This is a genomic window from Herbihabitans rhizosphaerae (assembly GCF_004216555.1).
In the GTDB taxonomy this organism is placed as follows: Bacteria; Actinomycetota; Actinomycetes; order Mycobacteriales; family Pseudonocardiaceae; genus Herbihabitans; species Herbihabitans rhizosphaerae.
Map to the genome: position 1 here is coordinate 112356 of NZ_SGWQ01000009.1, position 56953 is coordinate 169308.

At 69.7% G+C, this 56953-nt stretch carries 57 protein-coding genes (2 of these 57 only partly in view); 18 read left to right on the forward strand and 39 right to left on the reverse strand.

Going from position 1 to position 56953, the window contains the following annotated elements:
• The 4 genes from EV193_RS24060 to aspS form a co-directional block, all read right to left on the reverse strand.
• Positions 1-757: the 5' portion of an SGNH/GDSL hydrolase family protein gene (locus tag EV193_RS24060; protein ID WP_242613621.1), read on the reverse strand. The gene continues 23 nt to the left of window position 1, outside the view; the window shows 757 of its 780 coding nt (coding positions 1-757); its start codon is at positions 755-757; its stop codon lies beyond the left edge, outside the window.
• A gap of 138 nt (positions 758-895) precedes the next feature.
• Positions 896-2128 carry a hypothetical protein gene (locus EV193_RS24065; RefSeq protein WP_130346697.1) on the reverse strand — a complete coding sequence of 411 codons (1233 nt, stop codon included), beginning with the start codon at positions 2126-2128 and terminating at the stop codon, positions 896-898.
• Positions 2129-2257: 129 nt separating this feature from the next.
• The gene (locus EV193_RS24070; protein ID WP_130346699.1) at positions 2258-3199 is read right to left on the reverse strand and encodes a DUF389 domain-containing protein; all 942 of its coding nucleotides are present in this window, start codon (positions 3197-3199) and stop codon (positions 2258-2260) included.
• A gap of 12 nt (positions 3200-3211) precedes the next feature.
• Entirely contained in the window at positions 3212-4987 is a 1776-nt protein-coding gene (gene aspS, locus EV193_RS24075; protein ID WP_130346701.1) for an aspartate--tRNA ligase, read from the reverse strand.
• Between the two features lie 228 nt (positions 4988-5215).
• Between aspS and EV193_RS24080 the strand changes: the two genes are divergently transcribed.
• Complete coding sequence (locus tag EV193_RS24080) at positions 5216-6328, forward strand: hypothetical protein (RefSeq protein ID WP_242613622.1); 1113 nt, start codon at positions 5216-5218, stop codon at positions 6326-6328.
• 302 nt (positions 6329-6630) lie between these two features.
• On the opposite strand, the gene EV193_RS24085 is transcribed toward EV193_RS24080, so the two are convergent.
• Complete coding sequence (locus tag EV193_RS24085) at positions 6631-7668, reverse strand: Rv2578c family radical SAM protein (RefSeq protein WP_242613623.1); 1038 nt, start codon at positions 7666-7668, stop codon at positions 6631-6633.
• Between the two features lie 234 nt (positions 7669-7902).
• On the opposite strand from EV193_RS24085, the gene EV193_RS24090 reads away from it, so the two are divergent.
• Together EV193_RS24090 and EV193_RS24095 are read left to right on the forward strand one after the other, a co-directional pair.
• Positions 7903-9150 carry a YibE/F family protein gene (locus EV193_RS24090; protein ID WP_130347011.1) on the forward strand — a complete coding sequence of 416 codons (1248 nt, stop codon included), beginning with the start codon at positions 7903-7905 and terminating at the stop codon, positions 9148-9150.
• 69 nt (positions 9151-9219) lie between these two features.
• Entirely contained in the window at positions 9220-9705 is a 486-nt protein-coding gene (locus EV193_RS24095; RefSeq protein WP_130346705.1) for a hypothetical protein, read from the forward strand.
• Positions 9706-9804: 99 nt separating this feature from the next.
• Here EV193_RS24095 and EV193_RS24100 read toward each other — a convergent pair whose 3' ends face one another.
• Positions 9805-10464 (reverse strand): hypothetical protein, encoded by a 660-nt coding sequence (locus EV193_RS24100; protein WP_242613624.1) that lies wholly within the window; start codon positions 10462-10464, stop codon positions 9805-9807.
• Entirely contained in the window at positions 10465-11163 is a 699-nt protein-coding gene (locus tag EV193_RS24105) for an MBL fold metallo-hydrolase (protein ID WP_130346707.1), read from the reverse strand.
• A 118-nt stretch (positions 11164-11281) separates the two neighbouring features.
• On the opposite strand from EV193_RS24105, the gene EV193_RS24110 reads away from it, so the two are divergent.
• The 5 genes from EV193_RS24110 to EV193_RS24130 are packed head-to-tail and all read left to right on the forward strand — an operon-like array spanning position 11282 to position 15482.
• Positions 11282-12145, forward strand: coding sequence for a peptidylprolyl isomerase (locus tag EV193_RS24110; protein ID WP_130346709.1), 864 nt, complete (start codon positions 11282-11284; stop codon positions 12143-12145).
• A gap of 4 nt (positions 12146-12149) precedes the next feature.
• Positions 12150-12950, forward strand: coding sequence for a peptidylprolyl isomerase (locus tag EV193_RS34230; protein ID WP_242613625.1), 801 nt, complete (start codon positions 12150-12152; stop codon positions 12948-12950).
• Between the two features lie 4 nt (positions 12951-12954).
• On the forward strand, positions 12955-13587 hold the full coding sequence (gene pnuC, locus EV193_RS24120) for a nicotinamide riboside transporter PnuC (RefSeq protein WP_130346711.1): 633 nt from the start codon (positions 12955-12957) through the stop codon (positions 13585-13587).
• On the forward strand, positions 13584-14648 hold the full coding sequence (locus tag EV193_RS24125; RefSeq protein ID WP_130346713.1) for an AAA family ATPase: 1065 nt from the start codon (positions 13584-13586) through the stop codon (positions 14646-14648). Before pnuC ends, EV193_RS24125 begins: the two co-directional genes overlap by 4 nt.
• A 30-nt stretch (positions 14649-14678) precedes the next feature.
• Positions 14679-15482 (forward strand): helix-turn-helix domain-containing protein, encoded by an 804-nt coding sequence (locus tag EV193_RS24130; protein ID WP_207222783.1) that lies wholly within the window; start codon positions 14679-14681, stop codon positions 15480-15482.
• A 106-nt stretch (positions 15483-15588) separates the two neighbouring features.
• On the opposite strand, the gene EV193_RS24135 is transcribed toward EV193_RS24130, so the two are convergent.
• The 15 genes from EV193_RS24135 to EV193_RS24205 form a co-directional block, all read right to left on the reverse strand.
• On the reverse strand, positions 15589-15846 hold the full coding sequence (locus tag EV193_RS24135) for a hypothetical protein (protein ID WP_130346715.1): 258 nt from the start codon (positions 15844-15846) through the stop codon (positions 15589-15591).
• 925 nt (positions 15847-16771) lie between these two features.
• Positions 16772-17644, reverse strand: coding sequence for a hypothetical protein (locus EV193_RS24140; RefSeq protein WP_130346717.1), 873 nt, complete (start codon positions 17642-17644; stop codon positions 16772-16774).
• Between the two features lie 63 nt (positions 17645-17707).
• Positions 17708-20041, reverse strand: coding sequence for a RelA/SpoT family protein (locus EV193_RS24145; protein WP_165401485.1), 2334 nt, complete (start codon positions 20039-20041; stop codon positions 17708-17710).
• Between the two features lie 168 nt (positions 20042-20209).
• Positions 20210-21442, reverse strand: a complete 1233-nt coding sequence (secF, locus tag EV193_RS24150) for a protein translocase subunit SecF (RefSeq protein ID WP_130346719.1) — start codon at positions 21440-21442, stop codon at positions 20210-20212.
• 1 nt (position 21443) lies between these two features.
• Positions 21444-23168, reverse strand: coding sequence for a protein translocase subunit SecD (gene secD / locus EV193_RS24155; protein ID WP_130346721.1), 1725 nt, complete (start codon positions 23166-23168; stop codon positions 21444-21446).
• A 210-nt stretch (positions 23169-23378) separates the two neighbouring features.
• Complete coding sequence (gene yajC / locus EV193_RS24160; RefSeq protein WP_130346723.1) at positions 23379-23810, reverse strand: preprotein translocase subunit YajC; 432 nt, start codon at positions 23808-23810, stop codon at positions 23379-23381.
• Positions 23811-23958: 148 nt separating this feature from the next.
• Positions 23959-24963 carry a Holliday junction branch migration DNA helicase RuvB gene (gene ruvB / locus EV193_RS24165; RefSeq protein WP_130347021.1) on the reverse strand — a complete coding sequence of 335 codons (1005 nt, stop codon included), beginning with the start codon at positions 24961-24963 and terminating at the stop codon, positions 23959-23961.
• A gap of 54 nt (positions 24964-25017) precedes the next feature.
• A complete protein-coding gene (ruvA, locus tag EV193_RS24170) occupies positions 25018-25620 on the reverse strand; it encodes a Holliday junction branch migration protein RuvA (protein WP_130347023.1) in 603 nt (200 codons plus the stop codon).
• Positions 25621-25625: 5 nt separating this feature from the next.
• A complete protein-coding gene (ruvC, locus tag EV193_RS24175; protein WP_165401486.1) occupies positions 25626-26195 on the reverse strand; it encodes a crossover junction endodeoxyribonuclease RuvC in 570 nt (189 codons plus the stop codon).
• A 74-nt stretch (positions 26196-26269) separates the two neighbouring features.
• Complete coding sequence (locus EV193_RS24180; protein ID WP_130346727.1) at positions 26270-26767, reverse strand: SRPBCC family protein; 498 nt, start codon at positions 26765-26767, stop codon at positions 26270-26272.
• Positions 26764-27114, reverse strand: coding sequence for an ArsR/SmtB family transcription factor (locus EV193_RS24185; RefSeq protein WP_242613626.1), 351 nt, complete (start codon positions 27112-27114; stop codon positions 26764-26766). The genes EV193_RS24180 and EV193_RS24185 overlap by 4 nt, the downstream gene beginning before the upstream one ends.
• A 21-nt stretch (positions 27115-27135) precedes the next feature.
• Entirely contained in the window at positions 27136-28875 is a 1740-nt protein-coding gene (locus EV193_RS24190) for a metallophosphoesterase family protein (protein ID WP_207222784.1), read from the reverse strand.
• A 39-nt stretch (positions 28876-28914) separates the two neighbouring features.
• Complete coding sequence (locus EV193_RS24195; protein ID WP_130346731.1) at positions 28915-30387, reverse strand: MFS transporter; 1473 nt, start codon at positions 30385-30387, stop codon at positions 28915-28917.
• Between the two features lie 34 nt (positions 30388-30421).
• Positions 30422-30910, reverse strand: a complete 489-nt coding sequence (locus EV193_RS24200) for a GNAT family N-acetyltransferase (RefSeq protein WP_130346733.1) — start codon at positions 30908-30910, stop codon at positions 30422-30424.
• Positions 30907-31419 (reverse strand): DUF4262 domain-containing protein, encoded by a 513-nt coding sequence (locus EV193_RS24205; RefSeq protein WP_130346735.1) that lies wholly within the window; start codon positions 31417-31419, stop codon positions 30907-30909. Before EV193_RS24205 ends, EV193_RS24200 begins: the two co-directional genes overlap by 4 nt.
• 294 nt (positions 31420-31713) lie before the next feature.
• On the opposite strand from EV193_RS24205, the gene EV193_RS24210 reads away from it, so the two are divergent.
• A complete protein-coding gene (locus EV193_RS24210) occupies positions 31714-32895 on the forward strand; it encodes an HNH endonuclease signature motif containing protein (protein WP_130346737.1) in 1182 nt (393 codons plus the stop codon).
• 9 nt (positions 32896-32904) lie between these two features.
• Here the strand turns inward: EV193_RS24210 and EV193_RS24215 are convergent, their stop codons facing one another.
• Both EV193_RS24215 and pdxT read right to left on the reverse strand, forming a co-directional pair.
• The gene (locus EV193_RS24215; protein ID WP_130346739.1) at positions 32905-33654 is read right to left on the reverse strand and encodes a YebC/PmpR family DNA-binding transcriptional regulator; all 750 of its coding nucleotides are present in this window, start codon (positions 33652-33654) and stop codon (positions 32905-32907) included.
• A complete protein-coding gene (gene pdxT / locus EV193_RS24220) occupies positions 33651-34265 on the reverse strand; it encodes a pyridoxal 5'-phosphate synthase glutaminase subunit PdxT (RefSeq protein WP_130346741.1) in 615 nt (204 codons plus the stop codon). Before pdxT ends, EV193_RS24215 begins: the two co-directional genes overlap by 4 nt.
• Before the next feature lie 121 nt (positions 34266-34386).
• Between pdxT and EV193_RS24225 the strand changes: the two genes are divergently transcribed.
• Positions 34387-35679, forward strand: coding sequence for an esterase-like activity of phytase family protein (locus EV193_RS24225; protein WP_130346743.1), 1293 nt, complete (start codon positions 34387-34389; stop codon positions 35677-35679).
• A gap of 108 nt (positions 35680-35787) precedes the next feature.
• Here the strand turns inward: EV193_RS24225 and EV193_RS24230 are convergent, their stop codons facing one another.
• A complete protein-coding gene (locus EV193_RS24230) occupies positions 35788-36954 on the reverse strand; it encodes a trans-sulfuration enzyme family protein (RefSeq protein WP_130346745.1) in 1167 nt (388 codons plus the stop codon).
• A gap of 74 nt (positions 36955-37028) precedes the next feature.
• Between EV193_RS24230 and EV193_RS24235 the strand changes: the two genes are divergently transcribed.
• Complete coding sequence (locus tag EV193_RS24235; protein ID WP_130346747.1) at positions 37029-37499, forward strand: Lrp/AsnC family transcriptional regulator; 471 nt, start codon at positions 37029-37031, stop codon at positions 37497-37499.
• On the opposite strand, the gene EV193_RS24240 is transcribed toward EV193_RS24235, so the two are convergent.
• Together EV193_RS24240 and EV193_RS24245 are read right to left on the reverse strand one after the other, a co-directional pair.
• Complete coding sequence (locus EV193_RS24240; RefSeq protein WP_130346749.1) at positions 37500-37808, reverse strand: AzlD domain-containing protein; 309 nt, start codon at positions 37806-37808, stop codon at positions 37500-37502. It lies immediately after the preceding gene.
• Complete coding sequence (locus EV193_RS24245; RefSeq protein WP_130346751.1) at positions 37805-38509, reverse strand: AzlC family ABC transporter permease; 705 nt, start codon at positions 38507-38509, stop codon at positions 37805-37807. The genes EV193_RS24240 and EV193_RS24245 overlap by 4 nt, the downstream gene beginning before the upstream one ends.
• A 74-nt stretch (positions 38510-38583) precedes the next feature.
• Here EV193_RS24245 and EV193_RS24250 point away from each other — a divergent pair, with 74 nt between their 5' ends.
• Positions 38584-39138, forward strand: coding sequence for a helix-turn-helix domain-containing protein (locus EV193_RS24250; RefSeq protein WP_130346753.1), 555 nt, complete (start codon positions 38584-38586; stop codon positions 39136-39138).
• On the opposite strand, the gene EV193_RS24255 is transcribed toward EV193_RS24250, so the two are convergent.
• From EV193_RS24255 to EV193_RS24270, 4 genes are all read right to left on the reverse strand, one after another.
• Complete coding sequence (locus EV193_RS24255) at positions 39109-40020, reverse strand: Scr1 family TA system antitoxin-like transcriptional regulator (protein ID WP_242613627.1); 912 nt, start codon at positions 40018-40020, stop codon at positions 39109-39111. The genes EV193_RS24250 and EV193_RS24255 overlap by 30 nt on opposite strands.
• Positions 39971-40474, reverse strand: a complete 504-nt coding sequence (locus EV193_RS24260; protein WP_341273197.1) for a DUF6879 family protein — start codon at positions 40472-40474, stop codon at positions 39971-39973. Before EV193_RS24260 ends, EV193_RS24255 begins: the two co-directional genes overlap by 50 nt.
• Entirely contained in the window at positions 40461-40670 is a 210-nt protein-coding gene (locus EV193_RS24265) for a hypothetical protein (protein ID WP_130346759.1), read from the reverse strand. Before EV193_RS24265 ends, EV193_RS24260 begins: the two co-directional genes overlap by 14 nt.
• Before the next feature lie 113 nt (positions 40671-40783).
• Entirely contained in the window at positions 40784-42121 is a 1338-nt protein-coding gene (locus EV193_RS24270; RefSeq protein WP_130347027.1) for an amino acid permease, read from the reverse strand.
• A 269-nt stretch (positions 42122-42390) separates the two neighbouring features.
• On the opposite strand from EV193_RS24270, the gene EV193_RS24275 reads away from it, so the two are divergent.
• Positions 42391-42630: a hypothetical protein gene (locus tag EV193_RS24275; RefSeq protein ID WP_130346761.1), complete on the forward strand. Its 240-nt coding sequence runs from the start codon at positions 42391-42393 to the stop codon at positions 42628-42630.
• 9 nt (positions 42631-42639) lie between these two features.
• On the opposite strand, the gene pdxS is transcribed toward EV193_RS24275, so the two are convergent.
• Together pdxS and EV193_RS24285 are read right to left on the reverse strand one after the other, a co-directional pair.
• The gene (pdxS, locus tag EV193_RS24280; protein ID WP_130346763.1) at positions 42640-43557 is read right to left on the reverse strand and encodes a pyridoxal 5'-phosphate synthase lyase subunit PdxS; all 918 of its coding nucleotides are present in this window, start codon (positions 43555-43557) and stop codon (positions 42640-42642) included.
• A 204-nt stretch (positions 43558-43761) separates the two neighbouring features.
• On the reverse strand, positions 43762-43947 hold the full coding sequence (locus EV193_RS24285; RefSeq protein WP_130346765.1) for a hypothetical protein: 186 nt from the start codon (positions 43945-43947) through the stop codon (positions 43762-43764).
• A gap of 118 nt (positions 43948-44065) precedes the next feature.
• Between EV193_RS24285 and EV193_RS24290 the strand changes: the two genes are divergently transcribed.
• The 4 genes from EV193_RS24290 (at position 44066) to EV193_RS24305 (ending at position 51106) form a co-directional block, all read left to right on the forward strand.
• Positions 44066-46210, forward strand: a complete 2145-nt coding sequence (locus tag EV193_RS24290) for an elongation factor G-like protein EF-G2 (protein ID WP_130346767.1) — start codon at positions 44066-44068, stop codon at positions 46208-46210.
• Between the two features lie 16 nt (positions 46211-46226).
• Entirely contained in the window at positions 46227-48812 is a 2586-nt protein-coding gene (locus EV193_RS24295) for a helix-turn-helix transcriptional regulator (protein ID WP_130346769.1), read from the forward strand.
• A gap of 152 nt (positions 48813-48964) precedes the next feature.
• Positions 48965-50473, forward strand: coding sequence for an MFS transporter (locus EV193_RS24300; protein WP_130346771.1), 1509 nt, complete (start codon positions 48965-48967; stop codon positions 50471-50473).
• Between the two features lie 87 nt (positions 50474-50560).
• On the forward strand, positions 50561-51106 hold the full coding sequence (locus tag EV193_RS24305; RefSeq protein WP_165401488.1) for a hypothetical protein: 546 nt from the start codon (positions 50561-50563) through the stop codon (positions 51104-51106).
• Here EV193_RS24305 and EV193_RS24310 read toward each other — a convergent pair.
• A complete protein-coding gene (locus tag EV193_RS24310; protein WP_130346776.1) occupies positions 51099-52244 on the reverse strand; it encodes an alpha/beta fold hydrolase in 1146 nt (381 codons plus the stop codon). The two genes, EV193_RS24305 and EV193_RS24310, sit on opposite strands and share 8 nt — an antisense overlap.
• Before the next feature lie 83 nt (positions 52245-52327).
• Here EV193_RS24310 and EV193_RS24315 point away from each other — a divergent pair, with 83 nt between their 5' ends.
• The gene (locus EV193_RS24315) at positions 52328-53023 is read left to right on the forward strand and encodes a TetR/AcrR family transcriptional regulator (RefSeq protein WP_165401489.1); all 696 of its coding nucleotides are present in this window, start codon (positions 52328-52330) and stop codon (positions 53021-53023) included.
• On the opposite strand, the gene EV193_RS24320 is transcribed toward EV193_RS24315, so the two are convergent.
• The 5 genes from EV193_RS24320 to EV193_RS24340 all read right to left on the reverse strand — a co-directional run.
• Positions 53016-54026: an NUDIX hydrolase gene (locus EV193_RS24320; RefSeq protein ID WP_130346780.1), complete on the reverse strand. Its 1011-nt coding sequence runs from the start codon at positions 54024-54026 to the stop codon at positions 53016-53018. The two genes, EV193_RS24315 and EV193_RS24320, sit on opposite strands and share 8 nt — an antisense overlap.
• Positions 54023-55165, reverse strand: a complete 1143-nt coding sequence (locus tag EV193_RS24325) for a glycosyltransferase family 4 protein (RefSeq protein ID WP_130346782.1) — start codon at positions 55163-55165, stop codon at positions 54023-54025. The genes EV193_RS24320 and EV193_RS24325 overlap by 4 nt, the downstream gene beginning before the upstream one ends.
• Entirely contained in the window at positions 55162-56106 is a 945-nt protein-coding gene (locus EV193_RS24330) for a phosphatidylinositol mannoside acyltransferase (protein ID WP_130346784.1), read from the reverse strand. The genes EV193_RS24325 and EV193_RS24330 overlap by 4 nt, the downstream gene beginning before the upstream one ends.
• On the reverse strand, positions 56103-56729 hold the full coding sequence (pgsA, locus tag EV193_RS24335; protein WP_130346786.1) for a phosphatidylinositol phosphate synthase: 627 nt from the start codon (positions 56727-56729) through the stop codon (positions 56103-56105). The genes EV193_RS24330 and pgsA overlap by 4 nt, the downstream gene beginning before the upstream one ends.
• Before the next feature lie 74 nt (positions 56730-56803).
• A protein-coding gene (locus EV193_RS24340) for a MarR family winged helix-turn-helix transcriptional regulator (protein WP_130346788.1) crosses the window boundary here: on the reverse strand, positions 56804-56953 show its end. It continues 339 nt past the right edge of the window; the window shows 150 of its 489 coding nt (coding positions 340-489); its start codon lies beyond the right edge, outside the window — the gene reads right to left on this strand; the stop codon is at positions 56804-56806.

Genomic DNA, 56953 nt, shown 5'->3' on the forward strand with positions numbered 1-56953 from the left:
CGACGGTCGCCGGCGGCCGGCTGTGCTCCATCCCGAGCAACGACCGCACGATGATCACCATCGCGTACGGCAGGAGGTCGCGCCCGCGCCGGGCCAGCCACGGAAGCCCCTTGATCAGCAGCCACGCGACGTGCTGGATCGGCCCGGGGTTGGCGCCGCCCGAGCAGACCATGCTCACCGGATTCGGCACCACGCACCCGAACTCGTCGAGCAGCGCGGCGAACCCGCTGGCCAGGATCCGGTGCCCGAGCTCGGACGGGTGTAGCCGGTCCACACTCCACGCCGCGACGTCGTAGGCGCCCGGCATGGTGTCCAGATCCAGCACGGCCGCCCGGTCGTGCCCGGAGGCAACCGAGCTGACCACCTCGTTCAGCGCCTCGATCCGGCCGCGCAGCGCCCGCCGCAGCGGCCCCGGCAGCCGGAACACCTGTGCGTGATCGTGGAAGCGCACCAGCAGCACCACCGCGCCGGCCGCGGTCAGCGTGCCGACCACCGCGTCCAGGTCGTCGTGCATCTGGCGCGCGTCGAAGTCCGAGCGCAGCGTGTCGTTCATGCCGACCACGATGGTCACCACGTCCGGCCGCGCCTCCAGCGCGCGCGGCAGCTGTCGCCACCGCACGTCCGCCGCCCGCGCACCGGTGAACGACAGATTGTGCAGGTCAGTGGCGGACAACGCCTCCGCGAGCAGCGGACCGTAGCCACGCCATCCCCCGCCGGGCAGCGGATCACCGAGCCCGACCGTCGTCGAGTCGCCCAAGACGACAAGACTGCGCGTTTCCCAACTCAAGGGTGAAATCTCGCTCGCCGCGGTCACGGCTCAACGATCACGCCCGTCGGCTCACCACCGGTGATGGTTGGGTAACACGTCAGGGACGACTCGGGTAATGCTTGGGTTTTACCGGAATGCGGGATACAGCGGCAGGTCCATTTCGCCGAATCGCCGCTCCAAGCCCGCGACGACGGCCTCGGCGTGCTCGGCCACCGCGTCCACCCCGGCGAGCGCCGCGTCCTCGGCGAGCCGGCGCCACCGCCCGGCCAGCACCGCGCCCCGCGAGGGAAGCACCGGCGACGCGTGCCGCACTCCGATGGCGCCCACCGCACCCTCGGTGGCACTCGGCAGGTAGTTCCACGTCGCCAGCCACACCCAGAACAACTGCGCGTCGAGCAGCTTCGGCATGAGCACCGGGTCCTCGTCCAGATCCGGCCACATACTCCGGACCTCGGCGCGCCACGCCGCGAGCATGGCCTCGGTCATACCGGACGGCAGCGCGAAGGAGCACCAGCAGGACGGGAACGGCACCCGCAGGTACGCGGCGTCCAGCATGATGTTGCGGACACAACCGCCCTCGAAGTCGAGGAACCGCACGCCCCTGCTGGTGATCAGGTTGTTGTCCGGGCACGAGTCCGACGGGCTGAACGCCCGGTGCCGGCTCGCGGTCAGCAGCCCGCGCGCCCGCTCGGCCGCGTCCAGCGCGCCCGACGAGGCCGACACGCCCAGCGCGGACTCGAGCAGCTCGGGCAGGCCGGTGAGCGCGGCACGCCCCTCGACGGTCAGCGGGTCCTTGCTGCTCACCACGTCCAGCCGGCGCAGCAGCGCGTCGAAATCGGCCTCCCGGCCGGCGGTGGTGGCGTGCAGCCGGCCCAGCGAGCGCGCCCAGGACAGCAGCGACCGCTCGGCGGCCCGCGAGTCGTTGCCGAGCAGCTTGTCGGCCAGTGTCGGCGCGCGCCCGAGGTCCTCCAGCACCAGCAGCCGGGTGTCGGTGGAGTGCGCGAACAGCTCCGGGCACATGCGGTCCTCCGCGGACAGCGCGGTGAACAGCTGATAGCTGACCGCCTCGCGGACGAAGCTGTCGCAAGGCTGGTCGGTCGGCGCGACGTACCGCTTGACCACCAGCGTGCGCGGCAGTGCGAACGGGCTCGACGCCACCCGCACTCTGGCCACCACCGAGCGGACGCTGCCGCCGAGGTCGTCCGGCTCGGACAACGCGATCCTGGCCCCGAACCGGGCTTTCAGCACCGCCTCGGCCGTCGCGACCGCTTCGAACACCTCGGGGCTGAGGTCGTCCGCGCCATCAGGGTTCGACTCACCCGTGACGTCCGGCGGATCCGCGGCGATGTCCACACTCATCTCCTAGCGACCCTACCCTCGCGTCGGTTGCTCCCGGACTCGTTCGCGACAGATGACCGTAGTGGGGCGTACGTCCCCGTCGCCAGGACGGTTCGGTTACCGGTTTGGTTGCCTGGTCACACTGTCTGTTCAACCAGTGGACAGTGGGCGCCCCGCGTCCGGCGTGGTGAACGTCCTCCTGCGCACCAGCAGAACGGCCGCCGCGGCGATCACGATGCCGACCAGGTTCACGATCAACTGTGCCACGGATTCCAGCGACCGGTTCCAGTCCCCGAGCACGGCCGCCACCACGGCGTACCCGGCGGCCGGCACCGTGGTCACCGAGATGAACACGCCGACCAGCGCGGCCGACTTCGCCGAGGTCATCGACAGCATGCCGGCCGCACCCGCGAGCAGCGCGACGATCAGCGAGAACGGGCCGACCTTGTAGACGAAGTCGACGGTGTGCTCGCCGCCGAGCGCGTTGCGGTCGAACAGGCCCCCGGCCTCGCCGAGCACCGTGCCCAGCGCGGTGATCAGCATGGCCACCGGGAAGCCGACGGCGAGCGCCAACCCGGCCCGCCGCACCAGGTCGAACCGCCGCCGCACCAGGCCGACCGCCATCGCTGCCAGCGGCCCGAACTCGGGTCCGACCACCATCGCGCCGACGATCGTCACCGCCGAGTCGGTCACCACGCCGACCGCGGCCAGCAGGCAGGAGATCGACAGGAACGCCAGGAACGTGATGTTCAGCCGGGACTCGTCCCCGGTGCGCGACACCAGCTCCTGCCACACCACCGCGTCGGCCGCCTCGCCGGGTGCGTCCCGTTCGGCCCGGTCGGCCGCGTCGGACAGCGCGGTGTCGATCTGCTCCAGCGTGATCCCGCCGTGGTGGTCGACGCCGAGGCCGCACAGCGCCGCGATCACCTCGTCGGTGGCCTCCCGCGCGATGTCCGCCTCGACCACGTCACCCTCGGGCTGCACCGCCACGCCCGGCAGCACCACGAGATGAGTGGTGCCCGGGTGCTCGGTCAGCACCCGGACCACGTCGTCGGTCGTCGTCGTCGGGCAGACGACTCGCAAGTGCAACATCGCGCGGCGGCCTCAGGCCTTCGGCGGCGCGGGCGGCTTCGCGTCCACGCCGGCCTCCTTGCGCTGCGCGCTGGTGATCGGCGCCGGCGCTCCGGTCAGCGCGTCGTAACCGCCGCCGGACTTCGGGAACGCGATCACCTCGCGGATCGAGTCGGCACCGGCGAGCAGCATCGTGGTGCGGTCCCACCCGAACGCGACCCCGCCGTGCGGCGGCGGGCCGTAGGCGAACGCGTCCAGCAGGAAGCCGAACTTCTCCTGCGACTCCTCGCGGGACAGGCCCATCACCTCGAACACCCGCTGCTGCACCTCGGCGTCGTGGATACGAATCGAGCCACCGCCCAGCTCGTTGCCGTTGCACACCAGGTCGTAGGCGTAGGCCAGCGCGTTGCCCGGGTCGTCGTGGAACCGGTCGATCCACTCCGGGGTCGGCGAGGTGAACGCGTGATGCAGCGCCGTCCACTTGCCGGAGCCCACCGCGACGTCGTCGGTCTTGTCTGTGGACTCGAACATCGGGAAATCCACGACCCACACGAACGACCACGCGTTCTCGTCGATCAACCCGCACCGGCGGCCGATCTCCAGGCGGGCGGCGCCGAGCAGCTCGCGCGCCTCCTTGTGCTCGTTCGCGGCGAAGAACACGCAGTCGCCCGGGTCCGCGCCAACCGCCTTGGCCAGGCCCTCGCGCTCGGCCTCGGAGATGTTCTTGGCGACCGGACCGCCGAGCGTGCCGTCCTCGTTCACCAACACGTAGGCGAGGCCCTTGGCGCCGCGCTGCTTGGCCCAGTCCTGCCAGGCGTCGAGCTGCTTGCGCGGCTGGCTCGCGCCGCCCGGCATCACCACGGCGCCGACGTAGGGTGCCTGGAACACCCGGAACGGGGTGTCCTTGAAGTACTCGGTCAGCTCGGTGAGCCGCAGGTCGAACCGCAGGTCCGGCTTGTCGGAGCCGTACTTGGCCATCGCGTCGGCGTAGGTGATCCGCTGGATCGGGCGCGGGATGTCGTAGCCGGCGAGCTGGGACCACAGCGCGGCGTAGATCCGCTCGGACAGCGCGATCACGTCGTCCTGCTCCACGAAGCTCATCTCGATGTCGAGCTGGGTGAACTCCGGCTGGCGGTCGGCGCGGAAGTCCTCGTCGCGGTAGCAGCGGGCGAGCTGGTAGTACCGCTCCATCCCGCCGACCATGAGCAGCTGCTTGAACAACTGCGGCGACTGCGGCAGCGCGTACCAGGAGCCGGGCTTGAGGCGGGCGGGCACGACGAAGTCGCGTGCGCCCTCCGGCGTTGACCGGGTCAGGGTGGGCGTCTCCACCTCGACGAACCGCTCGGCGTGCAACACCTCGCGGGCGATCCGGTTGGCCTCGCTGCGCATGCGCATCGCCTCGGCCGGACCGGTGCGGCGCAGGTCGAGGTAGCGGTGGCGCAGGCGCGCCTCCTCGCCGACGGTGAGGTGCTCGTCGAGCGGGAACGGCAGCGGCGCGGACTCGCTGAGCACGTCCAGCTCGGTCGCCAGTACCTCGATCGCGCCGGTGGGGATGTCCGAGTTCTCGTTGCCGTCGGGCCGCGCGGCGACCTCGCCGACGACACGCACGCAGAACTCGGCGCGCAGCCGGTGCGCGCGCTCGGCCATCTCGCCCTCACGGAACACCACCTGCGCGACGCCCGAAGCGTCGCGCAGATCGATGAAGATCACCCCGCCGTGATCGCGCCGGCGGGCAACCCAGCCGCTCAGCGTGACGGACTGTCCGGCGTGCTCAGGCCGGAGTGTGCCGGCCTCGTGCGTGCGGATCACGGGTAGTGCTCTCCTGTCGCGGAATGGGGATACCTATCGGTGGTCTGCGGCATATGTACCGCACACGTAACTATTCGGAAGGCTAGCCAACGCACACACACCGCTGTCCAGCAGGTTTAGTTCGGGACGGTCTCCCCCGCGAACGTGGATTCCCAGTAAGACCTACCGGTAACCGGGAATGAGGACATATGGTGCCTACCACGGAGTAAACACGCCAGGGAGCCTCACATGGGTGTCGGTGCAACCCGCGATCCGGTCCGTGACCGCCACCAGGACACCAACCGAGACAGCAACAACCGCGACACCAGCCACGATCCGTCCGCAGACCGCCCGAAGAACGGCGCCAGACCGGTGCCGCAGACAGGCGGACCGAAGGCCGGGCCGAGGCCGAACGGCGTCGCGAACCCTCCAGCCCCCGTCGCCGCGGTCGCGAGCGGGCAGGAGACCGATTCGTTCCCGACCGCGCTGCGTACCGCCATTCAGGCGAGTGGGTTGAGCCTCGACCGAATCCAGTACCGGCTGCGCGCACGTGGTGTTTCGGTGAGCGTGACCGCGCTGAGTTACTGGCAGTCCGGCCGCCGCCGCCCGGAGCGCCCCGAGTCGCTCGCCGCGCTCGGGCATCTCGAAGCCGTCCTCGGGCTGGCCGCCGGGTCGCTGATGGCACTGCTCGGGCCGCCACGCCCGCGCGGACGCGCCCACCGCGGCAACTCGCGAGTGCCGATCGACGCGCTGTGGAACGACAACAACGAGAACGTCGCGTCGTTATTGGAGCGGGTCGACGTCAGCTCGGACACGGCGCTGACCCGGATCAGCCAGCACGACCGCGCCACCATCGCGGTCGATCGTGGTGATCAGACCGTGCTGGTGCGCCAGGTGCTGCGGGCCGAGCGGGACGGCGCGGACCGCTGGGTCACGGTGTACGACGCCGCGGTGCCCGGCAAGCCGTTCCCCGAGATCACGCCCCGTCAGGCGTGTCGCATGGGCCGGATCGCACGTGACGACAAGGCCGGCCTGCAGGTCGGCGAGATCCTGTTCGACCGGCCGCTCAACCGCGGCGAGACCACGGTGATCGAGTACGCGCTCACCTTCGCCGGGCCGCCGTACCCGCGCGGCGACAACGCGCACTGCAGGAAGTTCACCGCCCCGGTGCGCGAGTACGTGGTCGAACTCCGGTTCGATCCGCGGATGCTGCCGGCGTACGTGGAGCAGTTCGCCATGGACCCCGACGAGCAGACGACCAGCCGGCGTCAGATCACGGTCGAGCCCAACGGGCACGCCCACGCGGTCGCGCTGGACTTCGGCCCCGGCACCTTCGGCCTCCGCTGGAAGTGGCGGGACTGAATTCTCTATCGAGATTCTCTATCGAGGGCAAGGTCGCCGAGTCGGCTTCGCCGACGGCCTGTGGTTGTTTTGCTTGGGTGGTTGGGGGCCGCGAGGTGGGTGGTTGGGTTTCGTGGGTGGTTCAGTCACGCCACCTCCACGACAGCGGGCTCGTTCCTCGCCCGCTGTCCCTCCGGCGTCGTAAGGGCGACCGCCCTCGACAATGAGGTTCGACCTCAGCGTGGCTTTCGCTCGGTGCGGTCAACACACCCGACTGCGTGAAGTCGGGTGCGGTGGGCCCGGGTAGGCGGTGTCGAAGGGTATTACAGCAGGGCTAATTGCTCGTGGTCGATGACAGCGTCGCGTGGCGCGGTCTTCGGCATGCTGCCTGAGGGCCAGGTGTCGTCGTCCGAAGCGCCGGACATTCGGCCGCGCGGGCGGTCCAGGCCGTGTTTCCGGAGCAGCGGGCCGACTCGGGCGGCCAGCCAGGTGCGGTACTGCTTGCTGGCGTAGCTGCGGCTGCCGTAGATGCGGCGGTAGGCCGGAACGAGGTTCGGGTGCTCCCTGGCGAGCCATTGGGCGAACCACTCGCGCGCTCCGGGCCGCAGGTGCAGGGGTAATACGGTCACGCCGGTGGCGCCCGCGTCGGCGATCGCGGCGAGCAGGTCGTCCAGCGCCTCGGTCGAGTCGGTGAGGCCGGGCATGACGGGCGCGACGAGCACCCCGCACGGCAGGCCCGCCTCGCGGATCTTGCGCACCAGCTCCAGGCGCGCCTGCGGGCTCGCCACACCCGGCTCCACACTGCGCTGCAACTCCCGGTCGAGCAGCGCGATGGACACCGCCATGCCCACCGGCACGCTCCGGCCGGCCGCCTCCAGCAGTGGCAGATCCCGGGACAGCACGGTGCCCTTGGTGAGGATCGAGAACGGCGTCCCCGAGTCGGCGAGCGCCTTGATCACCCCCGGCATCAGCCGGTACCGGCCCTCGGCCCGCTGGTACGGGTCGGTGTTGGTGCCCATCGCCACGTGCTCGCGCCGCCACCGGGACGACCGGAGCTGGGCGGCGAGCACGTCGGGCGTGTTGACCTTGACCACGATCTGGCTGTCGAAGTCGTGCCCGGAGTCGAGGTCCAGGTACGTGTGCGTGTTGCGCGCGAAGCAGTAGACACACCCGTGCGCACAGCCGCGGTACGGATTGACCGTCCACTTGAACGGCATCGACGACGCCTCGGGCACCTTGTTCAGCACGGACTTGGCACGCACCTCGTGGAACACGACGCCGGCGAACTCGGGCGTCGTGACGGTACGCACCAGGCCCGGCAGCGGCAGCTCCCGGTCGGCCAGTTGACTTTCCCATCGCACTGCTACAGTCGAACACATGTTCGAGGCATCGTCAAACGCGACCACCCTCCCGAGCGGCCGGCCGGGGAGGTCCTCCAGGATGAGAGCGTGCGCGACGACGACGAGGACCACACCACCCCGTTGCCGCGTGTCGGGCGCTCCGGCAGGCCACCGTCCGACAAGCCCCGGCCGCGCCCCGCCCCGCGCGAGCCCGGCGAGCCGAGGCGCGCCCGGCACGCCAGACCCGAGCCACCGATGGACGAGCCGGTCGAGGAGCCGGTTGAGGAGCCGGTCGTACCCCCGGTCGGTCACGGGCACGGACACGGTCATGGGGACGGCCGGCCGGCGTCCCGGCGGGCGCGGCGCCTGCTCGCCCTGCTTCTGGTGCCGTTCGCACTGGCCTCGGTGGTCGGCGCGGTGCTGCTCTACCCGTTCGGCGGCACACCGGAGCCGGCCGGTCCCGGCCGCGGCACGCCCGTGCAGGGCACGGTCACCGCGGTCGAAGCAGGCCCGTGCGATCGCGGCGTCCGGGTCGGTGAGGGCACCCCCGAGCAACGCGAGCAGTGCCTGACGATCGCCGTGCGCATGACCGACGGAGCCGCGTCGGGGCGCGAGATCCGCACCGTGCTGCCGCAGGAGCCGAGCACGCCGCGGTTCGCGGTGGACGACGACGTCGTGCTCGCCTACAACGGCGGCGACGCGCTGGACGGCCAGTCCTACCAGCTCGTCGACTTCCAGCGGGGCACTCCCCTATTGGTACTCGCCGGGCTGTTCGCGCTGGCCGTGCTGGTGCTCGGCCGGTGGAAGGGCCTCGCCGCGCTGGTCGCGCTCGGCGTGAGCTTCGCGGTGCTGGTGCTGTTCGTGCTGCCCGCGATCCTGGCCGGGGAGAACCCGCTCACGGTCGCGGTGGTGGCCGCCGGCGTGATCATGTTCGCCGTCCTGTACCTGACCCACGGCTTCTCGGCACGCACGTCGATCGCCGTACTGGGCACGATGGTCAGCCTCGCGCTGATCGGTGTGCTCGGCGTCCTGTTCTCCGCGGCGGCCAAGCTCACCGGCATCGACGAGAGCACGGCGACGCTGATCGGCACCATCGGGCACGGCATCGACACCCGCGGGCTGCTGCTCGCCGGCGTCGTGATCGGCGCGCTCGGCGTGCTGGACGACGTCACGGTGACGCAGACCAGCGCGGTGTGGGAGCTGCGCAGGGCGAACCCGTCGCTCGGGTGGCGGTCGCTGTACGCCGCCGGGCTGCGGATCGGCCGCGACCACATCGCCTCGGCGGTGAACACGCTGGTCATGGCGTACGCGGGCGCGGCGCTGCCGGTGCTGCTGTACTCGTCGGTCTCGGGCGTCGGGCTGGGCAACATCCTGGAGTCGCAGTCGATCGCGCAGGAGATCGTGCGCACGCTGGTCGGCAGCATCGGGCTGGTCGCCTCGGTTCCGGTCACCACGGCGCTGGCCGCCGTGGTCGCCACCAAGGAGCCGAAACCCGCCGGGTGAGTTGCGGGCGCAGCGGCCGGACACTGCGGCTACGATCGCGGCACCCGCCCGGCGATTCGGGGAGCAGCCATGGCGAAAGCCCCTGCGACATCCACCGCGAGGCGCGACGACGGCCTGTGGATCCTCGCGCTGGTCAGGAACCCGGTCAGGACGGCCGACTCGGCGCTGCGGGTCACCGTCTCCCTGGTGCCCGCGACCGTCGAGGCGCTGCGCTCGATCCCCCGGCTGGTCACCGCGATGGAGCGGCTCACGCCGGCGATCGAGGCGGCCCAGGGGTCGCTGGACCACCTTGACCGGCTCGGCACGTTCATCGCCGAAGAGCTGCCCGAGACCCAGGACCAGCTCGAGCAACTGCGCGGTCAGCTGACCACCACCGCCACGCGGATCGCCGAACTCGGCCCACAACTGGTCGCGGTCACCGGGGTGAACCGGGCACTGAACGACTCGATCAAACTGCTCGCCCGCGGGCTCGGCGTCGTCCAGGGCACGACCGACAAGCTCAGCAGCATCCTGGACCGGCTGCCCGACGTGCGCCGCCCGAAAGCCGAGCCCTAGTGAGCGTCTGACAACCCCACCGGTGATCGGTTTGCTGTCATTGTGGACATCTCCGACGGGGTTTGTGGGTCTTGAAGACCGGCAACCACCGTGGCGGCCTCAGTCCAGTGCGCTCACGAACTTGGTGACCGCGTCGATCCGCAGCCGCTGCGCGAGCCTGCCGGCCGGCGCGAGCGACGCCAACTGGTAGAGCGGACGGTCCGGCGGTGCCTCGCCGCGCGCCTCCGCCCGCAACTGCGCCACCAGCAACTGCGAGAACACCAGCCCGGCGGTGTTCTCGCTGGCCGCCAGGACATCCGCGAGCCGGCGCAGCACAAGAATGCCCAACTCCCGCCCGCCCGTGCCGGCGTAGGTCGCGAGTGACACGTTCACCGCGCGCCCCTTCGGCGGCCCGGACACCAGCATTCCAACCGTCCGCGCGCCGCGCATGTCGGTGACGATCAGCTCCAACTGCTCGACCGTGCGCAGGTCCACGGCCTTCATACCGAACGCCCGCGCGGACACCACGGTGCCCTGCAGCCAGACGCTGCGGCGAGCGGTCCCCCAGCTCAGCAACAGGATCAGCCCGGCCACGACCAGCGCCACGATCAGCCCGGTGTCACGTCCGAAGATCAGCCCGAACAGGCCGCCCAGCGCCCCGCCGAGCAGCACCGCGACCACGAGACCGGCCCAGGCGCGCCGCTTCGCCATACCCGGCTCGACCAGGTCCAGCGACATTCTCTCCGGCTCGGCGGCCGGCCCCAACTCCTCGGAGCTCACTCACAGTCCTCGCGTCGGCCCGGACGCCGGAGCGTCGGGCAGCCCGGTGAGGAACGGGTTGGACGCCCGCTCCCGGCCGATCGTTGTCGTCGGACCGTGCCCGGGGAGCACCACCGTGTCGTCCTCGAGCGTCATCACCTTGCGCCGCAAGGATTCCGTCATCTTCCGCATGTCGCCGCCGGGCAGGTCGGTGCGGCCGATCGAACCGGCGAACAGCGTATCGCCAGAGATCATCAGCCGGCCGCCCTCCTCGGTGCCGCTGCGGAAGCAGACCGACCCCTCGGTGTGGCCGGGTGTGTGGTCGACGGTCAGGCGCAGCCCGGCCAGCTCCAGGTCCGCGCCATCGTGCAACTCGCGCACCTCCGCCGGCTCGCGCATCTCGAACCGCCCACCGAAGAACGATGTCGCCTCCGTGCTCATCCCCTTGAGCGGGTCGGCCAGCAGCTCGCGGTCGTCGGGGTGGATCCAGGCCGGCACGTCGTTGCCGTCGCAGACCGGCGCGACGGAGAACGTGTGATCGAAGTGCCCGTGCGTGAGCAGCACCGCTACCGGCGAGAGCCGATGCTTGCGCAGCGCCTCGGTGAGCGGCTCGACCACGTCCTGACCTGGGTCGACGATCACACAGGCCTCGCCTTCGGCCTCGGCGAGCAGGTAGCAGTTCGCCTGGAAGGCACCTGCGGGGAATCCGACGACCAGCACGGTCCGACCTCCGAAAGTAGGGATTATCGGACAGCCTAGGCGACCGAACACCGGCCATACCTGGGGTGCAAATAGAATGCCGGCCACCACGAGTGTCTTGTCACCAGGGAGGACATAGGTGCCGACCAACGAGCAGCGCCGGCAGGCCGCCAAGCGCAAGCTGGACCGTCAAATCGAACGCCGGGCCGAACGCGCCAAACGCCGCAGGTTGTTCGGGGTGGTCGGCACGGTAGCGGCCGTCCTGTTGGTGGTCGTCCTCATCGTGGTGATCGCCAACGCCGGCGGCGACGACACGGCCAACGCCGACCCGAACACGCAGCCGCCGCCCACCTCGGCGCCGCCGCCCAAGCCGGTGGAGATCCCGACCCAGCTCGCGCCCGCGCCGAAGCGGCCCACCCCGCTGCCGGCGACCGTGGACTGCACCTACGAGGCCGACCCCAAGGACAAGCCGCCGAAGCCGGTCAACCCGCCGGACGGCAAGAAGGTCGGCGCCACCGGCACGGCCACCCTCACGTTCAAGACCGCGCAGGGCGACCTGCCGCTCACCTTGGACAAGTCGCTCGCGCCGTGCACCGCGCAGAGCATGATCAATCTGGCGAAGCAGGGCTTCTTCGACGGCACGAGCTGCCACCGGCTGAGCACCGAGGGCCTGCAGATGCTGCAGTGCGGTGATCCGACCGGCACCGGCTCGGGCGGACCGGGCTACCAGTTCGCCGACGAGGTGTTCCCCGAGTTGAAGTACGGCCGCGGCATCCTGGCCATGGCCAACTCCGGCCCGAACACCAACGGCAGCCAGTTCTTCATCGTGTACGGCAACGCCGGCCTGCCGGCGAAGTACACCGCGTTCGGCACGATCGGCGAGCCCGGATTGAAGATCGTGGACGACGTGGCGCGCGCCGATCACGACCACTCGCTGGACTCCGGTCCCGGTGGCGGCAAGCCGAACAAGAAGCTCACCTTCGACAGTGCCACCGTGAGCTGACGCCGTGCGCTCACGATTCCTGCTGGCGGCGCTGGCCGTCGCCACGGCGCTGACCACCGGCGCCTGCGTGTCGAAGAACCAGCCCGCCGCGGAGCAGACGCCGTCCAGCAACACGACGTCGAGCAAGCCGACGTCCAGCGCACGGACCACCATCGAGCAGACCGCGGCGAGGCAGCCGATCAACATCCCGGCCGCGCTGGCTCCCGTGCCTCGCCGTGCCACACCGCTGCCGGCCACCGTGACGTGCGAGTACCCATCCAACGGCAAGCCGTCGTCGAAGCTGGTGATGCCGCCGCAGCCCGGATCGGTGCCGGCGACCGGCACGGCCACGCTCACGCTGGACACCTCGCTCGGCAACGTGCCGCTCACGCTGGACCGGGCACTCGCCCCGTGCACGGTGCACAGCATGGTGCGACTCGCCGGGCAGGGTTACTTCAACGGCTCGTCGTGCCACCGGATCAGCACCGAGGGCCTGCAGATGCTGCAGTGCGGTGATCCGACCGGCACCGGCTCGGGCGGACCGGGCTACCAGTTCGCCGACGAGGTGTTCCCCGAGTTGAAGTACGGCCGCGGCATCCTGGCCATGGCGAACTCCGGCCCGAACACCAACGGCAGCCAGTTCTTCATCGTCTTCGGCGACGCCCCGCTGCCGCCGAAGTACACGGTGTTCGGCACGGTCCCGCCGATCGGTCTGGCGATCGTGGACCAGGTCGCGCACGGCGGGCACGACGGGTCGCTGGACCCGAGCCCGGGCGGCGGCAAGCCGAACGTGAAGATGACGGTGAACGCGGCGACCGTGTCCTGACCTCGTGCTGGACTGGTTGCGGCAACCGCTGTTCGAGCTGTTCGGCGCGCCGGTCTCGGTGATCGAGGTGATCGGCGCGGTCACCGGCATCGTGTGCGTGTGGCTGGTGGCCCGCCAACACGTGCTGAACTGGCCGCTCGGCATGCTGAACAACCTGGCCTGGCTGGTGCTGTTCATGGGCAGCGGCCTGTACGCCGACGGCGTGCTCCAGGCGGTGTACCTGGGGCTTGCCTGCTACGGCTGGGCGAACTGGGTGCTCGGCGCGCGGGCGCTGGCGGCCGACCGGCTGCCGGTGCGCCGCACCAGCTCGACGGAGTGGGCGGTGCTCGGCGCGCTCGGCCTGCTGGGCACGGTCGCGCTGGGCGTGCTGCTGTCCGGGGCCACCGACTCCACGGTGCCCTGGTGGGACGCGATCACCACCGTGTTGTCGCTGCTCGCCACGTACGGGCAGGCGCGCAAGCTGGTCGAGTGCTGGTGGCTGTGGATCGCGGCCGACGTGCTGTACATCCCGCTGTACGGCGTCAAGGGCCTGTGGATGACGGCGATCGTGTACGCGATCTTCCTCGCGCTGTGCGTGCGCGGCCTGCTGGCCTGGTCGGCTTCGCTGCGCCGTCAGGCCGCGGTGGCACCGGCGTGACGCGGTTCGCGCACGGGATGGTGATCGGCAAGTTCTACCCGCCGCACCAGGGCCACCACCGGTTGATCGACACGGCCGCGCGCCGGTGCGACCGGGTGACCGTGGTGGCGTGCGCGTCGCACGTGGAGTCGATCCCGCTGGACACTCGGGTGGCGTGGCTGCGTGAGGTGCACGCCGGGCAGCCGCACGTGCGGGTGGTCGGCGCGGTGGACAACCACCCGGTCGACTACGCCGATCCGCGCGCGTGGGAGGCGCACTGCGTGGTGTTCGCCGGCGCCGTCGGCGAGCCGGTGGACGCGGTGTTCACCGGCGAGGAGTACGGCCCGGAGCTGGCCCGCCGGTTCCGTGCCACCGCGGTGACCCTGGACCGCGGCGCGCCGCCGGTGTCCGGCACGGCGGTGCGGGCCGATCCGGCCGCGTGCTGGGACTGGCTGGCCGCGCCGGTGCGGGCGTGGTTCACCCGGCGTGTGGTGTTTGTCGGCGCCGAGTCGACCGGGACCACGACGGTGAGCCGCGCGGTGGCCGAGGCGTTGCGGGCCCGGGGCGGCGTGTGGGCGCGCACCCGGTGGGTGGCCGAGTTCGGCAGGGAGCTGACCGCGCAGAAGCTGGCGGACCTGCGCGCGGTGCGACCGGCCGCGGTGATCGACGACGTCACCTGGGACGCCGAGGACTTCGCCATGGTGGCCAAGCAGCAGGCCGCGCGCGAGGAGTCGGCCGCGCGGGACGGCTCGCCGGTGCTGGTGTGCGACACCGACGTGCTGGCGACCACGGTGTGGGAGCTGCGGTACCGGGGCGTGGTGTCCGCCGAGGTCGCCGGCGCGGTGCGGCCGGCCGATCTGTACCTGCTCACCGACCACGACGGCGTCCCGTTCACGCAGGACGGGCTGCGCGACGGCGAGCACCTGCGGACGTGGATGACCGGCGAGTTCCGCCGCGTGCTGGACGCGCACGACGCCTCGTGGCGGCTGCTCTCCGGTTCGCTGGACGAGCGGGTCCGCGCGGCGCTGGGCGCGATCGACGAGATGCTCGGCTCGGGTTGGCGGCTGGCCGCCCCGCTGTGAGCGTCGGACCCCGATGGCACACTCGGGGACGTGCCGGACGTCTACCAGGAGCGCCCGCTGTCCACGGACGGCGTGGTCGGGCTGACCTGGCATCGGGAGACCGACACGCCCGGCGTCACCCGGGTGGTGCCGGACGCCGGGGTGGACGTGATCTGGGACGGCCGATCGCTGCTGGTCGCGGGCCCGGACACGCGCCCGCACCCCACGCCGAACCTGCCGGGCACGCTGATCGGCGCCCGGTTCGTGCCCGGCACGAGCGGCGTGGCACTCGGTGTCGCGCCACATTCGCTGGCCGACCTGCGGGTGCCGCTGGACGACCTGTGGCCGCCGGCTCGGGTGCGTGAACTGGCCGACCGGCTCGCCGACACAGCGGACCCGGTCCAGGCGCAGGACGTGCTCGCCGACGCCGTCGTGGCGCAGGTCGGCGATCCACCGGACGAGATCGCCGCGCCGCTGCGGCACCTGGCCAGGCGTACCGGCCGGGTGCGCGACCTGGCGGAGACGATCGGGCTGTCCGAGCGGCAGTTGCACCGCCGGTGCGTGGCCGCGTTCGGGTACGGCCCGAAGACGCTGCACCGCATCGTCCGGTTCGACCGCGCGCTGCGTGCCGCCCGTGCCGGCGAGCCGTTCGCGGACGTGGCGTACCGCGCCGGGTACGCCGACCAGGCGCACCTGTCCCGCGAGGTGCGCGCGCTGGCCGGCGTGCCGCTCGGCGCGCTGGTCCAAGAACCCGTCCGACCGCCGCCATGGCCGTATCCGGCTGGCGACTACAGGGCAGAAGATCAAGAAGTCGAGTCGAACAGTCATTATGGGCTAGCTCGGCAGAGCGTGTAGTAGTTGCACGCACCAGCTTCGCAGCTTGAGGGCCTGCCGTTGACGTGCGTCGGGCAGGCCCCAAACCAATCTGATCGGAACTTGCGACGGGTGGCGAGATTAAGAATCAGTCTTCCGCAGCCAGGTCCAGGCCAGCTCTGGCGTCATTGTCGAAGTACGGCGAAAAGACGTAGGGTTGGTTGCCGAATCGAAACGAATTCACTCCTCTGAAGTACCCGATCCGAGTGGCTGGGTTGCACTCGCGCACTAGGTCGATGAAATCATCCCGCTGGTTCCAGGCAAAGCCGAGCGCGCCAACCACATCTTGAATCGGCACGCCGTCCGATCTGAGGGGCATTCGCATGAACGCGAAGTCAAGTGCCACTTATTCTGCATATCCCAGAGGTCGTGGGTTACATACTCGTCCATATCCCACCCTCCGTAAGGACCCCGCCCGTCGATGCACCCCGGCACGGAGAAGTGCTCGACATACTTGACCTGTCGCCTTGGGTCGAACACGCAATGCGCAGCGGTCTGAACGACCCGCTTGTTGGCCGCGATAACGACGGCGGCCGAACATCGTATTAGCGTGCCGTCAGTCGGGTCAAGGAGAAAGACCCCCCACGGTAGGCGCACCCGAATCGTAGACAGCCGTCGGACTAACGGGGGCGACGGTCGGGTTCGGCATTGCAGGAGGAATGCTCTGAGGTTTATCGGACGTAGATTTGCACCCCAGTTGATGAACGATCGCCAGGCTAAGTGACTACGCCTTGGCGCGTGGCACCGCCGATTGAGTGAACCACCTGGTTGCTTGACCCAAGATGTTACCGACATGTCTAATGACGACATGAAGGCAGATGACGAGTCGCCGAAATTTCGAAGGCGTCCAACAGAACCTCGAACAAAGGAGTGGACACCTGAGGAGATGCGACAGGCCAAGCCTCTTGAAACGCCAGAACTACAGCCTGTGACTACGCGTGATTTAGCCAGTCATATCATCCGTGAAGCTCTTCAGGGCTTGTCAACTTCAGGCGCCGTGACCGTCGACGACATTGCGACGCGCCTAAAGATCGATACGGTCGTTGTGAGGTCACAGCTTGAAGGGCTGTCACAGAAGTGGTCGTGAGTGTGGCTCTGCCCGTGAACGGCGACTGACAGTCTAAAGTGAGTACCATCCGCATTCAGTGCTCGGAAGCCACCAGGGACGCAGCACTGTTGGGACGCGGGCGAAGGACCACGACACGTTCTGCCCGCTAGGCCCCGTGGATCTCGTTCATCGCGCAGCAGAACATCGGTTCGCGGGACAGACCCTACAGACGGCCGTAGGCGCGCAGGGTGGCGAGCGCGCCGATGGTGATCACCGGGCGCCACTCGAACTCGACGGCCGGCGTCCAGACCTCCCACGGCACCGGCCAGGCGCCGTCCTCACCACGCAGGTCGACGAGCTTGTCGAGGCTGATCTCCATTTCCTCGTCGGTGAACCAGGCCCGGGCCACGCCGTCCGGCCGCGGCGCGAAGGTGTGCGGGTACATCACGTCTCCGCTCTCACCGGCCAGGGCCACCACGCCGCCGTCGCGCACGATCTTGCCGACACGCTCGGCGTGCTCGGCGGCCCGGTCGCGGTCCGGCACGTTGTCCAGGAAACCCACCGCGGCCAGCGCCTCGTACGGGCTGGTCTCGGTCATCGCCTCGACGGCGCGCCAGCAGAACTCGGTCGCGCGGTCCAGCCACGGGTGGTCGATCTTGTTCTTGTGCAGGACGCCGGCGATGTTGCCGGTGGGCAGCAGCGAGCCCGCGTAGGTCTCCGGCACCGCCCACCGCCACGCCTTCGGGTAGTCGCGGATGTTCGGGTGGATGAACGGCACCCCGCCGTCCTCGGTGCTGATCGAGACCAGGTAATCGAGCGTGCCGCGGCCCATCGGCGAGTCCACCGCGCCCAGTTCGTCCAGCAGCGACAGCGCGAACAGCACGGTGACCGGCTGGCTGCCCGGACCGCGGCCATCGGGCTCCAGCGCGTTGCCGAACCCGCCGTCCGGGTTGCGGTAGGCGGCCAGCGCCGCGAGCACGGGCTCCGCGTCGCCCGACCGGAACATGTGGGCGAACTGGTGCCGCTCCAGCACCCTGGCGCTGCTCAGAACGTAGGTCTCCGCCGCGTCGATGGCGGTCTGGTCGAGTCGCTTCATGCCGGCAACGCTAGCCCCGGGTCACGCGGGCGGTCTTGAAGAAATCGGACGCCTCAGGACAGGTCAGGACGCCGAGGTCACCCGGTAGACGTCGTACACGCCCTCGACGCCGCGCACCGCCTTGAGCACGTGGCCGAGGTGCTTCGGATCGCCCATCTCGAAGGCGAACCGGCTCACCGCCACCCGGTCACGCGAGGTGGTGACCGACGCGGACAGGATGTTCACCCGCTCGTCGGCGAGGATCTTCGTGACGTCGGACAGCAGCCGGTGCCGGTCCAGCGCCTCGACCTGGATCGCCACCAGGAACACCGAGGACTCCGACGGCGCCCACTCCACGTCCACCAGCCGCTCGGGTGAGGCCAGCAGTTCGGCCGAGTTGGTGCAGTCGGTGCGGTGCACGGACACCCCGCCGCCGCGCGTGACGAACCCGAGGATCTCGTCGCCCGGCACCGGGGTGCAGCAGCGGGCCAGCTTCACCCACACGTCGCTGGCGCCCTTGACGATCACGCCGGCGTCGCCCGTCGCCCGGCGGCGCTGGACGGTGGACGGCGTGGACCGCTCGGCCAGCTCCTCCTCGGCGTGGTCGACCCCGCCGAGCAGCGCGACCAGCCGCTGCACGACGTGCCGCGCGGACTGGTGGCCCTCGCCGATCGCCGCGTACAGCGCGCTCACGTCCGGGTAGCGCAGTTCGCGGGCGAGCGCGGTCACCGAGTCGGCGGACACCAGGCGCTGCATCGGCAGACCGACCCGGCGCACCTCCTTGGTGATCGACTCCTTGCCGATCTCGATCGCTTCTTCCTTGCGCTCCTTGGCGAACCACTGCTTGATCTTGGCGCGGGCGCGCGGCGAGGCGGCCAGGTCGAGCCAGTCGCGGGACGGGCCGGCGCCCTCGGCCTTCGAGGTGAAGATCTCGACGACCTCGCCGTTGTCCAGCTTGCGCTCCAGCGCGACCAGCCGGCCGTTGACCCGCGCACCGATGCAGCGGTGCCCGACCTCGGTGTGCACCGCGTAGGCGAAGTCGATCGGCGTGGACCCGGACGGCAGCGTGATCACGTCGCCCTTCGGCGTGAACACGAAGATCTCGCGCTGAGCCAGGTCGTAGCGCAGGTTTTCGAGGAACTCCCCCGGGTCGGCCGCCTCCCGCTGCCAGTCGAGGAGCTGACGCATCCAGGCCATCTCGTCGACGTCCACGTTGCGGCCGTTGTGCTGGCCGCGGGTCTCCTTGTAGCGCCAGTGCGCGGCGATGCCGTACTCGGCGGTACGGTGCATCTCGGCGGTGCGGATCTGCACCTCGAGCGGCTTGCCGTCCGGCCCGATCACCGTGGTGTGCAGCGACTGGTACACGCCGAACCTCGGCTGGGCGATGTAGTCCTTGAACCGGCCGGGCATCGGCTGCCACAGCGCGTGCACCACGCCCATCGCGGCGTAGCAGTCGCGCACGTCCTCCACCAGGATCCGCACGCCGACCAGGTCGTGGATGTCGTCGAAGTCGCGCCCGCGCACGATCATCTTCTGGTGGATCGAGTAGTAGTGCTTGGGCCGGCCCTCGACCTTCGCGGTGATCCGCGAGCCCTCCAGATGGCCGGACAGCTCCTCGACCACCTTGTGCAGGTAGATGTCGCGGGACGGGGCGCGATTGGCCACCAGTCGCACGATCTCGTCGTACTTCTTGGGCTGCAGGATCGCGAACGCCAGGTCCTCGAGCTCCCATTTCACGGTGGCCATGCCCAGCCGGTGGGCCAGCGGGGCGAGCACCTCGAGGGTCTCGCGCGCCTTCTTGGCCTGCTTCTCCGGCGGCAGGAACCGCATGGTGCGCATGTTGTGCAGCCGGTCGGCGAGCTTGATCACCAGCACCCGCGGGTCGCGCGCCATGGCGATCACCATCTTGCGGATGGTCTCCGCCTCGGCGGCGCTGCCCAGTTGCACCTTGTCCAGCTTGGTGACGCCGTCGACCAGCACGGCCACCTCGTCGCCGAAGTCGCCGCGCAGCTTGTCCAGCGAGTACTCGGTGTCCTCCACCGTGTCGTGCAGCAGTGCCGCGACCAGCGTGGTGGTGTCCATACCCAGCTCGGCCAGGATCGTGGCGACGGCGAGCGGGTGGGTGATGTACGGGTCGCCGGACTTGCGCCGCTGCTCGCGGTGCATCTCCTCGGCGACGTCGTAGGCGCGCTGCAACAGCGCCAGATCGGCCTTCGGGTGCAGCTCGCAGTGCACGGCGGCGAGCGGCTCCAGCACCTGCTTGACCGGCGCGGCGCGCTGCGCGGTGATGCGGCGCGCCAGGCGTGCGCGGACTCGCCGTGTCGCGGACGGCTGCCGGCCCCCGTTCTGGGGCTCGGCACGCGCGGCCGCGGCAGGTGGACCCGCGGCCCCGGTCTCCGACTCGACGTTCTGTGTCACACGCGCTCCCGGCTGTCTCGCTACCGCAAGGGTATCGAGGCGTCCGGGCCACGGACGTGACCCGGACTCCGAGAATAACGCTCGAACGCCCGGTGAACTTCCGCCAGGGCGGCGAGCGCACGGTCAGACGCGACGAACGACCGTGCGCTGACCTGCCGTCCTATTGCCTTACCTGCGCCGCTTGCCTGACGGCCGGGTCGGCTTGGCCCCCGGCTTGCCCCGCTTGGACTCGCTCGCCTTCGGTGTGCGGGACGGCGCGCGAGCCGCCGCGGCCATCGCCCGCTCCTTGCGCAGCTCGGCGTCCAGCGTGGCGTCGTCGGTGGACTCGACGGTGTCGTCGGCCACGGACTCGCCGCGCTCGGCGGCCTTGCGAGCCAGGTTCGCCCTGCGGTTGTGCACCCGCTCGGCCTGCTGCTTGTACTTCGACTCGGTCATCTTCAAGTCCACCAGGATCGGCGTGGCCAGGAAGATCGACGAGACCGCACCGGCGATCATGCCGGCGAGCTGCACGAGCGCGAGGTCCTTCAACGTGCCGACGCCGAGGATGCCGACACCGATCGCCAGCAGCCCGAGCACCGGGAGCACGGCGAACAGCGAGGTGTTGATCGACCGGATCAGCGTCTGGTTCAGCGCCAGGTTGGCCGCCTCGCCGTAGGTTCGCCTGGTCAGGCCGAGCAGACCTCTGGTGTTCTCCTTGACTTTGTCGAACACCACCACCGTGTCGTACAGCGAGAAACCGAGGATGGTGAGCAGGCCGATCACGGTCGCCGGGGTCACCTCGAAGCCGACGATCGAGTACACGCCCGCGGTGACCACGACGTCGTGGATCAGCGCGGCCAGCGCCGCGACCGCCATCCATTTCTCGAAGTACAACCCGAGGAAGATCGTCACCAGCACCAGGAACACGCCGAGCGCGATCAGCGCCTGGGTGGAGATCTCACCGCCCCAGGACGCGCTCACCGCGCTGTTGCTGATCGACGGGGCGCCGCCGTTGGGCTGGAGCTGATCGGCGAGCGCGCGCTTGAGGTTGGCGACCTGACCCTCGTCCAGCGTGACCGAGCGGATCTGCAGGGTGGTGTTGCCGCCGGTGCCGACCGCCTGCACGGCGACCGGCTCGTCGCCGAGAACCTGGGTGTAGACCTCCTTGGCCCGGTCGGTGCTGATCTCGCCGGAGGTGCTGGCCGCCGGCATCTGCACCTGGGTGCCGCCGATGAACTCGATGCCCGCGTTGAACCCGCGGAAGATGATCGAGGCGAGGCAGATCAGGATCAGCACGCCGAAGATCACGTACCAGCGCTTGCGCTTGCCGACGATGTCGAACGCGCCGTGGCCGACGTAGAGCCGGTTGAACACGCTGCTCTTCTTGGCCGGAGCGGCTGTCTCCGAGCTGGGGTTCGTCACGTCACGCCTCCTTCACGGCCGCGTCGCCACGGACGGACCTGGCGGCTCTCGCCGCCGCGCCGACTTTCTGCACCTGGCCGAGCCCGGAGTACTTCGGGTTCGACAGCGTCTTGGAGTTCGCGGCGAGCGCGAGCAGCGGATGCGTCACCAGGAACACCACGATCAGGTCGAGCACGGTGGACATGCCGAGGGTGAACGCGAACCCGCGCACCTGGCCGACCGCCAGCACGTACAGCACGGCGGAGGCGAGGAAGCTCACCGCGTCGGCGGACAGAATCGTGCGCCGGGCACGGATCCAGCCGCGTGGCACGGCGGAGCGGAACGTCCTGCCCTCGCGTATCTCGTCCTTCAATCGTTCGAAGTAGATGATGAACGAGTCGGCGGTGATACCGATCGCGATGATGAAGCCCGCGATGCCGGCGAGGTCGAGAGTGAACCCGATCCAGCGTCCGAGCAGCACGAGGAACGCGTACACGACGAGCCCGGACAGTGCCAGGGACAGGATGGTCAGCACGCCGAGCGCCCGGTAGTAGAACAGCGCGTAGACGAACACCAGCGCGAGCCCGATGGCGCCGGCGATCAGGCCGGCCTCCAGCGACGCGAGGCCCAGCGTGGCGGACACGGTCACCGCGTCGGACACGTCGAACGCCAGCGGCAGCGCGCCGTACTTGAGCGCGTTGGCCAGCGACTGGGCTTCCTTCTGCGTGAAGTCGCCGCTGATCTCGGTGTTACCGCCGGGGATCGGGCCCTTGATGGACGGCGCGGAGAGCACCTTCGTGTCCAGCGTGACGGCGGTCTGCTTGCCGACGTTCTCGGCGGTGTACTTGCTCCAGATGTCGGTGCCGCGGCTCTTGAACTTGAGGTTCACCACGTAGCCGGCGCCCTGCGTGTTCGACGCCGCGGACGCGTCGTCGATTTCGCTGCCGGGGATGAACTCGGCACTGAGCTTGTACTTGTACATGCGCTCGACGCCGTCGGCACCCTTTTCGGGCTTGTCGCCACAGGTGACCAGCGGGTGGTCAAGCAGGTCGTTGCCGATCAGCGGGTCACGTTGCTTCGAATCGCAGGTGAGCGCGTCGAAAGCGGCCTGCAGCTTGGCCGGGTCCTTGCTCTGCCGGGTGGCCCGAGCCTCGTCGATCAGCTTCTGGCGCTCGGGATCGATCGAGGACGGGGGCGGCGGCTGCTGTTCGGCGGCCGGCGCGGGACGGCCCTGCGGCGCGGGCGGCGCGCCGGGCTGCTGGCCGCCGGGCGGCGGCGCCACGGTCGGGTTCTGGCCCGGCGGCGGGTTCGTGGTCGGCGGGTTCTGGCCGGGCGGGTTCTGGCCCGGCGGCGGGGAGGCGATCCCGGCCGGCGCGGCGTCGTCCACGCCGCGAAAGCTCAGCCGCGCGGTCTGCCCGAGGCCCTTGACCAGCTCGCCGTCCTGGCCGGCGACGGTGATCACGATCTGCGTGCCGTCCAGCACGACCTCGGCGTTGGTCACGCCCATGCCGTTGACACGCGTCTCGATGATGCTCTTGGCCTGGTTCAGCTCCTCCTTGTTCGGCGTACCGCCGCTGTCGGTGCGCGCGGTCAACGTGACGCGCGTACCGCCCTGGAGGTCGATGCCCAGCTTGGGAGTCGGCTTCCCGTCACCGGTGAGAAACACCAGTCCGTAGAGGACAGCCACGATTGCGACGAAGAACGCCAGATAGCGTCCTGGGCGGATCTGCCCGGCCGGTGGTGCCACGGTCGGTCCGTCTCCCTCGAACTAGCTCGGATGCGCACGGACAGGTGGAGCCCGTGCGTGGTGCTCACGACGCGGCGCCCACACCCGTTGTGGGGTGAGGGCGCAGCGTACCGCGGGCGAGGTAAACCCGGTGTGGCCTGGGGACGCGACGCCGCAATGGGGCTGGCGGGAACCGCCAGGGTGAGAGCGAAAGTCGCGACGTCCAGACGGTCAGCGGGTCTTCTTGCCCTGCTCAGCCGGCTCGGCCACCTCGTTGGTGGACTCGGCCAGCACGGCGGGCTCGTCAGACTTGTCCGACTTGGTCGACTCGACCGTCTCCTCGACGGTGTCGTCAGCGGCGTCGTCGTCCTCGTCGTCCTCAACCTCGTCGACCACATCGTCGCCGACCTTCTCGCGAACGGCCTGCCGCAGCCATTCGGTCTCGACGCCGGGCGCGATCTCGACGGTGATGGACGCGTCGTCGGAGGTGTCGGACACGGTGCCGTAGAGACCGGACGTGGTCATCACGCGGTCGCCGACGGACAGCGAGCTCTGCAGCGCCTGCTGCTGCTGCATCGCCCTCTTCTGCTTGCGAGCGCCCAGGAACAGCGGGATCGCGAGCACCGCGATGAGCAGGAAGGGGAGCAGGGAACCGGCGTTCATTTGACTCCGTTCGGCGGACGTCACCGGGTGAGGAAACGTCCGATTGTTCTGACTTTGCTTCCACCGAGTGTGCCAGACGCGCGGCTGTGCACCGTCATCGGCCACATCGGGTGAGCACCCGGCCACTCACGTAGGAATGTGCGCCCCGTCACTCGTCGAACAGACTAGGCGCCGAGTGTCCCGGCGCCTGGGGCGGGGCGGACAAACCGAGGTGCGCCCAGGCCGCCGCGGTGGCCACCCGGCCGCGCGGCGTGCGGGCCAGCATTCCGGCGCGCACCAGGTACGGCTCGCACACCTCCTCGACCGTGGTGGACTCCTCCCCCACGGCGACGGCCAGCGTGGACACGCCGACCGGCCCGCCGCCGAACGAGCGCACCAGCGCGGACAGCACGGCGCGGTCCAGCCGGTCGAGGCCGAGCTCGTCCACGTCGTAGACCTTGAGTGCGGCGCGCGCGATGTCGCGGGTGACCGCGCCGTCCGCGCGCACCTCGGCGTAGTCGCGCACCCGGCGCAGCAGCCGGTTGGCGATCCTGGGCGTGCCACGCGACCGTCCGGCGATCTCGTGCGCGCCGTCCTCGCGCAGGTCGACGCCGAGGATGGTGGCCGACCGGCGCAGCACCTGCTCCAGCTCCTCGGGCACGTAGAACTCCATGTGCGCGGTGAAGCCGAAGCGGTCGCGCAGCGGGCCGGTCAGCGCTCCGGACCTGGTGGTCGCGCCGACCAGGGTGAACGGCGCGATCTCCAGCGGGATCGAGGTGGCGCCCGGCCCCTTTCCGACCACCACGTCGACCCGGAAGTCCTCCATCGCGAGGTACAGCATCTCCTCGGCGGGCCGGGCGATGCGGTGGATCTCGTCGATGAACAGCACGTCGCCCTCGACCAGGTTGGACAACATCGCGGCGAGGTCGCCCGCACGCTCGAGCGCCGGACCGGACGTGATCCGCAGCGCGCTGCCCAGCTCGGCGGCGATGATCATCGACAGGCTGGTCTTGCCGAGTCCGGGCGGGCCGGACAGCAGTACGTGATCCGGCGGCGCACCGCGCCCCTTGGCACCTTCGAGGACCAGCCGAAGCTGCTCGCGAACCCGTGGCTGGCCGACGAACTCGGCCAGCCGGCGCGGCCGGAGCGTCGATTCGTCGTCCCGCTCCCCCATCTCGGCCAGTGGCGACAGTTCGGGGGCCGGCGCCTCGTCTTCCACGCTGTCCACCTACTTCTTGCCGCCCAGCCGCGCGAGAGCCTTGCGCAGCACGTCCGGGGTGTCGCCAGTGCCGTTCGCGGCGAGCACGGCGTCCACGGTCTGCTCGGCCTGCTTGACGGCGAACCCGAGGCCGACCAGCGCCTCCACCACCGACGAGCGCACGGCGACCGGCGCCTGCGTCGCCACGGGCGAGCCGCCCTGGGCGGAGGCGAGTGTGCCGACCTTGTCCCGCAGTTCGACGATGAGCCGCTCGGCGCCCTTGCGCCCGATGCCCGGCACCTGGGTCAGCGTGGTGATGTTGCCCTCGGACAGGGCGGTGCGGAGCTGGTCGGGCTCCAGCACGGCAAGCGTGGCCAGCGCCAGCCGCGGGCCGATGCCGGAGACGGTCTGCAGCAGGCCGAACAGCTCGCGCGCGTCGGTGTCGGCGAACCCGAACAGGGTCAGCGAGTCCTCGCGCACGATCAACGCGGTGGACAGCGACGTCTCCTCGCCCCGGCGCAGGGTGGCCAGCGTGGCCGGTGTGGCCTGAACGGCGAGCCCGACCCCGCCGACCTCGACGACGACGTGGTCCAGCGCGACGGCGAGCACCCGCCCGCGCACCGAGGAGATCATCGTGTTCACCGTCCTTTCGCTCGGGCCGCGGCGGTCAGCCTGGCACGGTGCTTGCGGGCCAACTCGGCGGCCTGTGCCTCGGCGGCGGCCAGCCGGGACCGCAGTGGCGCGCGCCAGATGTGACAGATGCCGAGGGCGAGCGCGTCGGCGGCGTCGGCCGGCTTCGGCGCCTCGGCCAGCCCGAGCAGCCGGGTGACCATCACGGTGACCTGCGCCTTGTCCGCCCGGCCGGAGCCGGTGACGGCGGCCTTCACCTCGCTGGGCGTGTGGAACTCGACCGGCAGGCCGCGCCGGGCGGCGGCCAGCGCGACCACGCCGCCGGCCTGGGCGGTGCCCATCGCGGTGCGCACGTTGTACTGGCTGAACACCCGCTCGACCGCGACCACGTCCGGCTTGTGCAGGTCGAGCCAGGACTCCACGGCGTCGGAGATGGCCAGCAGCCGAGTCGCCAGCGCCGCTTCCACGGGCGTGCGCACCACGTCCACGGCCACGCAGCTGACCTGCCGGCCGGTGCCACCCTGGACCACGGCGACACCGCACCGGGTCAGCCCCGGGTCGACGGCGAGCACACGCACCTGATCACCCCTCGACGAGAACATTCGTTCGAGAGCCTAAGGGGTGGACTCAGGCCGGGGCCGCAGACACGCCGTCAGCCGTCCAGCTGACCGAGGAAGTATTCTTTTTGCGCCGGATAGTATTCGTCGAAACTCGGCAGTTTCTCGTCGTTCCGCGCGGCGACGAGCATATCCAAGTAGTATTCCCATCCAGGCCCGACATCACCGACGATTTCCGCCTTGTCGAGGTGCTGTACGAGTTTCAGTTCCGTGGTGCCGCCGTTCTCGGCGAGAATCAGCTCCATGCGCCAGGTGCCCATGTCGTCCACAGTGGACACGGCGAGCCGGCTCGGCGGCTCGCAGGCGTCGATGGTCAGGTCCATCCACTCCGGGCTGTCCTCGTAGACCATCTGCACCTGGATTGTCTTGCCCTGCCCGGCGTCGCCCTTCCACGGTCCGTACCAGCGGGCGGTGCGCTCGGACTCGGTGACGCTTGCCCAGACGTCGTCGATCGGCGCACGGAATGTCCTGGTGAGCACCAGGTCGGTTCCGTCCGCGGTTTTGACGAGCTTTCCGGTCGGTGTGCGAATCATGCCGTTCTCCCCTTTTCGATGTCTTGTCGGGTTTTGTCGCGCTTCGTTCGGTGAACCTCGGTTTCGAGCGCGTCGAGTCGTTGTTCCCATTTCGATTCGGTGGTGAACCGCGCCAGCCACGCGGCCAGTTCGCGCAGCGGTTCGGGGTGCAGCCGGTAGATCCGCTGCCGGCCGGACAGCTCGTCGGAGACCAGCCCGCTCTCCCGGAGCACCCGCAGGTGCCGGCTGATCGCCGGTCGGCTGATCGGGAACCGGCCGGCGATCTCACCGGCCGTGCGCGGGCCGTCGTGCAGCAGCACGAGAATCTCCCTGCGCACCTCGTCCGCGATCGCTCCGGCCACATCCACCCGGAAAGCGTAACTGATGTGTTACGCGTTAGGAAGGCGTGTCACCCGAATCGGTTCCTCGATCAGCTCCGGTGCGAGCGGGGTGGCCGGGCGCAGCCACGGGTCGCTCGGTGCGCCGTCCGGGTCGGGCACCCACTCGCGGGCCACTGTGTGCACCTTGATCGGGTAGATCGTGAGATCGCCGTCGGCGCCCACCCGCATCCGCAGGAACCCCTTGCGATCGCTGATGCTCTGGCCGGCGAACACCTCGTTCAGGTTGATCCCGAACCGGCCGGCCAGCAGCAGGTACAGCGCGGTCAACTCGCTGCCGACGAACCCGAGCAGCGCCGGCGTGACCACCACGGCGATCACGATGACCAACCAGTCGCTGCCCACACCCCGCCCCAGCACGTCCAGGTACAGCCACTGCACGACGAACAGCCAGCCGAACGCGATGCCGAGGTGCGCCAGACCGTGTAGCACCCCGGCCACGAGGCCGGCCCGCGCGCGTCTGTCCGGCAGGCCGAGCCGGGCGAAGTTGACCGTGCCGACGATCAGCAGCACCGAGCAGAGCACCGCCGGTGTCCACGCCGGCACCTCGGTGATCGCGCTGGCCCGCTCCCGGCCCGAGGTGATCACCAGGCCGAGCGCGAACGCGAGGAACAGCACGAAGTGCACCCCGGCCATCAGGGTGGCGAACCCGCGATTGCGCCACGGAAGTCGAATGATGCCAAGGGAAAGCCGCTTCGAGTCCACTGTGGACGGATAGCGTCCGGCGAGCCGGGAGGTGCGCCGCTCGCCGGACCAGAAGATGCGTGAGGTGGGCGGCGGCAGGGTCAGCTTCTCGGGCAGTTGGTGCGTGGCCGCGAGGTACGCGCCGCCGGTGCCGCAGGTGATCCGCTGCACCTCGCCGCCGCCTTCTTCTGCGTAACGCGCGTAATGGTGCTGATCACCGGATAGCATCATCCGGATGTTCGCACCATGTGGGCGGAGTATCTCGCGCTCGAAGAACTCGATCGTGTCGTAGCCCTTCGCCTCGCCACCGGACCCGGCGACCACCCAGGACGGCGCCGGCGTGCACAGGATCACCCCGTCACCCTCACGCAGATCCTCGGCCGCGGTGCGGAAGTACTCCAGCTGCGGAGCGTCCACGTAGTCGTCGAACTGCGTGTCGATCGCGTACAGCCACCACCGGTGCGGCAGCTCGATCGCGAAGTAGCTGCGGGACTGCTCGGTCTGCCAGCCGCCGATCGTGCGCTGCTGGCCGAACACGCGCAGGAACGCGGTCAGCCCGTCGTACCAGTCGTGGTTGCCGGGCAACGCGAACAGCCGCGGCCGCGGCGCCTCCGCGGTCGGCAGCGCGGCGCGGTACACGCCCTTGGAACGGTCCTCGTAAGTCTCGGTGGACGCGGACGGGTAGACCTGGTCGCCGCCCATCACCAGCAGCCGGCCGCGCGGCAGGCTCAGCTCGCCGGGCAGGGTGATCGACTCGGCGGCGAGCAGCGAGGCGATCGAGTACGTGGCGTCGAACCCGTCACCGAGATCGGCCACGAAGTCCAGCCACAGCTCGTCACCCTCCTCGAAGCGGTGCACGTTGGCCGGCAGGCTGCCCTGGAGTTCGCGCTTGTCGGAGTAGGAGCCGAACACCGTCGCCACCAACGACTTCACGCCGGTCGCGGCGAGGACCGACGGCGCGAGCCAGGCCACCGGCGGCTGCGGCTTGAAGCCGAGCTCGGCCTCGGTGATCTCGCGGGGACGCGGCCGTGGCGACGTGTGCTCCACTCGATCATGGTAGCCAGGTGGTGACACAATGCGTCAGGTCTACGCGGGTACGGGAATCGCCTCGGTGGTCACCTTCTGTCGCCGCGGCGCGAGCATCAGCGGCACCGCGATCGCGGCCACCGCGCTGATCACCGCGAGCGACCACAACAGCGTCTGCCACACGCCGGTGAACTGGTCGGCGAGCATCGCGCTGTCCGGCCCGGTGACGTGTCCGGCGGCGACCTGCTCGGCCACCGACGCGTCGCCCACCCTGCTGGACAGCAGCGCGATCATCAGCGAGCCGATCACCGCCAGCGCCATCGTGTTCGACGTCGCGCGGACCGTGTTCAGCAGGCCGGACGCCATGCCGACCCGCTCCTTGGCCACCATGCCCATCGCCTGGCCGTCCACCATTCCCATGGTCAGCCCCACGCCGATGCCGATCATGCCGAGCGGGCCGAGCAGTTCGCCCGTGGAGATGCCCGGGTGCAGCACGGTCAGCCAGGCGTTGCCGCCGGCCACGAACGACAGCGCCACGGTGATCACCACGCGCGGCGCCAGCCCGTGGTTGATCAGCCAGCCGCCGAGCGTCGGGATCACCAGCACCGGCGCGGTCAGCATCAGCATCGTGACACCGGCCGAGCCAGCCGACACGTGGTTCACGCCCTGCAGGTAGGTCGGCAGGTGCACCAGCGTGCCGATGAAGCCAACAGCACTCATCGTGCCGGCGATGCACCAGGCGAGAAACCGGCGATCGCGGGCCAGCGCCAGGTCCAGCACCGGACGGGCGGTGCGCCCCTCGATGATCACGAACGCGACGATCAGCAGCACACCTCCGCCGAGCAGCGCGAGCACGCCGGGATCGGTCCAGCCGAGCTGTGCGCCACGCGTCACGCCGAACATCACCAGCGCGATCCCGACCACGAAGGTCAGCGCGCCCGGCCAGTCGACCTTGGGCCGCTCGGTGGCACGGGAGTCGGCGATCAGCGTGGTGCCGACGAGAATCGCGACCCCGGCCACCGCGTAGACCACGAAGGTGGCGCGCCAGCCCATCGCGCCGACCAGCCAGCCGGAGAACGTCGGCCCGACCGCGATGCCGATGCCCGCGGTGGTGCCCATCGCGGCGAACGCCCTGGTGCGCGCGGCGCCGGTGAACGTGGTGGCGAGCACCGCTCCCCCGGTGCCCATCACGCCGGCCGCGCCGAATCCGGACACCACGCGCGCCGCGTCCAGCAGGGCGATGTTCGTGGCGGCGGCGCTGGCCAGCGAGCCGATCGCGTAGATCGCGGCGCCGTAGCGAAGCAGCCGCCGCCGGCCGAACAGATCGCCGAGCGAGCCGGCGACCAGCATCAGCGACGACGCGGTGAGAAAGTAGCCGGTGACCACCCACTGCAGCGGCGCGCCGACCGCGTGCAGATCGGTGCCGATCCCGGGCAGCGCCACGGTGGTGCCGGACATGGCCAGCGGGAGGGTCAGGTAGCCGAGCAGGACGACGACGAGGGTCACGCGCGGGCTGCTGCGCCGGTTCTCCATGTGCTCCAGCTTCGAACCTGGAGCATGGTCGAGGTCAAGTGGCGAGTGATCCAGACGACACAGGCTTCTCCATGATCGCGACGGGCACGCCGAGCGCGTCGTGCGCGTTCTTCACGTGGACGTAGCCGGCGCGGCCGTACATCGCGATGTTGGCCGTGCTGGCCGCGCCGGTGACCAGCCAGATCGTCTCGACGCTGGCGGGCACGGCGGATTCGATGGCGGTCAGCAGCGCTTTGCCGACGCCGCGGCCTTGCATGTCGGGGGCGACTGCGAACCGGGACACCTCCATGCGGGTGCCTTCGGGGCGGCCGCGGACGCTGCCGACGAGTCTCGGTCCCAGCCACGCTCCGAATGCCAGGACGGCGTTGGATTCGAGATCAGCGGCCAACTGGTCGGCGGTCTCTTCCAGGGGCGGGATGGTCAGGGTGCCGTTTAGTTTGGCTTCGGCGACGTAGGCGGCGCGTTGGACGGTGAGGGCTTCGCCGGCATGCTCTGCGGTCAACTGTCCGATGTGGACGGTCATGGGCCGTTCACGCCGGGCGTCCAGCTTTCTGGGGCGCCGGAGTCGGTGAGGATCGGCTGCCAGTCGGCGAAGCCTTCGGGGGCGTCGGCGTTCCAGGGCCACTGGCCTTCTGGGGTGGGGACGATGAGTTGGACGGCGGGGAAGTCGCCGGTGCGGTAGATGAGGAAGGCGCTGCCGAGGAACTCGGGGTAGTGGCCCTTGTGGACGCGTTCGACGGTGACGGGGACGCCGTCGAAGAAGTCGTCGTAGAGCTGGCCCGGGACGAAGCGGCGGCCGGCTCGGGCTTGTTCGACGTAGGCGTTGACCAGGACGGGGCCCATGTCTTTGGGGAGGCCGATGACGACTGCTTCGGGGACGCCGAAGCGGCGCCAGGCTCCTACGGTGAAGGTGTAGGGGGCGCCGTGCTGGTCAGGGGGTACCTCGACGACGGCGTTGCCGTGCTGGTCGGCTTCCGCGAGTAACCACGCGCGCAGGGCCGTGTCTTGCTCCGTCAGTCCTTCGATCGACACGCGCCAACTCTAGGTTGTTCGTGCTGCTGGGTGAAGTCTTCGTGTCGGGTGGCACTTGGGGTGTGGCGGCGCGGAATTGTGCGGGCCGATTCTCACAAGTCAAGGGCGCCTACGGCGTCGGCTTCGCCGACTCGGCCCCAGGGGGGGGCCGAGCCCTGGACTTGTGAGCCTCGATCGGCCCTAAAAGGCTGGCGCTACGGGCAGGCTCCGCCTGCCTTTTGCCCGTACCGCGCCGCCACCTTGCTCCTTTTAGTTCACCCCACAGTGGTCGGTCGAATTGGGTAGAATACAAGTATGAGGGGACAGCAACTAATCGACGAGCTACGGGCTCGCGAAATCCACATTCGACAACTCGAATACGAGCGACTTCAACTCGTTCACGAAATCGATGAGCTAGGCCTCGCGAAAGAAATGGGGGCCTACTCCACGGCATCGTTTTTGCGGGACACGGTGCGGATCACACCCGCAGACGCACGCAGGCGAGTCGCGGACGCGAACGCGTTGTTCGGCTCCATCACGCTCACCGGCCAACCCATCGAACCGCAGCTACCAGTGGCGGCGAAAGCGCTCGCCGCTGGGGCGATCAGCCGCGACCACGTACAGGTCGTGCGCACCACAATCGACAAACTTCCGGTCGAGCATCACGCAGACGTCGAACAACTCCTTGTGGAGGAAGCCACACGGTTTGAGCCGGTGACACTCGGCAAGATCGCCACCCGAACCCGCGCCCACCTGCAACCTGAACACGTTGTCCTGGAAGAACAAGCAGCCCGCAAGCGCATGGAATTCTCCATGATCGAAGACATCGACGGGACGATCCTGCTGCGCGGGCGACTCTCGCCCGAGTGCGCCGAAGTCCTCAAGGCGGCCCTCTCCCCGCTGGCGAAACCCGCAGGCAAAGACGACGACCGATCCGCCGCCCGCAGGTGGGCCGACGCACTCATCGAACTCGCCCACCGCATCCTCAACTCCGACACACTCCCGCAAGACGGCGGGCGGCGACCGCACCTCGCCATCACGATTTCCTACGAACAACTCCGCGACCAAATCGGCCTCGGCCGAGGTGACTTCGGTGCGTTCATCACCCCACAAACCATTCGGCAGATCGCCTGCGATGCAGGCATCACACCCATCGTGCTGAACAGCGAAGGGCAACCCCTTGATGTGGGGCGCGAACAACGACTCGTCACACAACACATCCGAGCCGCACTCATCGCCAGGGATAAGGGCTGCTCATTTCCTGGTTGTGATCGGCCGCCAGAGTGGACCGACGCACACCACATCATCCCGTGGATCGAAGGCGGAATAACTTCGGCAGAACTCATGACCTTGCTCTGCCGATACCACCACACGACAATTCACGAACAAGACTGGGAAATCGTCATGCGCAACGGCATCCCGTACTACATTCCGCCCGCGTGGGTCGATCCGGCACGCAAAGCCATCCGCAACACCATGCACGTCGGCGTCGCCTGACAGAACAGGTCAGACGACCTCGGCCATGACCTCGTCGGGCACGTCGAAGTTGGCGTACACGTTCTGCACGTCGTCGGAGTCCTCGAGCGCGTCGATCAGCTTGAAGACCTTGCGCGCGCCGTCCGCGTCAACCGACACGGTCATCGTGGGCACCATGCTGGCCTCGGCCGACTCGTAGTCGTACCCGGCTTCCTGCAGCGCCTTGCGCACGGCCACCAGGTCGGTCGGCTCGGACACGATCTCGAAGTTCTCGCCGAGGTCGTTGACCTCCTCCGCGCCCGCATCGAGCACAGCCATGAGCACGTCGTCTTCGGTCAGCTCGCCCTTGGGGACGATCACGACGCCCTTGAGGTTGAACATGTACGACACGGAACCCAAGTCAGCGAGCGAACCGCCGTTGCGGGTCATCGCGGTGCGCACCTCGGTCGCCGCGCGGTTGCGGTTGTCCGTCAGACATTCGATCAGCACGGCGACACCGCCGGGGCCGTAGCCCTCGTACATGATCGTCTGGTAGTCGGCGCCGCCCGCCTCTTCACCGGAACCACGCTTGCGGGCGCGCTCGATGTTGTCGTTCGGGACGGAGCTCTTCTTCGCCTTCTGGATCGCGTCGTACAGCGTCGGATTACCGTCCGGGTCACCGCCACCGGTGCGCGCGGCCACCTCGACGTTCTTGATCAGCTTCGCGAAAAGCTTGCCACGCTTGGCATCCAGGGCGGCCTTCTTGTGTTTCGTGGTGGCCCACTTTGAATGGCCGCTCATTTCTCCTCCGTCACCATCTCAACGAACAGTCGGTGTACCCGGGTATCGCCCGTGAGCTCCGGGTGGAACGCGGTGGCGAGCACGCGCCCCTGCCGAACCGCGACGATCCTACCGGCGGCCGCTCCGGCGTTCGGAGTATCCGGCACCGTCGCCAACACCTCGACATCACCAGCCACCGACTCCACCCACGGCGCGCGAATAAACACAGCGTGCACCGGACCGTCCAACTCCTTGAACGGCAGGTCCTCTTCGAACGAATCCACCTGCCTGCCGAACGCGTTGCGCCGCACGATCGCGTCCAGGCCGCCGATCTGGTGCTGGTCAGGCCGCCCGTCCAGCACCTTGTTGGCCAGCAGGATCATCCCCGCACACGAACCGTAGGCGGGCATTCCGTCGGAAATCCGCTCGCGCAGGGGCTCCAGCATCTCGAAGATTTCCAGCAATCGGGACATGGTGGTGGACTCGCCGCCGGGCAGCACCAGGCCGTCCACCTCGGCCAACTCCGCGTGCCTGCGCACCGCGACCGCACGCGCACCGCTCGCCTCCAGCGCGGCCAGGTGCTCGCGCACATCGCCCTGCAGCGCGAGAACGCCGATCAACGGACCCGACACCGGTCACCTTTCGTGATACACCCAGGTCACCGAGCCTAGTGCCCCGGCCCGCACGGGAAGACGGCCACCTCGTTCACGATCTGGTCACCGGGTGGCCACCTCCCACGTCTAGCGTCCGCCCGTGCGCCTTCGCCTTCTCGCCATCCCCGTCGCCCTGGCCTCCGTCGCCGCGCTGATCGCGGTCAACGGCGCGTCCGCCAAGCCCGACAGCACCGTCTCGCTGGCCACGCTGCCGGACATCCCACTGTCCGAGTTCCAGGGCTCGATCGCCGACGACCGAAACATCGACCTCGGCGGCATCGGCAGCGACATCTACCCCGCCCATCGCCACGGCGAGTTCTGGACGGTCACCGACCGCGGCCCCAACGGGCAGATCGAAGTCTCCGGCAAGAAACGGCGCACCTTCCCGCTGCCGATGTTCGACCCGGCGATCGTGCGGGTGCGCGTCGACGGCAAGTCGGTACAGCCGGTCGAGTCGATCCCGATCCGCACCACGGCCGGCGAGCCGGTCACCGGCCTGCCCAACCAGAAGGGCCACGACGAGGCGCCGTACACCTACGACGCCTCCACCCCGCTCCCCTACAACGTCAACGGGATCGACCCCGAGGGACTCGTGGTCGCGCGGGACGGCTCGTTCTGGCTCGCCGAGGAGTACAGCCCGTCCATCCTGCATGTCGGGCGGGACGGCCGGGTGCTGGCGCGCTTCGTGCCGAAGGGCCTCGGGCTCACCGGCACCGGCTACCCCGTGATCGAGTCGCTGCCGGGAATCCTGTTGGCGCGCAAGCAGAATCGCGGCTTCGAGGGCCTGGCGATCTCACCGGACGGCGGCACGCTGTTCGCCGCGGTGCAGAGCCCGCTGTCCAACCCGGACAAGGACACCGGCGAGAAGTCCCGCACCGTGCGGTTCCTCGCGGTGTCCACAGTGGACGGTCGGGCCACGGCCGAGTACGTCTTCCGGATGGAGGACGTCACCACGTTCGACCCGTCCGCCAAGGGCAAGCAGGACGAGATGAAGATCTCCGGCCTGGTGGCGCTCGACCGCGACCGGCTGCTGGTCGACCAGCGCACCGACAAGGTGGCCAAGGTCTACGTCGCCGACCTCGCCGGCGCGACCGACGTGCTCGGCTCCCGCCACGACGACCCGAAGACCAGCCCGAGCCTGGAGTCACTCCCCGACCCGGCCGCTGCCGGGATCACCGCCGCCCGATCGTCGCTGCTGATCGACCTGACCGCGATCCCCGGCATCCCCGGCAAGATCGAGGGCATCGCGTTGCGTGGCACCGAGCTGATCGTGGCGTCGGACAACGACTTCGGCATGACCGACGGCCCGGACGCCTTCGACGAGCACGGCCGGCTGCACGACAGCGGCGCGGAGACCGTGTTCGCCACGATCGGCCTGCGGCACCGCCCCTGAGCGCCGATCACCGGGATCGAGCCCGCCGAATCCAGCCGCCCTGGGCGGGATTTAGCCCGCTGAATCACCTTTTCGCGTTTGTCAAGCGATTTCTTCGACGGGGATTGGCTAGCTCGCCGCGGTCAGCGCGTCGTCCAGGTCGGTCCACAGGTCGTCGAGATCCTCAAGACCGACCGACAGCCGCAGCAGGTTCTCCGGCACACCGCAGGCCTGCCGATCCGCGCTGGCCACCAGCCGGTGGGTCAGCGCGGCGGGGTGCTCGATCAGCGTGTCCACCGAACCGAGGCTGACCGCCGGCGTGATCAGGCTCAGCTTGCCGACCACCACGTTCGGGTCCGCGAGCGTCTCGAACGCGAGCATCGCGCCCGGCCCGCGCATCTGGGTGCCGAGCAGGCCGTGCGGGTCGGCGCCGGGCAGACCCGGGTACCGCACGGCGGCGATCGCGGGGTGCTCGACGAGCCGAGCGGCCAGCACGGCCGCCGTCTCCTGCGCGGCACGCACCCGCAACGGCAGCGTGGCGAGCCCGCGGTGCAGCAGGTAGCCGCCGAGCGGGTGCAGCACCGCGCCGGTGAGGATGCGCACCTGGCGCAGCGGCCCGGCCAGCCCCTCGGCACACGCGACGACGCCCCCCAGAACGTCGCCGTGCCCACCGAGGTACTTGGTGCCGGAGTGCAGCACGTAGGCCACGCCCGCGTCGGCCGGGTTCTGCAGCACGGGCGTGGCGAACGTGTTGTCCACGAGCACCGGCACGTCACCCGCCGCGCACACCACGGCGGCGATGTCGATCAGGTCCAGGTTCGGGTTGGCCGGCGTCTCGATCACCACGAGTCCGGTCTCCGGCGTGATCGCGTCCGCCACCTCCGAAGCGTCCACATAGGACACCGTGGTGCCGAGCAAACCGGTGGACAGCAAGTGATCCGTGCCGCCGTACAGCGGACGCACGGCCACCACGTGCGACCGTCCACTGAGGACACACGCGGCCTGGATCACCGCGGTGACGGCCGCCATCCCGCTGCCGAACGCGACCGCCGACTCGGCGTGCTCCAACTCGGCGAGCGCGGTCTCGAACCGCGCCACGGTCGGGTTGCGCACCCGTGCGTACACCGGCGAGGCGGCCTCGATGGCACCCTCGGCCAGCTCGCCGAGCGCGGCGCCGCCCGCGGCCTGATCGGGCAGCGGGTACGTGGTCGACAGGTCGATCGGCGGGGCGTGCACTCCCAGGTCCGCGAGATCCGCGCGGCCACCGTGCACGGCCTGTGTACGCAATCCAGTCATAGGGCCAGATCGTGCATCATCGACGGCGGATACGGTGGAGGCTCGAACAATCTTCGGCAGACGAGGAGAACACCGTGTTCGATGCGATCGACGCCGCGATCGTGCGAGAGCTGCAGAACGATGCTCGGCTGCCCAACAAGGATCTCGCCGCCCGCGTCAACGTCGCCCCGTCGACCTGCCTGGTACGCGTGCGCGCACTGCGCGAGCGCGGCGTGATCACCGGCTGCCACGCCGAGGTGGACCTCGGCGCACTCGGCCGCCCGCTGCAGGCGATCGTCGCGGTGCGGATCCGCCCGCACACCCGGGCGGTCGTGCGCCGCTTCGGCGACTACGTGCTGTCCCTGCCGGAGACCATCGCGGCGTCCAATGTCGCCGGTCCGGACGACTTCCTGGTGCACGTGGCGGTGACCGACGCCGCCCACCTGCAACAGCTGCTGCTCGATGGGTTCACCACCCGCAAGGAGGTGGCCGAGCTGCACACGAACCTGCTGTTCGACCACCGTCGCAAGCACGAGGTGCCGCCCACCGCCGAGGTGATCAGCTGATCACGGCACGCCGGCCAGCCGCAGCAGTGCGGCGGTGACGGCCGCGGCGACCACCACGACCACGAACGGCGCGCGCCGCCAGGCGAGCACCCCGCCGACGAGAACACCGGCCGGCAGCGCCCAGCCGGCGAAGTGCTGCCCGTCGATCAGGGCGGCGGTGGCGACCAGCGCGACCAGCAGCACGGTCGCCGCGTCGGACACGTACTCGCGCACCCGGTCGGACAGCGTGATCTTGTCGCGCAGCAGCGGGCCGGCGAGCCGGAACCCGTAGGTGCCCGCGGCGAGCACGAGAATCGCGACCAGGTTCATCGGCTCATCTCCAGGTCGGTTTCCTTGCGGGGCAACGGTTTCCTGCGTGCCGCGAACAGGCCGAGCAACGCCAGCAGCACGGGAAGGCCGGCCGGCAGGAACGGTGACGCGGCGAGTGCGATCGCCGCGCCCACGATCGCCGCGCGGCGGGTGGCCGGATCGGACAGCGCCGGCAGCACGAGCGCGAACAGCGCGGCGGGGAACGCGGCGTCCAGGCCCCAGGTCGCCGGATCGCCGATCACCTGGCCGACCAGCACGCCGAGGACCGTGCCGACGTTCCACACCACGAACAGCACCAGGCCGCACACCCAGTACGCGGCCCTGCGGCGAGCCGGATCGCGCTGCGCCATGGCGAAGGCGACCGTCTCGTCCAGCATCAGGTGGCTGCCGATGGCGCGGCGCAGCCCACCGCGGCCGAGCACGTCGCCGACGGCCAGACCGAACGGCAGGTGGCGCGCGTTGAGCACCAGGCCGCCGAGCACCGCGGCGATCGGCCCGCCGCCCGCCGCGACCACGCCGACCGCGAGGAACTGCGCGCCGCCGGCGAACACCAGCACCGACATCACCACCGGAACCCACCACGACAGGCCGGCGGACACCGCGATCGCGCCGAACGACGCGCCCACCACGCCGTCGGCCACGGCCAGGGTGACGATGTCCCGGCGGGTCGCCTTGTCCAGTGTTCGCCACATCGAACGCATGTCTTCTATGCTGAACGCGTTCCACGGTGTTCGTCAAGGCGAACGCTCGTACCGTCTCACCGAACGGACGTGACATGCCGCACGGCGCGCCACTCGACGTGATCGCCCACTCGCTGCGCCGCGAGCGGGACAGAGCCAGGCTGTCGCTCAGCGAACTGGCCAAGCGCGCCGGGATCGCGAAATCCACGCTGTCACAGCTCGAATCGGCCACCGGAAACCCGAGCGTGGAGACGCTGTGGGCACTGTCCGTGGCACTCGACGTGCCGTTCTCCCGCCTGGTCGAGCCGCCCAAACCGCGCGTGCAGGTGATCCGCGCCGGCGAAGGGCCAGCCGTGTACTCCGAGCGGGCCGACTACGTGGCGACGCTGCTCGCCTCCTGCCCGCCGAACGCGCGCCGCGACATCTACCTGATCACCGCCGAGCCCGGCAACGCGCGCGAGTCCGAGCCGCACATGCCCGGCGTGGTCGAGCACGTGGTGATCAGCTCCGGCCGCGCGCTGGTCGGCCCGACCGACGAGCCCGTCGAGCTGGGGCCCGGTGACTACATCGCCTACCCCGGCGACACCGCGCACGTGTTCCAGGCGCTGGCCCCGAACACCTCAGCGTGCCTGGTCTCCGAGCACGTGTGAGCGATCTCGAAACTCCTCGGCAACCTTCTCAAGGAAGTCGATCGCGTCATCGCCCTTAAGCGCACGATCATAGAAGAACTCGAACAACTCCAGATAGTAGGTCACATCGCGCGGATCCCGAAACGACACGTTCCCGTTGAACATCTCAACGAGGACCAATCGCTCGTAAAGTATCTTGAAAATGCTCACGGGCGCCTTTGGGGTTTCAGTCGCATTCGACAGAACAGCCAAGTCCACATTCGGTCGCCGAGATTCCCTGGCCATGTGTGCGACCTGCTGAGCCATGATCTCAGCCCCGGCGTAGTTCCAGCGAACTGCCTGTTCGGTCATGACCAGCACGAATCGACGCGACTCGTCATCAAGCACCGAACGCATCTCGATGCGAGCACGCACCGCCTTATTCACATCACGTCGTGGCGCACTGGGCACGACCGGAGTCATCACTGCTTCCGCATACTGGCGAAGCTGAAGAAACCCTGGCGGCATGGCGGGCAAGAAGTGCCTGAACACGGTCGCGGACTCGATCTGAGCCTTAACCTCACGCTGTTGATGGTCGAGCCCCATCCGTGCGATCACACGCCCAGACGTGTAGTCGACATTCGCCGCACGAGCCAGTTCCAGCAACTTGCTTGCCTTATCTGGCGGAACGTTCAACGCCTTCAGGATTCGATCGACTTCGGTGACACTCGGTAGCAGCTTGCCGGTCTCTATCCGACTGATCTTGCTCTGACTTGTCGCACACCTGGCCGCCAAGTCCTCACCGGTCAGACCAGCCCCACGGCGGAGCTCACGCAGCACCTCCGCGATGCCCCGCCTGCTTCTTTCTTGTTGATCAGGCTCGAAAGACACTAAATGGAACCGACTCTTCCAGCGCGAGGTCACGCCAGCGGCGATAACGTTCGACGTCATCACCCTCGATCAGTTCAGCGTCGACAGGGACGCCGTCGTCATCGTAGTTCACGACGACCACCTTCGAATCGTCGTAGAGCCAGTAGTCAAACGTCGGTAGATCTACGTTCCGATCTGTGACATCGAGAATACGATGCTCCCATCCTGCGGCCACACTGCCAGGAATTGACCATTCAAGCGCGTATCGCGTGTAGTCAGTATACGGACGACTGACCACTTTTACCTTCTGAACCTTTTTTCCTTCCGCAGCAAGTCGACGCATGGTCTCGTGAGTTCTCTCGTTGTGATCGGCCGGCTTCTCGGCACCAGACAAGAACAAGGCCAACCCAGCGCGTTCCGATTCGCCCGCGTAGTGCGGCAAGGTCTCGAACCGAAATGCTGACTTCTTGAAGGCCAACGACATGGCCCCGAACTCAGCGAGCGTCATACGCACGAATAGCCTCCTTGACCAGGTCGATGCTCAATGCGATGGCTGCCTCACCGTCACCGAGTCGCAGACCATCAAGGTCGCCAACCTCGGGTCCCTGAAAGACCAACGTGGCCCTGTCCGACACGTATATGGTCGGACAAGTGTCGAAGTCCTCGCACGTGCCAGCCAGTTTGGTCAGCCTGAGCTTGTCCATCGCGACTCCCTGTGTCGACCCGCTCGTATCGATCACGCTACGCAGCGTCGAACAACCAGGGCAAGCGGTAGTCGCGTGTGCGCATAAACGGGTGCCCGACGTCCGAGGAAAGCTCAGCGTGCCTGGTCTCCGAGCACGTCTGACCTCCGGCGGCGGCTGAGCACCCACCAGCCGACCGCGAGCGTCAGCGCGACGACCGGCACGAGGTAGAACGCGTACCGCTCAACGCCGGAGGAGAAGGCCATCAGCACGAGCACCAGCAGCAGGAACGCGAGCGTCGCGTAGCCGGTGTACGGCGACCCGGGAACCCGGAACTTCGGGCGCTCCAACTCACCGCGCTTCGCCTTGGCGTGCAAGCGAATCTGGCTGTAGATCAACGACGCCCAACTGGCCAGCACGCCGATCGAGGCCACCGCGATGGCCAGGTCGAACGCCTGCTTGGGCACCACGTAGTTCAGCCCGACACCGACCAGCATCACGACCGCCGTCACCGCGATCCCGCCGATCGGCACCTTGCGCGAGCTCAGCCTGGCGGTGAACGACGGCGCGTCGCCGCGGTGGGCCAGCGAGCGCAGAGTGCGGCCGGTGGCGTAGATGCCGGAGTTGCACGAGGACAGCGCCGCGGTCAACACGACCAGGTTCATCACGTCACCGGCGGCCGGGATGCCCAGCCGGGAGAACACCGTCACGAACGGGCTCTCGTCGCCGGTGTACATGTGCCAGGGCAGCAGCATCACCAGCAGGAGCACCGAACCGACGTAGAAGAAGCCGATCCGCCACGCCACCGCGCGCGCCGCCTTGGGCAGCACCTCGCGCGGGTTGCGCGTCTCGCCGACCGTGATCGCCACCATCTCGATGCCGTTGTAGGCGAAGATCACCGCCTGCATGCTGATCAACGCGATGCCGATGCCATGCGGGAACAGGCCGTCGTGCGAGGTCGCGTGGCTGGGGCTGGCGTGCACGCCGCCGCCCATGTCCGCCGCGGTGAGCACCAGGCCGGTACCGACGACCAGGAACACCACGATCGCGGTGACCTTGATGATCGCGAACCAGAACTCCAGCTCGCCGAACAGCTTCACCGACAACAGGTTCACGGCCAGCAGCACCACGAGGCAGATCAGCGCGGTGAGCCACTGCGGCATGTCGGGCGCCCAGCGTCCGACGTAGATCGCCGCCGCGGTGATCTCCACGACGCAGGTGGCGGCCCAGTTGAACCAGTACATCCAGCCGGCCGCGAAGCCCGCCCACGGGCCGATGAACTCGCGGGAGTACTCCACGAAGCTACCCGCGACCGGCTTGTACAGCACGAGTTCGGCGATGGCCCGCATGACCATCCAGCCGGCCAGCCCGCACACCGCGTACACCAGCAGCAGCGACGGGCCCATGGCGTGCAGCCGGCCACCGGCGCCCAGGAACAGGCCAACGCCGATCGCGCCGCCGATGGCGATCATCTGGACGTGCCGGTTGCTCAGCGACTTGGCGTAGCCGCCGCCCGTGTCCTCGCCGTTCTCGTCGTCCGGCGTCGGCGGCTGTGAACGCAGCGTCGAGTCCACGAATGGTTCCTTCCCGAGCCCGCCCGCGCGGCGTGATCACAGCCGCCAGCGGGAAGCAGACCTCACCGTGCGGGCACGCACGGACACGGAACCGGACCCTAGTAATCAACTCACCAGTAACCCACGGGAGAGCGCGGTAATTCACATCACACCGATAACCTGAACCCATGGACGAGGATGCGCGCCACACCGAACGCGCGTTCAGGTCGGATCCTTACGACCTCGAAGCTGACCTCGCCAGGCAGGCCGAGGCGTTCAAGAACGCCCCCACCATGGCCGAAATCCTCAAAGACATGGACAAGCTGCGCCGACCTGACGGACCAACCGCCGAGGAGACCGATGGTGAGCCGCCCATGGCGGACCTCCTCATCGTGCGCATCCAGCGTGAGCTGCGAGAGGGCGACTGAACCGTCAGGTCACCAGCCGCGTTCGGCGAGGCGGTGCGGCTGCGGGATGTCGTCGACGTTGATGCCGACCATGGCCTCGCCGAGCCCGCGGGACACCTTCGCGATCACGTCCGGGTCGTCGTGGAACGCGGTGGCCTTGACGATCGCCTCGGCGCGCTCAGCCGGGTTGCCCGACTTGAAGATGCCCGAGCCGACGAACACGCCCTCCGCGCCGAGCTGCATCATCATCGCCGCGTCGGCCGGCGTCGCGATGCCGCCCGCGGTGAACAGCACGACCGGCAGCTTCCCGGCAACGGCGACCTCCTTCACCAGCTCGTAGGGCGCCTGAAGTTCTTTCGCCGCAACGTAAAGCTCGTCCTCGGGCAGCGAGGACAGCCGCCGCAGCTCGCCGCGGATCTTGCGCATGTGGGTGGTCGCGTTGGACACGTCACCGGTGCCGGCCTCGCCCTTGGAGCGGATCATGGCCGCGCCCTCGGTGATCCGGCGCAGCGCCTCGCCCAGGTTCGTCGCGCCGCACACGAACGGCACGGTGAACCGCCACTTGTCGATGTGGTTGGCGTAGTCGGCCGGGGTGAGCACCTCGGACTCGTCGATGTAGTCCACGCCGAGCGACTGCAGCACCTGCGCCTCGACGAAGTGTCCGATGCGCGCCTTGGCCATCACCGGGATGGACACCTTGCTGATGATCCCGTCGATCATGTCCGGGTCGCTCATCCGGGACACGCCGCCCTGTGCGCGGATGTCGGCCGGCACCCGCTCGAGCGCCATCACGGCCACCGCGCCGGCGTCCTCGGCGATCTTGGCCTGCTCCGGGGTGACCACGTCCATGATCACGCCGCCCTTGAGCATCTCCGCCATGCCGCGCTTCACACGCGCGGTGCCGGTCTCCTGCTCGGGAACGGAGTTCTGTGCTGTCGAGGTACTCACAAGGCAATGCTAAGTCGAACGTGGCCTCCTCACGGATGCCAATTCCAGACGAACTCGGCAGGCCACTTCACGGCTATTCGCTAAACGACCACTTCGTCTGCCTGGAGAAATCCGCTGCCCAGGCGCCGTCCGGTCGTACTTGGTGTGTACGGCTCGATCGCGGGCTACCGCACCTAAGGGGACCGTGACGCGAACCAGCCACGGTTACAGACCGACCGCCGCGTGCGCTGGAAGGTACCCATTACTGGGAAATTCCGGAGAGGCGGGCAAGCTCCAGTAGTTGCGCGCCTCGACGAGCCGCCGTTCCGCGTCGCTCCACGGCAGCAGGTCGGTGTCCTGCGACGGTTCGCCGAACATGATCGGGGCGCTCGGCGTCGGTTGACTGAGCATGTCGCCTCCTTGGGCGTACCCAGGTTGTCCGAGTACTGGATAGGGTGTGAGATCGGCCACAGGTAGATGTACCAGGGAGAACCGACACCGCCGTCGAACCCCGGGAGGTGGGGCCGCCATGGGCGCCAAACACACCGACAACGGCCACGCGGGTGGCCAGAACGGAGCCGCGGTCGCTGTGGACGACCCGGCCAGAGTGCGCAACATCGTCCTGGTCGGGCCCTCCGGCTCGGGCAAGACGACGCTCGCGGAGGCCCTGCTCACCTCGGCCGGGGTGGTCACGAGGGCCGGCTCGATCACCGAAGGCACCACCGTGTGCGACCACGACCCGGCCGCCGTGCGCCAGCAGCGGTCGGTTGGCCTGTCCGTCGCGCCGCTGATGCACGAGGACGTGAAGGTGAACCTGATCGACACCCCGGGGTACGCCGACTTCGTGGGTGAGCTGCGCGCCGGCCTGCGCGCCGCGGACGCGGCCCTGTTCGTGGTCTGTGCCGCCGAGGGCGTGGACGAGGCGACCAAGGCGGTGTGGAACGAGTGCGCCGCGGTCGGCATGCCGCGCGCGGTGGTGATCGCCAGGCTGGACCACCCGCGCGCCGATCTCGCCGGCGAACTCGCCGCCTGCCAGGAGGCGTTCGGCGACGGCGTGCTCCCCCTGTACCTGCCGGCCGACGCGGGCAAGCCCGGTTTGGTCGGGCTGATCACCCAGCGGTACTTCGACTACTCCGACGGCTACCCGCCGAAGGTCGCCGAACCCGATCCCGCCGACCTCGAGCGGATGACCGAGGCGCGCAACGCGCTGATCGAGGGCGTCATCGAGCAGAGCGAGGACGAGACGCTCATGGAGCGCTACGTCGGCGGCGAGGAGATCGACACCGACACGCTGATCGCCGACCTCGAGAAAGCCGTCGCGCGCGGCACGTTCTACCCCGTGATCCCGGCCTGCGCGTTCACCGGCGTCGGCATCGCCGAGCTGCTCGAAGCGCTCACCCGCGCGTTTCCCTCGCCGCTGGAGCACGCGCTGCCCGAGGTCACCGACCCGCACGGCAAGCCGCACGCGCCGATCAAGGCCGACCCGGACGGCCCGCTGGTGGCCGAGGTGGTGCGCACCGCGGTCGACTCCTACGTCGGTCGAGTGTCACTCGTCCGGGTGTTCTCCGGCACGCTTCGACCCGAGGGTCCGGTGCACGTGTCCGGGCACGGGCTGGCCGACCGCGGACACGAGGACCACGACGTGGACGAGCGCGTGGCACACGTGTACTCCCCGCTCGGCGCGAACCTGCGCGAGGTGCCCTACTGCGTTGCCGGCGACCTGTGCGCGCTGACCAAGATCGGCTCGGCGGAGACGGGCGACACCGTGTCCGCGCCGGCCGATCCGGTGCTGATGGCGCCGTGGACCATGCCGGAACCCTTGCTGCCGGTCGCCGTGGTGGCGAAGACGCGCAGCGACGAGGACACGTTGTCCCGCAACCTTTCCCGGCTTGTCGCCGGTGACCCGACACTGCGCCTGGAGCGCAACGCCGAGACGCACCAACTGGTGCTGTGGTGCATGGGCGAGTCGCACGCCGACGTCGTGCTGGCGCGGCTGCGCGCGGGCGGCGCCGAGGTGGAGACCGAGCCGGTGAAGGTGTCGCTGCGGGAGACGTTCGCCGAGCCGGCGAAGGGGCACGGCCGGCACGTGAAGCAGTCCGGCGGGCACGGCCAGTACGCCGTGTGCGACATCGAGATCGAGCCGCTGCCGCGCGGCTCCGGCTACGAGTTCGTGGACAAGATCGTGGGCGGCGCGGTCCCGCACCAGTTCATCCCGAGCGTGGACAAGGGCGTGCGCGCGCAACTGGAGAAAGGCTTGTCCGCCAACGGTTATCCGATGGTGGACGTGCGCGTGCGGCTGGTCGACGGGAAGGCGCACAGCGTCGATTCCTCCGACGCCGCGTTCCAGACGGCGGGCTCGCTCGCGCTCAAGGACGCCGCGTCCAAGGGCCGGATCTCACTGCTGGAGCCGATGGACGAGGTGACCGTGCGGCTGCCGGACGAGCACCTCGGCACGGTGCTCGGCGACCTGTCCAGCCGGCGCGGACGGGTGCTCGGCACGGAGGCCGACGAGGTCGCCGGGCACAGCGTGGTGCGCGCCGAGGTCCCGGTGACCGAACTGCTGCGATACGCGATCGATCTGCGCTCGCTGAGTTCCGGCTCGGCGACGTTCACCCGCGTGTTCGTCAGATACGAGCCACTTCCGGAAGCTTTGGCCGCCAAGGCGACCGGCTGAGTGCGATCATGGGCCGATGGGTGTGATCGGCCGTGACGCGGAGTTCTCCGCACTCGACTCAGCCGTGCGCGCGGCGGTGGGCGGGCGGGGCCGGCTCGTCATGCTCCGCGGTGAGCCGGGGGCCGGTGGTACCGCGCTGCTGAACGCGACGGCCGAGCGCGCCGTCGCGGCGGGGCTGCGCGTCGTGCGCCTGGACGCCGCCCCGGCCGGCCGGCACACGCCGTTCGCGCTCGTCGGTCAGGGCACCGCCGTCGCCTCCGGTCTCGAACTGGCCGAGGCGGCGCGCGCCCTGCTCTCCGAGTGGACCGCCGACGGTCCGGTCGCCGTGCTCATGGACGACCTGCACCACGCCGACGACGAGTCGATCCTGGTGCTGCGCGAGATCGCGCGCGAGTTGCCGCACTCCCCCGCGCTGCTGGTGACCTGGCACCGCACCGGCACCGGGCGGCTGGAGACCCTGGAGAAGACCGCCGAGGTCCACGACGTCGGGCCGCTCGACCGGGAGACGGCGCACGCGCTGGTCGCGAACCTGGTGCGGGAGCCGTCCGAGGAATTCCTGCGGCTGTGCGACGGCGCCTCGGGCAACCCGTGGTTGCTGACCGCGCTCGCCGAGGCGACCGGCCTGTCGGGCGCGTTCGCCCGCCGCGTCACCGCGCGTGTCGCCGAGCTGGGTGGTCCGCTGGCCCGCGCGGCCGCCGTGCTCGATGATCAGTCCACAGTGGACAATCTGGCCGCGGTGCTGGGCAGCACGCCGATCGACGTGGTGCCGGTGGTGGACGATCTCGTCGCGGCCGGCCTGGTGCACGAGGACGGTGGCGTACTCCGGTTCCACCACGACCTGGTCCGCGCCGCCCTCTGCGACACCTCCTCCGGCCTGCGCCGGCACGTGGCGCACGTGCTGTCGCGGCGGCACGCGCCACCCTCGGCGATCGCCGCACAGCTGGCCGACGCGCCGGGCGGGGTCGACTCCTGGACGCTGGACTGGCTGCGCGAGCACGCCGAACCGCTGGCCAAGCGGCCGACACCAGCCGCGCTGCGCCTGCTCGCCGACGCCGTGCCGGCGCTCGGTCCTGGTGACCCCCGCCAACTTCCGCTGCGTGCGGCGCACGCCGAGGCGCTGCTCTGGTCCGGCCGCTTCGACGACGCGAGCCGGACCGCGCACGCCGTGCTCGCCGCGCGGCCGGACGCCGACACCCGGCTGACGGCGCGCATGACACTCGGCGCGCTCAGCGTTCTTCGCGCGGACACGACCGCGCTCGAACAGCTCGACGCGGCGCGCGCGGAAGGGCCGCTGCCGCCTCGGCTCGCCGCGCTGGCCGCGTTCTGCTGCCTGCAGAACGGCGACTTCCAGGGCATGGGCGAGTGCGTCGCGGCGGCCCAGGGCAGCGACGATCCGCTGGTCGAGGTGTACCTGCTGCAGTGCGAGGCCGCGCCGCTCGTGGTCACCCGGCAGAACACGAAGGCGATCGAGGTACTCGACCGGATCGACGCGCTGCTGGAGACGACCGTCTACGACCGGGGCCAGTGGCTGGTCGCCAAGCTGCAGCGGGCCGGAGTCCTGGACACCGAGGGGGACCTGGGTGTGCGGGAGGTGATCGCCGAGGCGCGACCGGTCGCCCTCGAACTGGGCGGGGTCGCGCTGGCCTGGCTGTACGCCACGTCCGCACTGTTCGAGTGGAAGCGCGGCGAGTGGGACGCCACACTCGCCGAGATCGACGAGGCGTTCACCCTGCCGGATCTGTACGGCCTGGACCGGATGCTGCGCAGCATCGCGGCGATGATCCACCTCAACCGCGGCGACATCGACACCGCCCGCGCGCACGCCGCCACGATCCAGCGCGACGGCCACGAGGTGCGCGGAGTCGCCGCGTTCTACGAGCAGATCCCGACCATGCTGCGCGCCCTGATGGCGCACCTCGACGGCCGGGACGACGAGGCGCTGACCATCGCCCGGCAGTTCGCCGACGGCGGCGTCGGCGTGCACAGCGGGTTCGCGGTCACGGCGGTCGGCACGAACCTGGTGCGGATCGCGGTCGCCGCCAACGACCTGGAGCTGGCCCGCCGGCTGGTCGACCAGATGGCGCAGACGATCTCCGACGACTCGCGCGGATTCCAGAGCGTGCTGCGCTACTGCCGCGGCCTGGTCGACGGCGACGTCGTGCTGCTGCGGGAGGTGCAGCGGGAGTTCACCGAGCAGCACAATCCGATGGCGACGGCGCGGGTCGCCCAGGACGTGGCGATGGTGCTTGCCGCCTCCGGTCACAAGGACGACGCGAAGACCGCCTACGACGCGGCGCTGTCCGCCTACGCCGGGGTGGACGCCACCGGCGCGATCCAGCAGGCCGACGCCGCGATGCGGGCCACCGGCGTGCGCCGGGGCGTGCGGGGCAAGCGCAGCAGGCCGAAGCAGGGCTGGGACAGCCTGACCGACGCCGAGCAGCGGGTCGCCGAGCTGGTGGCGCAGGGGCGCACCAATTCCGAGATCGCCGGCCGGCTGTTCATCTCACCGAGAACCGTGCAGTCGCACGTGTCCCGAATTCTCCGCAAGCTTGGATTCTCCTCGCGCGTCGAGATCGCCACGGGATTCGGCCAACGCGGCTGAGTCGGAGGTCCTAGGACCTTCGACCGAGGCATTGTCATTCCAATTGCGCAAGTGTCGGCTGTTTCGCCGAAACGCGGAACAGCCGGCCGCGTCGACACGGTTGCCCCGAACGAATCGTTCTCTCCAGAACCGAAGGGGCACCTGCGATGTCGATGACGAGGTCCGAAACGACCGAGCGAGCAGGGCGCAAGGAGTGGATCGGCCTTGCCGTCCTTTCCCTGCCGACGCTGCTCATCGCGATGGATTTCACCGCGCTGCACCTCGCGGTACCCGCACTGAGCGCGGAACTGCGGCCGTCGAGTACCCAAATGCTCTGGATCGTCGACATCTACGGTTTCCTGGTCGCCGGACTACTCGTGCCGATGGGTACTCTCGGCGATCGAATCGGGCGGCGGCGACTTCTCCTCGCCGGCGCGACCGCGTTCGGCGCGGCCTCCATTCTGGCCGCGTTCTCCACCAGCGCCGAAATGCTGATCGTCGCGCGTGCGCTGCTCGGCATCACGGGCGCCACGCTGCTGCCGTCCACGCTGGCGCTGATCACCAACATGTTCCGCGATCCGATCCAGCGCCGGCTGGCCATCGCCGTGTGGTCGGCGAACTTCATGATCGGCGGCGTCATCGGCCCGCTCGTCGGCGGCGCGCTGCTCGAGTCGTTCTGGTGGGGCGCCGTCTTCCTGGCCGCGGTGCCGGTGATGATCTTGCTGCTGGTCTTCGGCCGCGTGGTGCTGCCCGAGTTCCGGTCGGACGCGGCCGGCCGGGCCGACCTCGGCAGCGTCGCGATGGCCATGGCGACGGTGCTTCCCGTGGTGTACGGCATCAAGGAGATCGTCAACCACGGGGTGAGCGTGGTGGCGCTGCTGTCGGTCGGAGTCGGGGCCGCCGCGGGGTGGGCGTTCGTCCGCCGGCAGCGCAGGCTGAGCCATCCGATGCTCGATCTCACGCTGTTCGCCGATCGCGGGTTCAGCGTGTCGCTCGGGGCGCAGACCACCGGCCTGTTCGTGCTGAGCGCCGCCCAGTTCTTCGTGATGCAGTACCTGCAGTTGGTCATCGGCCTGTCGCCGCTGCGGGCAGGCATCTGGACGATTCCGGCCATGGTCGCCGGTATCGCCGGCACGCTCGTGGTGCCGACGCTGAGCCGCCGGTTCAGCGCCGCGAGCCTGATCACCGTGTCGCTGGCCACCGGCGTGCTGGGCCTGCTGATCGTGTCGGCGGCGGGCACCGCGGACCTCGGGCTCGTGGTCGTCGGGTTCACCGTGCTCAACCTGGCGATCAACCCGGCGATGACGCTGACCTACGACCTGATCATCGGCAGCGCGCCGCCGGAGCGCGCCGGCACCGCGTCCGGCACCGCCGAGACCGGCAACGAGCTGGGCATCGCGCTCGGGGTGGCGATCGCGGGCAGCATCGGCGCCGCCGTCTACCGCGGCCTGGTGAGCGGTGACAGCCTGCCGGCGGCCGCCCCGCCGGAGGCACGCGACACCCTGGGCAGCGCCGTCGCGGCCGCCGGGAACCTGCCCTCCGGCACCGGTGCGGAGCTGCTCGCGGTGACCAGGGACGCGTTCACGAACGGCATGCAGGTCACCGGAATCGTGCTGGCCGCCCTGCTGGCCGGGGTCACGATCGCGGTCGCGCGCCTGCTCAGAAGGCCGGCGCGGGTCTGACCCTCGGTTGTTTGCGCATCATGGCGGATGTTTCTCCCCGTCCACCACGGTCTACTTGGCCCATCTGACGAGGTGGGGAGACACACGATGGGTTTCGTCGACCAGTTGCCGACCATGGCCGAATCGCCGACCGACTGGGCGCCGCGTGAGGCGGTGATCGCCGGCCATCTGGTCGAGCGCGCGTACAGCCTGATCGACGCCGGCCAGATCGTCGAGGCGGTGGCCGCGGTGAACGAGGCGGTGGCGCTGGTGCGGGAGAACGTGGTCGAGGAGGACGGCTACGCCAAGCAGCTCCCGGCGGCGCTGACCGCGCAGGGCGTGGTGTGGCTGCACAGCGGGGCCGCCTTCGACGACGCGCTGGACGTGTTCGAGGAGGGCATGTCGATCTACCGTGGCATGGCCCGCTACTCGCCCACCGCCGAGATCGACATGGCGTACGGCCTGTACCAGCTCGGGATCGCGCTGATCCGGGGCGGCCGCCACGCCGAGGCGCTGACCTTCCTGCGCGAGTGCGTGCGGGTGCTGCTGCCGTGGGCGGATCGCGAGCCCGGCCGCCACGACGCGCTGCTCGACAGCGCGCGGCACCTGCTCGACCAGACCGCGATCGTGGTCGCCCGCCAGGCCCTCACCTGAGGCCGTGGGCGGTGAGCCAGCCTGACACGGTGGCGCGCACGTCAGGGGCGGTGTGCTGAAGGGCCAGGGCGTGGCCACTGTTCGGGAAGAACTTCAAGGTCACGTCGGGGTTGGGGGCGAAAAGGCGCTTCTCGGCCTCGCCTGCGGCGGGCTGGTCGTACAGGGCGTCGCTGAGGCCGTAGAGCAGCAGGACCGGGACGGTGATCTGGCGGAGGTTCGCGCCGTTCGGTAGCAGACCGGCGGCGAAGGAGAAGGCGTTTCCGCACGGGTCGCGGTGCCGCATCGGGGTCGCGGCGGCCACGACGCGGGGATCCGCGCCAGCGAAGAAGTTTCGCTGCCAATCGTCAGCCGTCTGACCGTAGTACGCGTAGCCACCCGGCAAGCCCGGTCCGGCGGGTTGACCGCCCAGCAAGCAGATACCCCCCTGCACCAGGCCCTCGTTGACGCCGCGCAGGGTGGGCCCCTGATTGGCGTGCGCGAACACCACCAGACCGTCGACACCGCCGAAGGAGTACGCGGCGATCTCGGAGGCCATCGCGCCGCCCGAATGCCCGGCCAGCACGACCTTGTCGAAGGAACGCGGCGCCCCGCTGTCGGTCTGGTACGTCCCGGCTCGTACCTGGGTCACGATCTGGTTGATCTGGTCTGCCGCGGCACCCATGCAGGTCTGGAATCCGTTCGGGTGCGTGCTGTCCCCGTACCCGATCCGGTCCACCAGAATGGACACGTGCCCCTGACCGGCCATCAGCGTCGCGTAGTCGTACGTGGGGTCGGGAAAGTGCCAGAACCACTTGCCGAAGCTGAACTCGTGGGAGTACAGGGTGACCGGCGCGTGGCCGTCCTGGTTCGCGAGCACGGACGCCGGACCGACCATCCGGCCGACCAACGTGACATCCGAGCCGTCCGCGCCGCACGGCAGCTTCGAGCGGTTGACGTTCTTGACCTGGAAGGTCACCCCCACATCCACGATCCGCGGTTCCTGTGCCCGGGCCGGGGCGGGGGCCGTCGTCAAACCGGCCAGGAGCAGCAGGCTCAGCAGAACACCGGCGACCGCGTACTGGTACGACCTTCCGAGACGGGACATGAGGTGGGGCCTTCCATTCGGTTCAAGTACCGATGAGTTCTCCGCGTACCGCACAGTATTTCGAGTACGGTAGCGTTTTTGAACGGCGTTCGGCCAGCATGACCACGTCACAGCACAAGACACGCAGAGGAGGTGCCATGGGCGAGCGCCGAATCTTGACCGGCGTGGAGGCCTTCGCCGCCGTCGGGCAGCGGCTGCCGAGCCGGCACCGGCTCACGGCGGACGAGGTCGCGGCGTCCCAGCGCGCCCGGATCCTGGTCGCGTTCCTGGAGGTCGCCGCGGAGAAGGGGTACGCGTCTGTCACGATCGGCGACATCGTGGAACGCGCCGGCGTGTCCCGGCAGGCGTTCTACAACCTGTTCCCCACCAAGCAAGCCTGCTTCGTCGCCGCGTTCCGTGCGGGGGCGGCAGCGGCGCTGGGCGAGATCAACCGTCCACTGAGCGAACGCCCGTACACCGACTGGCGCAGCGCCATCCGGCTGGCGCTGGAGAAGTACCTCGCGATGTTGGCCGAGCAGCCGAAGGCGACCTGGACGCTGCAGATCGAGTGCCTGGCCGCCGGCCCGGAGATCGCCGCGATGTACCACCGGCGGATCGGACGCATCGCCGAGTTGTACCGCCTCACCTACAACCACCTGGTACGCAAGGAACACCCGGACCGGCCGGCACTACCGGACGAGGCGTTCGACCTCGTGGTCGGCGGCATGTCCGACCGCATCCGCTACTGCCTCTACACCAAGGGCGCCGAGGCCATCACCCAACTGGCGCCCGCCTTCTACGACACCCTCATGGCGCTGTTCGGCGAGCCGATCGACCAAGCGCCCGCTACCTGACCGCGCGCAGCCGACCGTCCCAAGTGGACGCGAGCAACTCGGGCAACAGCTCGCCGAGCTGAGCGGGGAACACCGTCTCGTCGGTGTCGGACAGCTCCGCGGCACTCCACCAGCGGTAGTTGTCCACCGTGCGCGCCTCCAGGTCGGTGAACCGCGAGGTGTCCACGAACACCTCCGCGGCCACGCCGTCCTCGGGCGACAGCCGGGCCAGGAAGAACCACTCCTCGCCGTCGTAGTTGCGGCCGTCGAAGCTGAACTGCACGCGCCGCCGCCACACCGGGCCGACCAGGTCCGTCTCGGCGAGCCGGATGCCGGTCTCCTCCTCGCCCTCGCGCACGGCGGCGGTGCGCAGGTCCTCGCCGGGCTCGACGCCGCCGCCGACGGTGAACCAGAACGAGTCGCCCGGCCGCGCCGGATCGTGGCCGTTGAACAACAGCACCCGGTCGTCGCCGTCCACCAGCAGCAACCGCGCGGACGGCCGGGGCAACGGCACGCCGCCGTCCTCGCCCAGCGCCGGCTCGACGATCTCGAAGTACTCCGGGCGCGGCGCGGTGCCGGCCAGTTTCAGCCAGCGCACCACCCGGCGGCGGCGCTGCACGAGCGTGTCGCGCACGGCGTCGTTGTGCACTCGGCGGGCGATCACCACCCGCTGCTCGGCGTCCACCAGGTCGGCCGCGAGCACCAGCGGCAGCCGTGCTCTGTCCACTTCGGACAGTAGCCCGCTCAGCTCGTTCTCCTGCTCCTCGCGGTCGCCGCGCGGGGTGTGCTCGGCGCGCTCGGCCACGGCGCGCAGCCGGTCGGCGCGATCCGGACCGAGGCACCCGGCCGCGGCGATCGCGCGGGAGAGCACGGCCCGGCGGGCCAGCGTCGCGTCCAGTGCCGCCCACGCGGCGTCCGTGCGCACGTGCAGCCGGTCCAGCCGGTTGGCCGTCGCGACCAGCCACGGGCCGACCAGCAATACGAGCACCAGCAGAATGACCAGCAGCGTGATCAACGTGCTCATGGCGTCTCGACTCCGGACTCGCCGACCCGGCGGGGATCAGCGGCGATCGCCGACTCGTACACCCGCAACACCTGCCCGGCCACCACCGTCCAGTCGAACGCCGCCACCCGCCGGCGGGCGTTCGCCGCGAGATCGGCGCGCCGCGCCTGGTCGGTGAGCACGCCACGCAACGCCTCCGCGAGCGCGCCGGCGTCACCGACCGGAGCGAGCACGCCGGCCCGCCCGTCGTCGAGCACGCGCCGGAACGCGTCCAGCCCGCTGGCCACCACGACCGCACCGGCCGACATCGCCTCGGTGAGGATGATCCCGAAGCTCTCGCCGCCGGTGTTGGGCGCGCAGTACACGTCCACGCTGCGCAGCACGCGCGCCTTGGTCTCGTCGTCCACCTGCCCGAGGATCACCAGGCGATCGGCCAGTTCCGGCCCGGCCTCGCGGCGCAGCGCCTGCTCGTCGCCCCGCCCGACCACGAGCAGCCGCAGGTCCGGCATCGTCGGCGCGAGCGTACGCACGGCGTCCAGCAGGACCGGCATTCCCTTGCGCGGCTCGGAGAACCGGCCGACGAAGCCGATCGTGCCGCCCTCGCGCGGGTAGTCGTCCAGGGGTGTGGCCCGCGCGTAGAAGTCGACGTCCACGCCGTTCGGGATCTCCACCGCGTCGCCGCCGAGGTGCTCCACCTGCACGCGGCGCGCGAGCGCGGACACCGCGATCCGCGCGGTGATCTTCTCCAGGAACGGCTGCAGCACGATCTGGAAGGCACTCAGCGTGCGGGAGCGCGGGTTGGACGTGTGGTACGTCGCGACGATCGGCCCGTCGGCCAACATCAGCGCCAGCATCGACAGACTCGGCGCGATCGGCTCGTGCAGGTGCAGCACGTCGAACTCGTGCTCGCGGATCCAGCGGCGCACCCGCGCGAACGACACCGGTCCGAACGACAGCCGCGCCACCGAGCCGTTGTACGGGATCCCGACCGAGCGGCCGGCCGGGCTCACGAAGTCGGGCAACGGGGTGTCCTCGTCGGCCGGCGCGAGCACGTCCACGTCGTGGCCGAGCCGGCCCAGCGCCCGCGCGAGATCGACGACGTGCGCCTGCACTCCTCCGGGAACCTCGAAGGAGTACGGGCACACCACGCCGATCCTCACCCGGATTTCCTCCCGCGCACGGCGTCCTTGGCGGCCAGCGCGGCCTGCTCCTCCTCGGGCAGGTCGGCGACCCAGAGTTTCTGCAGCATGTGCCAGTCGGTCGGGTGTGCGGCGATGTCGGCCGCGAACACGTCGGCCAGCGCCTGGGTGGCCGCACCGATCGCCTTGGTGTTGTCCACCTTGATCGGCGGGTGGAAGCGCATGGCCCAGCCGTCCTCGGTGTTCCAGAGGCCGAGCGGGATCAGCGCGGCGCCGGTGCGCGCGGCCAGGTAGGCGGGGCCGGCCGGCATCCTGGTCCGCTCGCCGAAGAAGGTGACCGGAATGCCGGAGGAGGTCAGGTCGCGGTCTCCGAGCAGCGCGATGGACTTGTTGTCCCGCAGGCACTGGGCCATCACCGTCGCCGCGGACTGGTCTCCCCCGATGTGCGGGACGACCTCCATGCCGAGCGACTCGCGGAACTTGGTGAACCGCCGGTAGAGGCTCTCCGGCTGCAGGCGTTCGGCGACCGTGGCCAGATGGCCGGTATGAGCGGCGACCCACCCACCGAGGACCTCCCAGTTGCCGCTGTGCGTGAGCGCGACGATCGCCCCGTTGCCCTTGGCGAGCGCGGCGTCCAGGTTCTCCCGGCCGTACACGTGCGGGTCGACCTTGCGGTGCATGCCGTCGAGCCCGATCAGCGGCATCCGGAAGACTTCCATCCAGTAGCGCGCGTAGGACCGCAGACCCTCGCGGACGAGGTCGTCGAGTTCGACCTCGCCGGCGGCCGGCACCACTCTGGCCAGATTCCGGCGGAGTTGCTCGGTGCCGGGTCCACGTTTGCGGGCGGCACGGTCGGCGGCGTACCGGCAGACCGCCCAGACCAGCTTCTCCGGTAAGACTCGTTGGGTACGCCACGCCACCCTGAATCCGAGTGACTTCAGCCGCCCCTGGAGATCGCTCATCCCTCAACCTTCCCGTCCGTGGCGGACAGTGCGGACCGGCGCACCGCCACGATCCGCTGCACGACCGTGACCAGCGAGAGCACCGCGAGCAGCCACAGTGCCACGTGCACCGCGTAGGGCACACCGAGGCCGTACAGCCCGGTGCCGACCAGCGTGATGATCAGGCGTTCCGCGCGCTCGACCACGCCGACGTTGGCCGACAGCCCGGACGCCTCGGCGCGCGCCTTGATGTAGGAGATCACCTGCGCCGAGACCAGACAGATCAGGGCGGCGGCGGCGAGCGCGTGGTTGCGCGCCTCGACGAAGCACCACCAGGTGACACCGGCCAGCAGCGCACCGTCGGCGATCCGGTCGCAACTCGCGTCGAGCACCGCGCCGAACTTGCTCCCGCCGCCGAGCGCCCGCGCCATCGCGCCGTCCAGCAGGTCGAACATGGCGAAGCCCCACACCACGAAGGTGCCGGCGAGCAGTTCGTCGCTGGGGAACAGCCACAGCGCGCCGATCACCGCGCCGGCGGTGCCGAGCAGGGTCATCCCGTTGGGCGTGAGACCGATGCGCACCAGCGCCGCGCCGATGGGATCGGTGACGCGGGAGACCGAGGCACGGGCGAAGATGTTCAGCATGCTCGGGTCAGACCTACCTGCGCGGGTGACGGGCCGCACGGAAGCCTAACGGCCCAGGTGCGCACCCATCGCGGTCAGGTAGGCGGCATGGGCGGCAGGTTCTCGCTGGAGGCGCCGAAACCCTCCAGGATCGCGGCGCTGATCTCGCCGAGCGCACGCACCTGCTCGGGGGTGAGCTGATCGAACAGCCACTCGCGCACGGCGGCCACGTGACCCGGCGCGGC

Excerpts from the sequence above, each read along its gene's own strand:
- EV193_RS24330 (WP_130346784.1), bottom strand. The coding sequence starts at position 56,106 with ATGAGCGATCTCCAGGGGCGGCTGAAGTCACTCGGATTCAGGGTGGCG.
- EV193_RS24240 (WP_130346749.1), bottom strand. The coding sequence starts at position 37,808 with ATGAACCTGGTCGCGATTCTCGTGCTCGCCGCGGGCACCTACGGGTTC.
- EV193_RS24250 (WP_130346753.1), top strand. The coding sequence starts at position 38,584 with ATGCCGCACGGCGCGCCACTCGACGTGATCGCCCACTCGCTGCGCCGC.
- EV193_RS24290 (WP_130346767.1), top strand. The coding sequence starts at position 44,066 with ATGGGCGCCAAACACACCGACAACGGCCACGCGGGTGGCCAGAACGGA.
- EV193_RS24230 (WP_130346745.1), bottom strand. The coding sequence starts at position 36,954 with ATGACTGGATTGCGTACACAGGCCGTGCACGGTGGCCGCGCGGATCTC.
- EV193_RS24070 (WP_130346699.1), bottom strand. The coding sequence starts at position 3,199 with ATGTTGCACTTGCGAGTCGTCTGCCCGACGACGACGACCGACGACGTG.
- EV193_RS24200 (WP_130346733.1), bottom strand. The coding sequence starts at position 30,910 with ATGACCGTCCACATCGGACAGTTGACCGCAGAGCATGCCGGCGAAGCC.
- yajC (WP_130346723.1), bottom strand. The coding sequence starts at position 23,810 with ATGAACGCCGGTTCCCTGCTCCCCTTCCTGCTCATCGCGGTGCTCGCG.
- EV193_RS24095 (WP_130346705.1), top strand. The coding sequence starts at position 9,220 with ATGGCGAAAGCCCCTGCGACATCCACCGCGAGGCGCGACGACGGCCTG.
- EV193_RS24300 (WP_130346771.1), top strand. The coding sequence starts at position 48,965 with ATGACGAGGTCCGAAACGACCGAGCGAGCAGGGCGCAAGGAGTGGATC.
- ruvB (WP_130347021.1), bottom strand. The coding sequence starts at position 24,963 with ATGGGGGAGCGGGACGACGAATCGACGCTCCGGCCGCGCCGGCTGGCC.
- ruvA (WP_130347023.1), bottom strand. The coding sequence starts at position 25,620 with ATGATCTCCTCGGTGCGCGGGCGGGTGCTCGCCGTCGCGCTGGACCAC.
- EV193_RS24140 (WP_130346717.1), bottom strand. The coding sequence starts at position 17,644 with ATGAAGCGACTCGACCAGACCGCCATCGACGCGGCGGAGACCTACGTT.
- EV193_RS24180 (WP_130346727.1), bottom strand. The coding sequence starts at position 26,767 with ATGATTCGCACACCGACCGGAAAGCTCGTCAAAACCGCGGACGGAACC.
- EV193_RS24265 (WP_130346759.1), bottom strand. The coding sequence starts at position 40,670 with ATGGACAAGCTCAGGCTGACCAAACTGGCTGGCACGTGCGAGGACTTC.
- EV193_RS24065 (WP_130346697.1), bottom strand. The coding sequence starts at position 2,128 with ATGAGTGTGGACATCGCCGCGGATCCGCCGGACGTCACGGGTGAGTCG.
- EV193_RS24305 (WP_165401488.1), top strand. The coding sequence starts at position 50,561 with ATGGGTTTCGTCGACCAGTTGCCGACCATGGCCGAATCGCCGACCGAC.
- EV193_RS24260 (WP_341273197.1), bottom strand. The coding sequence starts at position 40,474 with ATGACGCTCGCTGAGTTCGGGGCCATGTCGTTGGCCTTCAAGAAGTCA.
- EV193_RS24195 (WP_130346731.1), bottom strand. The coding sequence starts at position 30,387 with ATGGAGAACCGGCGCAGCAGCCCGCGCGTGACCCTCGTCGTCGTCCTG.
- EV193_RS24320 (WP_130346780.1), bottom strand. The coding sequence starts at position 54,026 with ATGAGCACGTTGATCACGCTGCTGGTCATTCTGCTGGTGCTCGTATTG.
- EV193_RS24080 (WP_242613622.1), top strand. The coding sequence starts at position 5,216 with ATGGGTGTCGGTGCAACCCGCGATCCGGTCCGTGACCGCCACCAGGAC.
- EV193_RS24315 (WP_165401489.1), top strand. The coding sequence starts at position 52,328 with ATGGGCGAGCGCCGAATCTTGACCGGCGTGGAGGCCTTCGCCGCCGTC.
- EV193_RS24090 (WP_130347011.1), top strand. The coding sequence starts at position 7,903 with ATGGACGAGCCGGTCGAGGAGCCGGTTGAGGAGCCGGTCGTACCCCCG.
- EV193_RS24295 (WP_130346769.1), top strand. The coding sequence starts at position 46,227 with ATGGGTGTGATCGGCCGTGACGCGGAGTTCTCCGCACTCGACTCAGCC.
- EV193_RS24270 (WP_130347027.1), bottom strand. The coding sequence starts at position 42,121 with ATGATCGCCATCGGCGGCGCGATCGGCGTTGGCCTGTTCCTGGGCGCC.
- EV193_RS24285 (WP_130346765.1), bottom strand. The coding sequence starts at position 43,947 with ATGCTCAGTCAACCGACGCCGAGCGCCCCGATCATGTTCGGCGAACCG.
- pgsA (WP_130346786.1), bottom strand. The coding sequence starts at position 56,729 with ATGCTGAACATCTTCGCCCGTGCCTCGGTCTCCCGCGTCACCGATCCC.
- EV193_RS24215 (WP_130346739.1), bottom strand. The coding sequence starts at position 33,654 with ATGAGCGGCCATTCAAAGTGGGCCACCACGAAACACAAGAAGGCCGCC.
- EV193_RS24245 (WP_130346751.1), bottom strand. The coding sequence starts at position 38,509 with ATGCGTTCGATGTGGCGAACACTGGACAAGGCGACCCGCCGGGACATC.
- EV193_RS24275 (WP_130346761.1), top strand. The coding sequence starts at position 42,391 with ATGGACGAGGATGCGCGCCACACCGAACGCGCGTTCAGGTCGGATCCT.
- EV193_RS24210 (WP_130346737.1), top strand. The coding sequence starts at position 31,714 with ATGAGGGGACAGCAACTAATCGACGAGCTACGGGCTCGCGAAATCCAC.